The organism is Pseudonocardia thermophila (genome assembly GCF_900142365.1).
GTDB lineage: Bacteria > Actinomycetota > Actinomycetes > Mycobacteriales > Pseudonocardiaceae > Pseudonocardia > Pseudonocardia thermophila.
In genome coordinates, this window is the sequence record NZ_FRAP01000018.1 from 111,555 (window position 1) to 155,406 (window position 43,852).

The window sequence follows — 43,852 nt, forward strand, 5'->3', positions numbered from 1 at the left end:
TGGCCCAGTCGCCGATCAGCGCCATGTTCAGGTTGCCGTACTTGTCGATCTGCATGCCGCCGAGGAAGGCGAAGTCGAAGCGGACCGCGGTCTCGAAGTCGACGACGTCGTCGAGGCTGTACTGGTACTCGGCGGTGACGAGGTTGCGGTAGTCGGCGGACGACTCGGTGAGCCGGGCGATCTTCGGGTTCGCCGCGCCGCTGCCCCCGCAGAAGAACGTGAGATCGGGCGCGTGCGTGAGCTGGGCGAGGCGCAACCCGGCGGCCGGGATGTGGGACGCCGCGCCGACCGAGCCGAACTCGCCGTCGGACATCTCGTGCGCGATGGAGATCGCCATCATCTCCGCCCACGTGTAACCCTCGTCCGCCATCCTGCCTCCTTGCACGCCTCAGCGTTCACAATTATCGTACAGGAAGTCCGCAATTCGTTACAACGGAGTGGTTGATGTCTGCGATCGAACGCGTTCTGCACGGTCTCGTCGATCTGCACTGCCACTCCGGACCCAACCCGCTGCCCCGCCGGTTCGACCACGTCGAAGCCGCCCGCGACGGCGCGCGGCTGGGGATGCGGGCGTTCTTGGCGAAGTCGCACCACCACAACACGGTCATGGACCTGCTGGCCATGCGCGAGCAGCTCAGCGGGCTGTCCACGCAGGTGTTCGGCGGGATCGCGCTCAACCAGTGGGTCGGCGGCATCAACCCCTACGCGGTGGAGATGGCACTGCGGATGGGCGGGCGGTGCGTCTGGTTCCCGACCGTGTCCTCGTCGGCGCACATCGACCACCACAACCGCGGCGGCGGGTTCCCGAAACCGACGATCCCGCTCACGTCCACGCAGATCGACGTGCGCGACGCGGACGGAGAGCTGCTGCCCGAGGTGCTGCGGGTGATCGATCTGATCGTGGAGAACGACGCCCTGCTCTCCGCGGGGCACATGGCCCCCGACGACATCCGCGCGGTGTTCACCGCCGCTCGGGAGCGGGGCGTGCGCCGGATGGTGATCAGCCACCCCAACTTCGTCATCGGCTCCGACCCGGACCAGTGCCGCGAGTTCACCGCGCTCGGCGCGTTCGTCGAGCACGAGACGGCGATGTACGACCCGGAGGTCGCCAACGCGCGCTGGACCCCCGAGCAGCTCATGCAGTGGATCGCCGACATCGGCCCGGAGCACACCGTGCTCGCCTCCGATCTCGGCCAGGTCGGCCGCCCGATGCCGGTCGACTCGTTCCTGCGCGTCGGGGAGGCGCTGCTCGACCTCGGCTTGCCGGAGAAGGACCTGCAGCGCATCGTCCGGGGCAACCCGGCGTTCCTGATCGGCCTCGAGGACCAGCCCTGAGGGGGGACCCATGTACAGCGCCACCGATCCGCGGGCGGCACTGGCGCCGGCCGCGGCGCCCCGCTCCGATGACCCGATCGCGCCGTTCGCGGCGTTCGAGCTGCTCGACCTGGACCCCGCAGAGGTCTCCACCCGGGGCAGCCGCACCTGGTACGTGCGCGCGCAGAACTTCGTGCTCGCCTACACCCGAGCGGTCGCCGGCGACCGGCTCGCCCGCGGCGCCGCCGAGCAGGCCCACGAGTACGTCGTGCTCGTCCCGCACGAGGGCACCACGGTCCGGTTCGACCACGCCGACCTGCCCGGCGCCGAGCTGACCGGCCGCGGCGTCGCGATCGTGCCCGGCGGGGCGAGCGGGGTCACCCTCGACACCGACGGCGACGTCGTGCGGTTGTTCGACGTGCGCAGCAGCGACCTGCTCCCCCGCTGCCACAACGCCGCCGACTACGCCGAGCCGCACCCGCGCGTCGCGCCGCTCCAGCCGTGGCCGGACCCGCTCGGGGAGCCGGCCATCCGCTGCTACCCGCACTCGGCGTACCCGCTGGACCCGGCGCGGTTCGGCCGGATCTTCCGGTCCAGCGCCTTCATGGTCAACTTCGGCGATCCGCGGACCGGCCCGCGCAACCCCGACCGGCTCTCCCCGCACCACCACGACGACTTCGAGCAGGTCTCGCTGACCGTCGCCGGCGACTACGTGCACCACGTCCGCACACCGTGGACGGCGAAGCTGTCGCAATGGCGGCCGGACGTGCACGCGGCCGTCGCCAGCCCCGCCGTCGCGATCATCCCGCCGCCGACCGAGCACACCAGCCAGGCCGTCGGCGAGGGCGAGCACCTGCTCATCGACATCTTCTGCCCGCCGCGCGCCGATTTCTCCGCGCGGCCGGGCTGGGTGCTCAACGCCGACACCTATCCCGCCCCGGACCATGTCGCCCCGCACCACGTCACTGCCTGAGGGGCTCGTCGGCGCGTGGGCGCTCGTCGGCTACGAGGTGCCTGAAGCGCCGCCGCAGCGGCGGTACCCGCTCGGCCAGCGGCCGCTCGGCCAGCTCGTCTACACCGCCGACGGCTACATGGCCGTGCACTACATGGCCGGCGACCGGCCGCCCCTCGCGGCCCCGAACTGGCGCATCGCGTCGGACGCCGAGCGGCTCGCCGCCGTCGCCACCTACGGCGGGTACTCCGGCCGCTACGAGTGGCTACCCGGCAACGGGGCCGCCGGCGACCGCGTCGCCCACCACGTCGACGCGAGCATCTACCCCAACTGGATCGGCACCACGCTGGTCCGCAACGTCCACCTCGACGGCGCCGACCTCGTCATCACCGCCGACCCGCCGGCACCCGGCCAACCCCCCGTCCCGGTGCTGCGCTGGCGGCGCCGCCCCTGACCACGCCGCCCCTGACCACCCGGAGCTGCCCGTGCTCGTCGACGCCCACGCCCACCTCGTCACCGACGACCCGGCCTACCCCGCCGCGGCGGCCCCCGCGCGCACCCTGACGGCCGAGCAGCTGCTCGCGTCGCTGGACGCCGCCGGGGCGGGCGCGGCGGTCGCGGTGCAGCGCGCCCACGTGTACGGCTTCGACAACAGCTACGTGCTCGACAGCGCCCGCGCGCACCCGGACCGGCTGCGCGCGATGTGCGTGATCGACGGACGGGCCCCGGACGCGGCGGCCACCGTCGCCGATCTCGCCGCGCGCGGGGCCTCGGCGATCCGGCTGACCGCCCCGGGCGGCAACCAGCACGGCGGCCCGCCGGGCACCGACTGGTTCGCCGGGCCCGCGGCCCGCGCGGTGTGGGCGGCCTGCGCCGATCACGGACTGTCGATGTGCCTGCACGTCTACCGGTGGAACCGGGACGAGGTGCTCGCGGAGGTGCCCGCGGTGTGCCGGGCCTTCCCCGGCGTTCCGGTCGTGCTCGACCACGTCGCGAGCGTCGAGGCCGACCGGCCGCGGCCGTGGCCGGGTGCGGACCTGCTCGCCGCGCTCGCCGATCTGCGGCAGGTGCACGTCAAGGTGACCACGCTGAACTTCGCCCGGCTGAGCGCCGCCGGGCGCGAGCCCGCGGAGCTGGTCGCGTGGCTCGTCGCGACGTTCGGCGCGGATCGGGTGCTGTGGGGTTCCGACGTCACCCAGACCCCGGGCACCCACGCCGAGATGCTGGCCGCGGCCCACGCCGCCGTCGCCGAGCTCTCCGCGGCCGACGCCGCGGCTGTCCTCGGCGGCACCGCCGCCCGGCTGTACGGGCTGGCGGCGTGACCCCGCTCGTCGACGCGCACGTCCACGTCTTCACCGCCGATCTGCCGCTGACCGGGCGGGCGTGGACGAAGCCCGAGACCGCGTTCGGCGTCGAGGAGCTGATCGCGCAGATGGACGCCGCCGGCGTCACGCACGCGGTGATCTCGGCGATGAGCCTGTTGGCCGATCCCAACACCTACACCCTGGAAGCGCTCGCAGCCCACCCCGACCGGCTGCGCGCCACCCTCGATCTGGACGGTCGGGTGCCGCGGGCCGAGCTGGAGCGGCTGCGCAGGGTCGGCGTCGTCGGGGTGCGCTGGCAGCTGCGCCGCGCCCCGGTGCTGCCCGACCCGGCCGATCCTGACGTGCGCGCCCTGCTGCGCGCCGTCGCCGACCTCGGCTGGCACATCGAGATCAACGTCGAGCAGGACCGGCTCGCCGGGCTGTTGGCCGGGCTGTGCGCGAGCGGGGTGGACGTCGTGGTCGACCACTTCGGCGACCCGGACCGCACCCACGGCTACGCCACCGAGGGCGGGCAGGCGCTGCTGCGCGCGCTGGACACCGGGCGGGTACGGGTGAAGCTGTCGGCTGCGCACCGCTTCCGCGTGCCGCCCGCGGTGCTCGCCGCCCACGCCGCTCGGCTGCTGCGGCTGGCCGGCCCCGAGCGGCTGTTCCTCGGCACCGACGCCCCGTTCGTGGGGACCGCGCAGCCGACCACCTACGCCGCGGAGATCGCCCGGTTCGCCGAGCTGGTGCCCGACGCGGCCGTGCGCGCCGCCGTGTCGGCCGCCGCACACGCGTACTACTTCGAGGAGGACCGAGGATGACCGACGGGTTCGCCGCGCATGTGGCGGCGCAGAACGCCGCGCTGTCCGGGGCCGGGCTGGTGGCCATCGACGTGCACACCCACGTGCAGTTCGCGACCGCCTACGCCGCCTCGGCCGCGGGCAGCAAACGGCTGCAGGAGATGAAGGAGCACTTCCGCTCCGAGCACGTCGGGATGGACCTGCCCGCCATGGCCGCGTTCTACCGGGAGCGGCGGATGGCAGCCGTCGCGTTCACCGTCGACCACCTCGGCGAGCGCCCCGAGCACGCGGTGACCAACGAGGAGATCGGCGAACTGGCCGCCGAGCACCGCGACGCGATCATCCCGTTCGCCAGCGTGCACCCGCTGCGGCCGGACGCCGCGGCGACCGCGCGGCGGCTGATCGAGGACTACGGGATGCGCGGGTTCAAGTTCCACCCGAGCACCCAGGAGTTCTACCCGAACGACCGGGCCGCCTACCCGCTCTACGAGGTGCTCGCCGAGTACCGGCTCCCGGCGCTGTTCCACACCGGGCAGAACGGCGTCGGCGCCGGCACGAAGGGCGGCGGCGGGGTGCGGCTCAAGTTCTCCGACCCCCTCTACCTGGACGACGTCGCGGTCGACTTCCCGGACATGCCGATCGTCATGGCGCACCCGTCGTTCCCCTGGCAGGACACCGCGCTCGCGATCGCCGTGCACAAGGCGCAGGTGTACATCGACCTGTCCGGCTGGTCGCCGAAGTACTGGCCGCCGCAGCTGGTGCACTACGCGAACACGCTGCTCAAGGACAAGGTGCTGTTCGGCACCGACTTCCCGCTGTTCACCCCGGAGCGCTGGACGGCCGACCTGGACAAGACCGAGATCCGCGAGGCCGTGAAGCCCGCGATCATGCTCGGCAACGCCGCGCGGCTGTTCGACCTCGACCTGGCCTGACCTACCCCGACCGGTCACAGGGGGCGGTTGCGCAGCGCCCCCAGCACGCTGGCCTCCAGCATGCTCGCGATCTGGCTGTTCGACCAGTTCGTCGACGCGCGCAGGTCGACGAACACGCGCTCGTCGAACAGCGTGATCCACACCAGCAGCGCGTAGTCGCGGCCCTGGTCGGGGACCTCGCCCTCCTCGATCAGGGCATCCATGACCGTACCGAGCACGTCGAACAGCCGCACGATCAACGGGTCCCCGGCCGCGCGGCGCTCCAGCACACCCTCCGGCCGGCGCAGCCGCGCCGCTGCAGGAGCCCAGGCGGCCGCGGCCTCGACCCAGGTCAGGCACACCCGGCTCATCCGCTCCCGGGCGCTGCCGGGCTCGGTGGCGATGGCCTCCAGCCGGTCGAGCAGCCCGCCGAGGATGCGGGCGAACAGCTTCTCCCCGACCTCGGCGACGTCGGCGAAGTGCCGGTAGACCGTGGCGGTCCCGACGCCGGCCAGCCGGGCGAGCTCGGGCAGCGAGAAGTGCAGCCCCCGCTCGGCGACCAGCTCCGTGGCGGCGTCGAGGAGGCGATCACGCACCGCCTGCGAGTCGCGGCGCAGCTTCCCGGTGACGCCCACGGTCCCATCCTGCCGCGCGGTGTCGGACCCATCCTCACCGGCTCATGACACCCACGTTAAAACGAAGTCATCTTCTCTTTTTTGTCGAGAAATTCCCCTCAGCATGCTCCAAACTGAGAAGAACTTCTCTTGGATGGAGTGGCGTCATGACCCGACCGATCACGGCACCTGAGTCAGCAGCGCGCCGGGTGCGCCGCGCGATCGCCCTCGCCGCGCTGAGCGGGCTGCTCACCGTCCTCGCGGCCTGCGGCGGCGGTGGGACGGCCTCCCCGTCGGCGCCGGGCGAGGAGCCGGTGCGCGTCGGGGTGCTGCAGATCGCGCAGGCCGAGCTGCTCGACACCACCGTCACCCGCTTCCAGGAACGGCTCACCGAGCTCGCGGCACCGCGCCCGGTGGAGTTCGACCTGCAGCACGCCAACGGCGACCAGAGCCTCATCGCCTCGATCACCCGCGACTTCGCGCGCAGCGACCACGACCTCTTCGCAGTGATCGGCACCCCCGCCGTCGTCGCGCTCGCCCAGCAGGTCACCGACCGCCCGATCATCGCGATCGCCATGGGCGACCCGGTCGGCGCCGGGGTCGCGCAGACGCTGGAGCATCCGGGCAAGAACGTCACCGGCAGCACCGACTACGTCGAGCCCGCCGCGCTGCTCCCGACGATCACCGCCGTCACACCCCGCCCGACCAGCATCGGCACGGTGTTCGATCCGTCCAACCAGAACATGGCGGTCTGGACGACGGCCCTGCACTCGGCGGCGGAGGCGGCCGGCCTGGAGATCGTCGACGCGACGATCTCCGGACCGGCCGACGTGGCGAGCGCGGTGCGCAGCCTCGTCGGGCGGTCCGACGCCGTGCTGATCGGGCCGGACGCGACCGTCGTCGCCGGGCTGGACGCGGTCGGCGCGGTGGCCGCGCAGGCGAAGCTGCCCGTCTACGTGATCGGCGGTGACCCGGGGACCACCGGGATCCTGGCCTCGATCGGCCCGGACTACGCCCAGGTCGGGGCACAGGCGGCGGACACCGCGGCGCAGGTGCTGCAGGGCACCCCGCCCGGCGAGGTGGCGTTCACCCGCCCGCAGGGCGTGCAGCTCGAGATCAACGGCGCGGTGCAGGGCGTGCTCGGCGTCACGTTCCCGCCGGAGATCCAGGCCACCGCGACGGCGAGCTGACCCCGGCGATGCTCACCAACATCGTGCTCGACAGCCTGGTGACCGGGCTGCCGCTGGCGCCCCTCACGCTCGGGGTCTACGTGGTCTTCCGCATCCGCCAGGACTTCGACCTCACCGTGGAGGGCAGCTTCGCGCTCGGCGCCGCAGTGGCGGCGGTGCTGCTCGTCGCGGTCGTCCACCCGTTCCTCGCCGTCGTCGCGGGCGCCCTCGCCGGCGCGGCCGCAGGAGCCGTCACCGCGGCGCTGCACCTCGGGCTGGGCATCCCGGTGCTGCTCGCCGGGCTGATCATGAGCATCGGGCTGTTCTCCGTGACCCTGCACGTGCTGACCGGGCCGACGGTCGGGCTGGCCGGCGCCGAGACGATCTTCACTGTGCTCGGCGTGACCGGGGACGCCGGCCAGGTGCTGGTGCTGGCGGCGCTGGTCGCCGCGGTGCTCGGCGCGTTCGCGCTGTTCCTGCGCACCGAGCTGGGGCTGGCGCTGCGCGCGAGCGGCGCCGCCCCGGCGATGGTGCGCAGCCAGGGCGTCGGCGACGCGCAGATCGTGACGCTCTCCCTGTGCCTGGCGAACCTGCTCGCCGCGCTGCGCGGGGCACTGCTCGTGCAGGTGCAGGGCTTCGCCGACGTGAACCTGGGCATCGGCATGTTCGTGGCCGCGATCGGCGCGGTGCTGCTGGGCACGCTAGCGGTCCGCCCATCCGGGTCACGCGTGCTGCGGATCGTCGCTGCGGTGGTCGTCGGCACGCTCACCTACCGCCTCGTGCTGGTCGCCGCGCTGCGGTTCGGGCTGCCCGCTGCAGACCTGAAGGCGATCACCGCGCTCACCCTCGTCGCCGCGGTCGCCGTGCAGCGCTACGGCGCGGCGACGCTCGGACGGGCCGAGCCGGCGCTCCCCGCGGCGGTGCGCCAGTGAGCGCGCCGGCGCTGGCGCTGTCCGGGGTACGGCTCGTGCACAACCCCGGCCGCTCCGACGAGGTGGTGGCGCTGCACGGACTGGACCTGGAGGTGGCGCGCGGCGAGTTCGTCACCGTCGTCGGCTCGAACGGGGCCGGCAAGTCCAGCATGGTCTCCGTCGTCTCGGGGGCGACCCGACCCACCACGGGCCGGGTCCGCATCGATGGCCGCGACGTCACCCGCCTGCCTGCGCACCGGCGGGCCGGATCGGTGGCCCGCGTCTTCGACGACCCCCGCACCGGCACCGCCCCGGAGCTGTCCATCGAGGACAACCTGGCGCTGGCCGCCCGGCGGGGCCGCCGCCGCGGGCTGCGCCGCGCCGTCGGGCCGAAGCAGCGCGCCGAGTTCCGGGAACGGCTCGCCGAGCTCGGGCTGGGCCTGGAGGACCGGATGCAGGATCCCGTCGGGCTGCTCTCGGCCGGCCAGCGGCAGAGCGTGACGATGGTGATGGCGGGCCTGGTCGCCCCGTCCGTGCTGCTGCTCGACGAGCACCTCGCCGCGCTGGATCCCGCCACCGCCGCCCGGGTGCTGCGGCTGACCTGCGCGCTCGCCGAGCGCACCGAAGCCGCCGTGCTGATGGTCACCCACAACATGCAGCACGCCATCGACGTCGGTGACCGGCTGATGGTGATGGACCGCGGCCGGCTCGTCGCGGACGTCCGCGGCCCCCGTAAGGAGCAACTCACCGTCGACGCCGTCGTCGACCTGATCACCACGGCCGGAGGGGTGGTCGCCGACCGCTCCCTACTGGCCGGGACCGAGGAGAGATGACCGCACAGGACACCCGTCCCGCATCGGCCGCCGAGGAGGCCGAACCACCCCCGACGCTGTCCGACCTCCGCGACCGCGCGCTGGCGGTGCTCGATCCGGCGGTGCGCGACTTCCTGGAGGGCGGTGCTGGGGACGAGACCACCCTCGCGCGCAACCGCCGCGCGTTCGACCGCTGGCAGTTCGTACCGCGCGTGATGAGCGGGCTGCGCGCGCCGAGCACCCGCACCGAGTTCCTCGGCATCCCGCTGGAGCTGCCGGTCCTCACCGCACCGTTCGGGGCCGATGAGCTGTTCCACCCGGAGGGCCAGCGCGCGGTGGCCCGGGCGAACGCGGCAGCCGGTGTGGCCGGGATCGCGCCGGAGGCGGGCTCGTCGTCGATCGAGGCGATCACGGCCGCGGCCCCCGGCGCCCCGATGCTCGCGCAGCTGCACCCGATGGGTCCGCCGGAGAACTTCCGCGCGATGCTCGACCGGATCGTCGCAGCCGGGTTCCGCGGGGTCTGCGTGACCGTCGACTGCCCGACCGGCGGCTGGCGGGAACGGCTGCGCCGCCGCCCCGTCGATCTCAGCCCGGTCATCTCCGGCAACTACACCGCGCCCGACACGGTCGCTCCGGAAGAGGTCTTCGGGCAGCTGTTCGACCGCACCGGCACCGGGGTGTGGGGCTGGGCCGAGCTGGCCGAGATCATGCGCGACCAGCCGCTGCCCTGGATGGCCAAGGGCGTCCTCACCGGCCACGACGCGGACGCCGCCGTGCGCGCCGGGGCAGCCGCGGTGCTGGTGTCCAACCACGGCGGTCGCCAGCTCGACAGCACCCCGGCGGCGCTGGAGCAGCTGCCCGAGGTGGTCGCCGCGGTCGGCGGCCGCGCCCAGATCGCGCTGGACAGCGGAATCCGCCGCGGCGCCGACGTGATCAAGGCGATAGCCCTCGGCGCCGACGTCGTCGTGCTCGGTCGGCTCGCCGTCTACGGGCTGGTCGTCGGTGGGGAGGCGGGCGTCGCGCACGTCCACCGGCTGCTGCGCGAGGAGTGCACCACGGTGCTGACGCTGCTCGGCCGCGGCGGGGTCCGCGAGCTGACCCGCGACGCGGTCCGGGAGGTGACGTGGTGAGCGCCACCGTTCGCCGCAGCCCTGGCCAGAGCCCCGCCTTCGCCGGCACGATCACCGCGGGCGGGTTCGTCCGCACCTCGGGTCTGGTCAGCCCGCAGGTGCTGGCCGGGCACCCGCAGGACCTGGCCGGGCAGGCCGCCGACGTGCTCGCCCTGCTGGCCGACACCCTCCGCGCGCACGACTGCAGCCTCGCCGACGTGGTCTCCCTGACCGCCTACCTCTCCCCCGACGCGGACGCCGCCGCCTGGAACGCGGCGTTCGCGCAGGCGTTCCCCGTCGATCCACCGTGCCGCACGACGGTCCGGTGCGGGTTCGTGCTGCCGGGGGTCGGAGATCGAGGTCTCGGCCGTGGCGGTGGTGCGATGAACACGCTCCACGGCCGCCGCGCGCTGGTGACCGGCTCGGTCCGCGGCCTGGGCTTGGAGATCGCCGAGGGGCTCGCCGCGGCGGGCGCCGAGGTCGTGGTCAACGGCCGCGACGCCACGACCGTCGACGCCGCGGTGGACCAGCTGCGCGGCGGTGGGCTCGCGGCGACCGGAGCGGCGTTCGACGTCACCGACCCGGCCGCCACCGCCGCCGCGCTCGAGGAGATCGGCCCGGTCGACGTGCTGGTCAACAACGTCGGCCGCCGTGACCGGCGCGGCATCGACGAGATCGACGCCGAAGTCCTCGCCGAGGTGCTGGAGACGAACCTGACCGCCGCCTACGCGCTCAGCCGAGCGGTGGCCCGCGATCTCGTGGCGCGCCGCGTGCCCGGCCGGATCGTCAACGTGTCGTCGGTGCTGGGGCAGCTCGGGCGGCGCGGCGACGTCGCCTACGCGACGGCGAAGGCGGGGCTCGACGGGCTCACCCGTGCGCTGGCCGCCGATCTCGGCCCGCACGGCATCACGGTGAACGCCGTCGCGCCCGGCACGTTCGCCACCGAGTCCAACGCCCACCTCGTCGACGATCCGCAGTGGTCAGCGTGGCTGCGCTCGCGCACCGCGCTCGGCCGGTGGGGCAGGCCGCCGGAGATCGCCGGGATCGTGGTGTTCCTGGCCGGACCCGGCGCGTCCTACATCACCGGGCAGACGATCAACGTCGACGGCGGGATGACGACCACGTTCTGAGCGCTCACACCCAGTCGGCGAGCACCCGGTCCACCGGCTCCGCCTCGGCCGGTGGGCCGGGCAGCCGAGCCGGGGTGCGCGAGAACCGCGGGGCCGGCGCCGCCTGCGGGCCGCGGCCGTCCGGGGCGAGCAGCGTGCTCCGCGCGGCGATGTGCGGGTGCGCGACCACCTCACGCAGCGACAGCACCGGCGTCACGCACGCGTCGGTGCCGGCGAAGACCTCGGCCCACCCGTCGCGCGTGCGGGTCAGGAACGCCGCAGCGAACCGGGCTCGCAGCGTGGGCCACGACGCGGCGTCGGCACGCGACGGCAGCTCGGCCGGATCCAGCCCGAGCCCGGCCAGGAGCTGAGCGTAGAACTGCGGCTCCAGCGTACCGACGGCGACGAACCGGCCGTCGGCGCAGGTGTAGGCGTCGTAGCAGGGGTGGGCGCCGTCGAGGAGGTTGGTGCCGGGCACGTCGTACCAGCGGCCGCGGCCGAGCAGCGACCACACCGTCTGCGCGAGCGGGCTGACGCCGTCGACCACGGCGGCGTCGACGACCTGGCCACAGCCGGAGCGGCGCCCCTCGACCAGCGCGGCGAGCACACCGACGACGAGCAGCATCGAGCCGCCGCCGAAGTCCCCGACCAGGTCGAGCGGCGGCACCGGCCGCGCACCGTTCCCGCGGCCGATGGCGTGCAGCACCCCCGTCAGGGCGAGGTAGTCGATGTCGTGGCCGGCCCGATCGGCCAGCGGACCGTCCTGGCCCCATCCGGTCATCCGCGCGTAGACCAGCGCTCGGTTGCGCGCCAGGCAGTCGTCGGGGCCGACGCCGAGCCGTTCGGTGACACCCGGCCGGACCCCTCGATCAGCACGTGCGCGTGCTCGACCAGGCGCAGCACGGTGTCCCGGCCGTCCGGCGCCTTCAGGTCGGCGACGACGCGCCGCCGCCCGCGCAGCACCGGATCTGCCGAGTCGGCCGCGCCGCCCGGGCGCTCGACGCGCACGACGTCGGCGCCCAGGTCGGCCAGGATCGTCGCGGCGTGCGGGCCGGGCCCGATGCCGGCCAGCTCCACGACCCGCACGCCCGTCAGGGGGCCGCTCACCCGAGCCGCTCCACGATCATCGCGTTGGCCATGCCGCCGGCCTCGCACATGGTCTGCAGCCCGTACCGGCCGCCCCGGGCCTCCAGCACCCCGACCAGCGTGGTGAGCAGCCGCGTGCCGGACGCGCCCAACGGGTGGCCGAGCGCGATCGCGCCGCCGTGCACGTTGAGCCGTTCGGGATCGGCCCCGGTCTCGTGCGCCCACACCAGCGGAACCGGGGCGAACGCTTCGTTCACCTCGTAGGCGTCGATGTCGGAGAGCTCGAGCCCGCAGCGGGCGAGCACGGCGCGGGTGGCCGGGATCGGCCCGGTCAGCATGAGCAGCGGATCGTCGCCGACGACGGCGGTGGCGTGCACCCGCGCCCGTGGGACCAGGCCCAGCTCGCGGGCGCGCTGCGGGGAGGCGAGCAGCACCGCCGAGGCCCCGTCGCTGATGGGCGAGGAGTTCCCGGCGGTGATCACCCACTCGATCTCCGGGAAGCGGGCGGCAGCCGCCTCGTCGACGAACGACGGTTCGAGCCCGGCGAGGCGCTCGACGGTGGTGGCCGGCCGCAGCGTCTCATCGCGTTCGAGGGTGGTGCCGGGCACGTCGACGATCTCCGCGGCGAACGCCCCGGACTCCCACGCGGCGGCCGCCCGCTGATGCGACTCGGCGCTGTACGCATCGAGCTCGGTGCGGCCGAGCTTCCACCGCGCCGCCAGCAGCTCGGCCGAGATGCCCTGGTGGACGAGCCCGTCGGGGTAGCGGGCGGTGAGCCGCTCCCCCAACCCCGACGGGCGGGAGCTGCCGAGCGGGATGCGGCTCATCGACTCGACCCCGGCGGCGATCACCAGCCCGTGCACGCCGGCGGCGATGCCGAACGCGGCGAAGTCGACCGCCTGCTGGCTCGACCCGCACTGCCGGTTGACCGTGGTGGCGGGCACGGACTCAGGCAGCCCGGCCGCGAGAGCTGCGTTGCGGGCGATGTTGCCGGACTGGTCGCCGACCTGCTGGACGCACCCGGCGATCACGTCGTCGATCCGGTCGGGATCGATCCCGCTGCGGGCGACGAGCGCCGCGATCGGCGCGGCCAGCAGGTCGATCGGGTGCACCCCGGCCAGGCTGCCGCCGGGGCGGCCGCGGCCGGTGCGCGTGCGGACCGCGTCGACGATCCACACCTCGTTGGTCCCGAAGCGGGTCACGCTGCTCCGTCCCGGACCCCGACCGGCTCCACGGCGGTCACGAACTGCTCACGCTCCCCCTGCGGTGCCTCCCGCCAGGCCAGGACGGCGATCACCGTGATCACGCAGCCGAGCAGCATGTACGCGCTGACCGACAACGACGTGCCGGTGCGCTCCAGGAGCCAGGCGGCGATCAGCGGGGCGAATCCGCCGCCGACGACCGCGCCGACCGAGTAGGATAACGACGAGCCGCTGTAGCGCACCGCGGGCGGGAACAACTCGGCGTAGGCGGCGGCCTGCGGCCCGTAGGTCAGGCCGAGCCCGACGGCCAGCCCGAACACCGCCACGAGCACCCAGAGCACCGACCCGGTGTCGATGAGCAGGAACATCGGGAACACCCAGATGCCCATGAAGACGGTGCCGATCAGGTAGGTGCGCCGCCGGCCGAGCCGGTCGGACCAGCGCGCCCCGACCACCGTCCACAGTGCCCACGCCAGCGCTCCGACGACGCCGACGACCAGCATCACCGACGACGGCACGCCGAGCGCCTTCGCCCCGTAGGACCCGATGAAGGCGATCAGGATGTAGCCGCACAGGTTGACCCCCACGAACAACCCGGTCGCGACGAGCAGCGCGCGCATGTGCTGGCGCAGCAGCACCGCCAGCGGGGCCTTCTGCCGGGCGCCGCGGCGGCGCACCTCCTCGAAGACCGGGCTCTCGCCGATCCCGGCGCGCACCGCGTACCCGATGCCGATCAGCACGACGCTGACCAGGAACGGGATCCGCCAACCCCAAGCGACGAACTGCTCGGGCGTGGTCGTCGAGGCCGAGATCAGCAGGGCGATGTTGGCCAGCACCAGCCCGAACGCGGCGCCGAGCTGCGGGAACGCCCCGTAGAGGCCGCGGCGGCCGGTCGGGGCGTACTCGACGGCGAGCATGGCTGCGCCGCCCCACTCCCCGCCGGCGGAGATCCCCTGCAGGAACCGCAGCACCACGAGCAGCACGGGGGCGGCGATCCCGATCGCGTCGTAGCCGGGGAGCAGGCCGATCGCGGTCGTCGATGCACCCATCAGCACCAGCGTCGCGACGAGCATCGCCTTGCGGCCGAACAGGTCGCCGAGGTGCCCGGCGAGGATGCCGCCGAGCGGACGGGCGAAGAAGCTGACGCCGATCGTCGCGAACGACGCCAGCAGCGCCGAGGACGGTTCGAGGGCCGGGAAGAACAGCTGGCCGAACACCAGCCCGGCCGCAGCGGCGTAGAGCAGGAAGTCGTACCACTCGATCGTGGTGCCGACGAGGCTCGCCCAGGCCGCGCGGCGGACGTGGGCGGGATCGACGGACGGAGCAGAGGGCGACGCGGACGAGGTGCCGGCGGGCGGCCGGTCGGGCGCGTGGGTCATCGGTGATCCTCTCGGGACGCGCTCGGGTGGGGCTCTGCGGGACGGGGACTACTCGAGGACGTCCGGCTGCTCGCGGACGATGAGCTGGTAGAGCGGCTGGAAGCTGAACCAGGCGGCGCGCGGGGTGCCCATCGTGTCGCGGACGACGCGGGCGTCCTCGGGTTCGGCGGGCACGACGTCGCCGGCGGCCTCGGCGAGCAGCTGGACGCGGCAGCAGTGCTCGAAGGTGATGAACCACCACGCCGCCTCGTCGACGGACCTGCCGACGGTGACGACGCCGTGGTTGCGCAGCACCGCCGCCCGGTGCGGACCGAGGTTCTGCGCGATCGCCTTGGCCTTCAGCTCCTCCAGCGTCACGCCCGTGTGGTCGGTGTGCAGGACGTGGTCCTCGAAGAACATGCAGCTCTCGTTGGTGAGCGGGAGCAGCGGCCTGTCCAGCGCGGACCACGCGGTGCCGTAGACGCTGTGCGCGTGCGCGGCGGCGACGACGTCGGGCCGGGCAGCGTGGATCTCGGAGTGGATGCGGAACGCGGCAGTGTTGAGGATGCCGTCGCCCGCCAGGACCTGGCCCTCGTGGTCGACCAGGATCAGGTCGCTGGCGCGGACGAGCCCGAAGTGCATGCCGAACGGGTTCACCCAGAACCGGTCGGGGAACTCCGGGTCGCGCGCGGTGATGTGGCCGGCGACGCCCATGTCGAACCCGAATCGGGCGAACGCCCGCAGCGCGACGGCCAGGCGCTGCTTGCGGTCGAGGCGTTCCTCTTCGACGGAGCCGAACGTCGGCGGTTCCGCGAAGACCATCGTGCGTGGTGGTTCGGCCATGGTGGCTCCTTCTCCGAGGGGTAGCGGCAACGGGCAGGGTGCGGCGGCTCAGGCGCCGAGCCCCATGCCGCCGGAGACCCCGAGGGTCTCGGCGGTGATGTAGGAGGCCTCCGGCGAGGCGAGGAAGCAGACGGCGGCGGCGATCTCCTCGGGGGTGCCGAGCCGGCCGAGCTGGGTGCCGGCGACGAGCGCCGCGAGCACCCGCTCGCCGTCCGGGCCGCGGCGGATCGCCTCCACCATCGGGGTGTCGGTCGGGCCGGGGGCCACGCAGTTGACGGTGATGCCGTAGCGGGCGTTCTCCCGGGCGATCGACTTGCTGAACCCGATCACGGCGGCCTTCGCCGCCGCGTACACGGCGTTGCCCTTGGACCCGATCCGGCCGGCCTCGGAGGTGACGGTGACGATGCGGCCGTAGCGGGCCCGCTGCATGGCGGGCAGGACGGCGCGGGTGCAGGCGAAGACCCCTTCGACGTTGACGGCGAGCACCCGCCGCCACCGCTGCGCCGTCACGTCGGTGAACCAGCCGAAGTCGTCACAACCGGCGTTGTTGACCAGGACGTCGAACCGTTCGGCACCGAGCAGCTCGGCCACCGCGTCGTGATCGGTGACGTCGAGCCGGGCGGCCCGGGCGCCGATCGCGCGGGCGGTGCGTTCTGCGCCGGTCCCGTCGATGTCGGTGACGAGGACGTCGAGGCCGTCCTCGGCCAGCCGAGCGGCGACGGCCGCGCCGATGCCGCCCGCGGCGCCGGTGACCACCGCGCGCCGCGGGCCGGGGGCGCTCATCGGCCGGTGAACGCCGGCGGGCGGCGCTCGATCACGGCGGCGAGCCCTTCGCGGGCGTCCGCGGTCCCGGACAACTCGGAGACGGTGCGGGCCTCGTCGGGCAGCGCCTCCTCCAGCGAGCGGCCCAGCCCGTCCCACAGCAGCCGCTTGGTCGCAGCGATCGCGCGCGGGGCGCCCGCGGCGAGGGCGCGGGCCAACGCGAGCGCGCGGTCGCGCAGCTCGGCGTCCGGCACGACCTCGGTGACGATGCCCAGGCCGAGGGCCTCCTGCGCGGTCAGCCGCGGGTTGGTCAGCACGATCCGCATGGCCTGGCGCAGCCCGACGAGCCGGCTCAGCGTGACGGTGGTGCCGGCGTCGGGTGCCATGCCGACGTCGGTGGCGGCGGGCAGGAACCGCGCGCTCTCGGCAGCGACGACGAAGTCCGCGGCGCACACCAGCCCGAACCCACCGCCACCTGCGGCGTAGCCGTGCACGGCGACGATCACCGGGGCGGGCAGCCGCACCATCGCCGATACCGACACCTGCAGCCACGAGGTCACCTCGCGCAGGTGTGCAGGGAGCGCCTCGCCGTGGGCGGCGAAGTCGCGCACATCGCCGCCGCCGCTGAAGTGCTTCCCGTTCCCGCTGATCACCAAGGCGCGCAGGTCCGGCTCGCGGTGACAGCGCATCAGCGCGTCGTAGAAGGCCCGCAGCAGGCCCACGGTCATGCCGTTGGCCGACTCCGGCCGGTTGAACCGCAGGTCGGCCACGCCGTCGGTGATGTCGAGCAGCACGTCGGCGTCGGTGATCACCGAGGTCATGGCGTCCTCCTTCGCTGGGTGAAGGCGGCGAGGGCCATCTCGGCCTCCGTCGCCAGGTGGTCGAGCACGTGGCGGGTCTCCAGGTCCAGGCCGTCATCGAGGGTGTGGGCGAGCGCGTGGCCGACGAGGTACTTGGCGCGGGCCATGGCCGGGGCGGGGTTGGCGAGCAGCCGCTCGACGACCTCGCCGACGACCGCGTCCAGCTCACCGGGCTCAGCGACGCGGTAGGCCAGCCCCCACTCCACGGCCTGTCGGCCGCTGATCGTCTCGCCGGTGAGGATCAGGCCCATCGCGCGCTGGCGGCCGACGATCCGGGGCAGCCGCTGGGTGGAGCCGCCGCCGGGCACCTGCCCGTACCGGCAATGGATGTCGGCGATGCGGGCGTCGGCGCTGACGACGGCGAGGTCGCAGCTCTGGACCAGCTCGAAACCGCCGGCGACGGCGTGGCCGTGCACCGCTGCCACGACCGGCACGGCCACCGACCCGAGCACCGCGCACGCTCGCCGGAACGCGGCGAACAGCTCGACGGCGCGGCCCTCGGCGTGCAGCCGGGCCAGTTCGCCGACGTCGCCGCCAGCGCAGAAGTCCGGGCCGCTGCCCCGCAGCACGATCACCCGCGTGCAGGCCGCGAGCTCCTCGACCGCGGCAGCCAGCGCCTTCGCCAGCTCGACGGTGAGCGCGTTGCGCGTCCGCGGGCGGTCGAGCACGACCGTGCCGACATCTCCGGAGCGCTGTGTGCGGACGGTCACCGTTCAGACCGTCACCGCGCGACCGGGTCGGCAGCTCGATCCCGGATCGTGCCGAGCCGCACCGCCGCCGCGGGCGCGACATCGGCGAACTCCGCGCGGTCGATCACCCGGCGCGCCTTCCCCTCGTAGCGCGGCAACTCGCCTGGCCCGACCGCGATCACGGGGAGCCGGATGCCGAGCCGATCGCGCAGGCGCGCCTCCAGCGTCGCAGCCGCGTCGGGGCTCGCCCCGCCGGCCATCTCGACGACGACGGTCGCCTCGGTGGCGCGCAGCCCGTCGGGGTCCTCGTCGACGACGAGCTGCCAGCCCGCGCCGGTGCCCGCGGTCGCGCACACGACGTCCTCCACCTGGGACGGCATCACCAGCGATCCGCGGACCTTGAGCACGTCGTCGGTGCGGCCGGAGATCCAGCTGATCTTGGGATGGGCGCGGCGGCCGCACGGGCAGTCGTGGGAGTCGGGCACCCACGAGGTCAGGTCGCGGGTGCGCCAGCGCAGCATCGGCGAGGCCTCCCGCTGCAGGCTGGTCACCACCAGCTCGCCCGGCACCCCCGGCTCGGTGATCGGCTCGTCGGTGGCCGGGTCCAGGATCTCGATCACGTGGTGATCGGCCCACACGTGGAACGCACCCTGCTCGGCGCCGTAGGCGCAGGTCCCGGCGACGAAGGGACCGCCGAGCTCGGTGGTGCCGTACGTGTTGTGCGCCTGGAACCCAGACGGCATCGCCTCCCGCAACCGGGCCGTGGCCGCCGGGCTCATCGTCTCGCCGCCGAAGATCCCGATCCGCAACCGCCAGTCGGTGCGCGGATCGACACCGGCCTCCTGGGCGCGCTCGACGAGCAGCAGCGCGAACGTCGGGGTGCAGGAGATGACGGTGACGCCCAGGTCGCGGAGGCGTTCGACGGCCAGTGATGTGCGACCGGGGCCGGCGGGGAACGTCGTGGTGCCGATCTGCTCGTAGGCGCGGTCGAGCGAGCTGCCGCCGATCCAGAGCCCGTAGCCGTAGCACTGCCAGGCGATGTCGTCCGGGCGCACGCCCATCGCTGTGAGGTTGCGCGCGCCGAGCTCGCCGATGCGGGCGAGATCACCTCGGGTGAAGCCGATGTTGCAGGGCAGCCCGGTGGTGCCCGTGGTCGCGTTGAACCGGGCGACCTCACGCAGCGGCACGGCCTGGATCCCCCAGGGCTGCAGCGAGCGCAGGACGGACTTGTCGAGGAACGGCAGCTCCCGGAGGTCGGAGAGCTCGCGGACGTCGCCGGGTTCGATCCCGAGCCGCTCGAACTCCGCCCGGTAGTGCGGCACCTGCGCGCAAGCGCGCAGCGTGTCACCGAGCAGGCGCAGCTGCAGCTGCGCGATCTGTTCGGGCTCGGCCGTCTCGACCTCGGCTGACCAGTAGGTGGTGGTCACTGTCGGCCCCTTCGCCATGGATGCGGCATCCGTGTGCCGCGACCGGGATAATTAACCGATCGGTCGGGCGATAGAATGCACATCCATCGACGGGCGGTCAACCCCCTCCGGACGGACAGGACGAATCACCGCCAGCGACGCGAGGGCACGACGAATCCACCGCCCGTCGGCGGACGGCGGACGGCAGATCCCGATGGTCAGCCGGTCGCGGACTTCTCGACGAGGGGACTGTCGAAGACCATGCTCTCCACGGCCTCGACGAGCTGGGCCGGTTTCACCGACCCCCCAGGCCGGTACCACTCGACGACGGAGGCCGCCGCGCCGAGGATCAGCCGCGCGTAGAGCGCGGGCTCCATGGGAATGCGCAGGTCACCCTCGCGAACGGCCTGCTCGACGAGCACTGCCATCGCGCGGTCGAACTGCTTGCGCCGGTCCAGCACCCGCTGCTCAGCCGGAGTGTTGCCGCGCGCTCGCACGAGGAGGGCGACCTCCGGCCGCTGCGCCGCGACGATCGCGACCATGCGCCGGACGATGTGCCGGATCCGCCCGACGGCCGGGCCGGTGAGCGACTCGGGCTCCTTGAGCACGCCGAACAGGGCATCGAGCGCCCGGCCCACACCCAGCTCGAACAGCTCCTCCTTCGAGCTGACGTGGTAGTACAGGCTCGACTTGGTGACACCTGCCGCCTTGGCGAGATCGGCCATCGAGGTCGCGTCGTAGCCGCGTTCGAGGAACACGCCGACCGCGATGTCGACGATCTCGTCGGCCCGCAGCGGCGGCCGAACCGAATTGCTGATCCGAGCCACGATTCCCCTCAGTCACCCGGCCCGAACGCACGGCAGCGTCCGCAGCCGATCTCGACTCTAGCATTCGATCGTTCGGTCGGTTTCCGCGGCACAGCGCCCGATCACCCTTGAAATAAACCGATCGGTCGTTAAACTGCGTGCCGTCCGCCCCGTCGTGCGGCGGAATCCCCGAACCCTGCTCGAAGGAGTCGACGATGACCGCACCCGCCCTCGACCGCGAGGCCTACCGCCGGCTGATCGAGGACGACCGAGTGCACGGCTCGCTCTACACCGATCCCGCCGTCTTCGACGACGAGCTGACCCGCATCTGGTACCGGACCTGGGTCTACGTGGGACACGAGAGCGAGATCCCGCAGCCGGGTGACTACGTGGTCAAGAGCATCGGCCCGCAGTCGATCATCATGTCCCGCGACCGACAGGGTGCCGTGCACCTGCTGCTCAACCGCTGCAGCCACCGCGGCAACCAGATCTGCGAGGCCGCGCGCGGTAACACCGGCGCCCTGCGCTGCCACTACCACGGCTGGACCTTCGGCACCGACGGCGCGCTGCTCGGCTACCCGTTCCGGCAGGGCTACGGGCCGGACACCCCGAAGTCCGCGCTCGGCCTGGGCCGAGTGCCCCGGATGGGCTCCTACCAGGGCTTCGTCTTCGGCAGCTTCGCCCACGCCGGGCCGTCCCTGCTGGAGCACCTCGGCGCAGCGCGAGAGGCGATCGACCGGCTCGTGCGGCTCTCCCCGCTCGGCCGGGTGGAGCTGACCGCGGGCTGGCTGCACCACGAGGTGCGGGCCAACTGGAAGATGCTGGTGGAGAACGAGACCGACGGCTACCACCCGCAGTTCGTCCACTCGTCGATCTTCGAGGTGGGTGAGAGCCACGTCGCCGAGGTCTACAGCGAGCGCTCCGCGGCGACGGCCCGCGATCTCGGCGGCGGACACACCGAACACGATCTGCGCGCCCACTTCCGGCGGATGGACCGACCCCTCGCCTGGTTCGGCACCACCGAGGACAGACTGCCGGACTACTGCCGCGCGATGCGCGAGGCGTACGGGGCGGAGAAGGCGCGGGAGATCCTCGTCGAGGGCTCGCCGCACATCATGGTCTTCCCGAACCTGTTCATCGCGGAGATCCAGATCTTCGTCATCCAGCCGCTGGCCGTCGACCGCACCGTCCAGCACGTGACCCCGCTGCAGCTGGCCGGCGCCCCGGACATGAACCGACGGCTGCTGCACCAGGCCAGCGGCTCCGTCGGCCCGGCGGGCTTCCTGCTCGCCGACGACTCGGAGATGTACGAGCGCAACCAGCGCGGTGTGGTCGCCCGGGAACCGGAGTGGCTGATCCTGCGTCGTGGCCTCAACCGCGAGCGCGTGGACGCCGATGGCCACCTGGCCGGCGCGGCCACCGACGAGACGACCCAGCGCGGCATCTGGCGCCACATCCGCGCGATGCTCACCGAGGAGGTCCCGGCGTGACCACGACTGCCCCGACGATCTCCCGCACCGAGGTCGAGGAGTTCCTCTACCGCGAGGCCCGGCTGGCCGACGAGGGCCGCTACGACGAGTGGGAGGCGCTCTGGACCGACGACGCGCTGTACTGGGTGCCCAGCGGCGACACGGTCGACCCGCACAAGCAGATCTCAGTGATCTACGACCACCGCAGCCGCATCGCGCTGCGGGTGGCCCAGCTCAAGACCGGCAAGCGGCACGCCCAGGATCCGCGCAGCAACGTCGCCCACCTGCTGTCCAACATCGAGGTCCTCGGCGAGGACGGAGCCGGCACGCACACCACGGCGACGTTCATCGCGATCGAGTCCCGCTCGCGCGGCCTCACGACGTGGGCCGGGCGGGTCGAGCACACGCTCGTCCGCCGCGACGAGCGCATCCTGATGTCCCGCAAGGTGGTGCGACTGGTGAACGCCGACCAGCCGCTGCCCACTCTGGCCTTCCTCATCTGACTCCCCCATCTGACGTAGGAGATCCGACGTGTGCGGCCTGGGCGAAGAGGCGGGCGCCGTGATCGAGAACGAGTTCGCGTCGGTGACCGTGGTGATCGACGAGCGCGGCCACGACCGCAGGCTGCGCGTCGTCGACAACCACACCGGCCGCACCGCGTACTTCGACGCTCTGCTGCTGGAGACGCTGGCCTGGACACCGGAGGCCGAGCTGCGCGGGCTGCTCGATCCGGCGCGGCACCGGTGGACGGTCGATCCCGGCCCGGACGGAACAACCCGATGACCCTGCGAGGAGACCCCGCATGACCTACGTGATCACCGACGCCTGCGTCGACCGGACCGACCGCACCTGCCTCGACCACTGCCCCGTCGACTGCATCCGCCCCGGCGAGCGCATGCTCTACATCGACCCGGACGCCTGCATCGACTGCGGCGCCTGTGAGCAGGTGTGCCCGCAGGACGCCATCTTCTTCGCCGCCGAACTACCCCAGGACCGACAGGTGTTCCTGCAGGTCAACGCGGAGTTCCACGAGGGCGTGCGGCAAAGGGGCGACCATCCGCACGTCGCGGCGCTGCCGCGGCGGAACTGATCTCGCTGCCGCCGTCGAACCGCCGGGGCCCCGTTCGTGGAGGAGGTGAACGGCGGCCGCGCGGGCCGCCCCGAACGGGAACGAGGTCCGCCATGACCAGCGTCGTCGACAACACCGTCGTCTGCCCCGAGTGCCGTCGGTCCGCGGACGTCCTGGACCGCTTCACGCTGACGAGTTCCGACGGGATACCCGCCGAGTACCTGCGGATCCGGTGCGGGCTGCTGTCGGTGCTGGTCACGGCACAGGAGCTGAGCCGGACTGCACCGGCGCCGGCAGCTGCCTGATCAGTCCAGCTCCACTTCCTCCAGCGTGAAGTTCTCGATGTCGAGGACGAAGCCGCGGATCTTCGTGTCCGGGTGCAGGAACGGGTCGTGCCGCAGCTGCGCCATGTCGCGGCGGACGCTGACGACCGGGTCGACGAAGGCGTGGGTGCGCCACTGCGGCCGCATGCCCGTCTCCTCGGCCAGCTCTTCGGCGAACTCGTCGTCGGTGAACGTCATCAGGCCGCAGCCGGTGTGCTGGACGAGCATGACGTCGCGGGTGTGGAGCTTGCGCTGGCTGATCGTCAGCGAGCGGACCACGTCGTCGGTGACCACGCCGCCGGCGTTGCGCAGCACGTGGACCTCGCCGAGGTCCAGGCCGAACAGCGTGAAGACGTCGATGCGCGAGTCCATGCACGTCACGACTGCCGTGGCCAGTGACGGCGGGACCGCGAGGCCCGCCGCGTTCACCGCCGCCAGGTGTCCCCCGCCCGCCTCGTAGCGACGCAGCAGCTCCTCGTTGCTCACGGCGCCCAACCTATCGGCGGCGATCCCCGCCCCCCAAGATCATCAGCCACCCGTCACATCTTGCGGTTTCTCACCAGTTCGCACTTGCTAACATGCGAAATTCCTGAGGCGGGGGCGACGGAGGGGCCGATGAGCGCTGCAGTCAGGTCCGGTCCGCGGGCGATCGCCGTTCTGGGTGACCACGGCTCCGACCGGGTCGCCGCGTTCCTCGCCGGGCACGTGCGCTCGCTCGGTGGGCTCGACGCCGAGATGGTCCTCGTGCCGCGCAGCACCGACCTCACCGCGCAGCTCACCGAGCTGCCGCCGCGCTTCCACGCCGCCTACCTCGTCGAGGCCGATCCGCTGCAGGCCCACGCAGTGGCCGACCGGGCCGCCCAGCGCGACCTGCGGATGGTGGTGAGCGACCACGACGGCGCCGCCGCCGCGCTGTGCGCCGCGGTCCTGCTGCACCTGCGCGACACCGCCCGGCCGCTGCAGCGGGCCTCGGTCGCCGTCGCGAGCGCCGCCCGCTTGCCGGCACTGGCCCCGCTGCTGATGATCGCCGGGGTGCACGACCTGCGCATGTGGACCGAGGCCGACGCCGCCGTGCTCCCGTGGGCCCGCGTCGCCGCCGACGCCGACGTCGCGATCGACCTGCGGCCGGGCCCGGAGGCCGCGGCGGAGGCCCTGCGCGCGGCGGCCGACCGCGCCGACGGGTCCCTCCTGCGCCCCGCCGACGCCCGGTGGGACCAGCACGTGGTGGCGGCACTGCTGCGCGTGGCGCTCGCCTGCCCGCCTGGATCGGTCCACGTGAGCACGGGGGTCCTGCACGCGTGCGTCAGCGGCATCGTCGCCGCCACGCCGCGTCCGGGCCACGGCCGCCCGGCCGGTTCTGCGATCATCGACGGGGTGGAGGCGGCGGTGCGCGGCGCCATCGATCCTCGGCTGGCCGCGAGCAGGGTGGGCGAGGACGCCGAGGAGGTCTGACGTGTACGCCCGGGTCAACACGATCTTCGGCCAGCAGGACAAGGTCGCCGCGGGCGTCGCGCGCGCGGAGGGCGCCGACCGCGCCGCCGTCGAGGCCACCCGCGGCAACCGCGGCCTGACCACCCTGATGAACAGCGACGCCGGCGTCGTCATCGCGGTCTCCTACTGGGACGATCCGATGCACGCCTCCAACCCGACGCTGACCCGGGTGCGCGAGCGCATCGCGGCGGCCGCGGGCGGCGATCTGGTCGCGGAGAACTTCGCCGTCGCCTGGCAGGTGCCGGGCCCCGGGCCGGCGTGGCCCGGGGCGACCGTGCGGGTCGACCGGTTGCACATCGACCCGGCCGTCATCGGCGAGGTGGAGTTGGCCCTGCACGCCGACGTCCGGCAGATCCGGCTCAGCCGCGGGTTCAGCGGTGCCGAGCTGATGCTCGACCGCACCGACGGGCGCGCGATGCTGGTGACCACCTGGGCGGCGGGCGGCGAGGTCGAGCGGATCGACGCGGTGCTCTCCCGGCTGGGCGACGCCGCCGTGCGCACCCGCACCGAGTCCTACGTCCTGGTGCGCGGCAGCACACCGATCTGATCTGCGATGCTTGGTGGAGGACGAACGGTCAGGGAGGCTGCGATGCTCGGCGTCGACGGAGCGGGCGCGGGGCGAGCGGCCTGCGCGCGGGAAGAGCGGCTGCGGTGACCCGGCCCCTCTACCAGCTCAAGGCGGAGTTCTTCAAGACGCTCGGCCATCCGGTCCGCATCCGGGTGCTCGAGCTGCTCTCCGAGCGGGAACACGCGGTCTCCGAGCTCGTGGCGGAGATCAAGATCGAGCCCGCCAACCTGTCGCAGCACCTCGCCGTGCTGCGCCGGGCTGGACTGGTGACCACCCGCAAGGACGGCTCGGCCGTGCACTACTCGGTGACCAGCCAGCAGGTCTCCGAGCTGCTCGCGGTCGCCCGGTCGATCCTGTCCGGCGTGCTGTTCGGCCAGATCGAGCTGCTGCAGGATCTGCGGTCGTCCTGAGTCCGGCGCAATCAAATCCGCTCCCCCGGTCGGCTGACCCGAGCCCGTTCCGGGCTCCGGTCTGGCAGGGTCACGTCATGGCCCTCCACGGTGACCGCGCACCGCAGCGTCGCGACGCGGACCGCGCCAGCGGCAACCCGTTCGCGATCCTCGGCGATCCGGCGATCGACCAGACGATCAACACCCCGTACTCCCGCCTCGCCGCCGACCCCGTCCCGCCGGAGGTCGCCTACCAGCTCATCCACGACGAGCTGATGCTCGACGGCAGCGCTCGGATGAACCTCGCCACGTTCGTCACCACGTGGATGGAGCCGCAGGCGCAGCGCCTGATGGCCGAGTCCATGGACAAGAACATGATCGACAAGGACGAGTACCCGCAGACAGCGGCCATCGAGAACCGCTGCCTGGCGATCCTCGCCGACCTGTGGCACGTGCCCGACCCGAGCGTGGTGACCGGCTGCTCCACCACCGGGTCGAGCGAGGCGTGCATGCTCGCCGGTATGGCGCTCAAGCGCCGCTGGACCCGTCGCACCGGCGCCGACCCGACCCGCAGGCCGAACCTGGTGATGGGCGCGAACGTGCAGGTCTGCTGGGAGAAGTTCTGCAACTACTGGGAGGTCGAGCCGCGGATCGTGCCGATGTCCGGCGAGCGGTTCCACCTCGGCCCCGAGGAGGCCGCCGCCCGCTGCGACGAGGACACGATCGGCGTCGTCTCCGTGCTCGGCTCCACCTTCGACGGCAGCTACGAACCGGTCGCCGAGATCGCCGCCGCCCTCGACGAGCTCGCCGCGCGCGGCGGACCCGACGTACCGATCCACGTCGACGGCGCGTCCGGGGCGATGATCGCGCCGTTCCTCGACCCGGACCTGGTCTGGGACTTCCGGCTGCCGCGGGTCGCGTCCATCAACGCCTCCGGGCACAAGTACGGGCTGGTCTACCCCGGTGTCGGTTGGGTGCTCTGGCGCGACGCCGACGCCCTGCCCGAGGAGCTGGTCTTCAAGGTCAACTACCTGGGCGGGGAGATGCCGACGTTCGCGCTGAACTTCTCCCGGCCCGGCGCGCAGGTGATCGGCCAGTACTACACGTTCTTCCGGCTGGGCCGCTCCGGCATGACGACGGTGCAGCGCGCCGCCCGGGACGTCGCGACGTCGCTGGCCGCCCGGATCGACGCGATGCCGCAGTTCCGCGCGCTGACCCGGGGCGACCAGCTGCCCGTCTTCGCGTTCACCACCAGCGACGACGTCACCGGCTGGGACGTGTTCGCGGTGTCTCGCGGGCTGCGCGAGCACGGCTGGCAGGTGCCCGCCTACACGTTCCCGCCCGACCGCACCGATCTGGCGGTGCTGCGGGTGGTCTGCCGGCACGGGTTCACGCACGACCTCGCCGATCTGTTCCTGCGCGATCTCGAACGGGTCGTCGCGGACCTGGAGTCGGGCGCCGCGGCTCGAACGGGTGCGTCCGGGTTCCACCACTGATCACCGCAGACGCATCGCCACAGACTCATCACCACAGCTCCTCGAGCCGGATCGACAGCTCCCGCACCCGCTCGACGGTGGCGTGGTGCACGGCGTTCGCCACCCGCGGCCGCCACCCGGCGATCCCGACCTCGCCGATGCCGAGCAGCCCGAGCGGCGTGGTGGGGTCGGGATCGATCAGCGCCTCCTCGGTGCCGGCGTCGACGCGGACCCGCAGGAGTGCGCGCCGGTGGCCGCCCGGACCCACGGCCGGCGATCCGGCGAGCATCCCCGGCGATGAACGGGGCCTGGCCGGCCGCCGCGGGGAGGATCTCCCCGCCGCAGCGGGCTGACCCGGTCCGGCCAGGGCATCGATGGCATCGTGGACGCGTGACCGACCTGCTGGCGGGCCCCCGGGTACCGGGGTTCGACGTGACCCCGCTCGACCGCGATCTCGCGGCCCCGCGCGGCACCCGCCCATCCGGGGCGCTCACCGCGTTCAAGCTGGCCAGGCGCCAGTTCTTGGAGGGCAAGCGGATCGACATGGGCGCCCTGGCCGCCCAGGTCGGGGTCAACCGGGTCACGCTCTACCGCTGGGTCGGCCGCCGCGAGGACCTGCTGCTGCGCGTGCTGTGGGCGCTGACCGAGCAGAACCTCGCCACCCAGTACGCCGTGGCGGCCCGCAACGGGGAGACCGGGCGCGGTCGAATCCCCGCGATCATGGCCCGCTACGTGCGCGACATCCTCTCCCACCACGGCTTCCGCACGTTCCTCGCCGAAGAGGGCGAGCTGGCCATGCGGCTCGGCACGGTCCCCGAGCGCGGGCTGCACCCGCGGCTGGTCCGCTACGTCGAGCTGCTGCTGCGCGAGGACGTGGAGCTCGGGGTGCGCGACGAGTGCGTGCCGCCGCAGGACTTGGCGTTCGCGGCGGTGCGCATCGTCGAGTCGTTCGTCTACAGCACCCGGATCACCGGGGAGGACCCCGACCCGGACCGGCCCATCCGCATCCTGAACGTGTTGCTCCGCTGAGCGGTTGCAACATCTTGCTGCAATGATGCATTCGACGCTACGGTCGGCGCCCCTGGCCGGTTCGCGGCCGTGAGCGAGGAGGCGTGATGACGACGACGTCGAACTCCACCGAGACCGGACGGCGCCCCGGGCGGCTGGGCGATCCGGACCGCTGCCTGCGCACCGATCCCCGCACCGATCCCCGCACCGTCGAGGCACTGGCCCCGTTCGGGCTCGACGTGAACGCCGCACCCGCACCGATCGGCCCCGACGCACCCCGCGAGCAGCAGCTGGAGTACGCGATGGGCGCCGAGGCCGCGTTCGAGGGGGTGTTCGCCGCCCTCATGGACGGCCTCGATCCCGTCCCCGGCATCGAGCGCCGCACGGAGACGATCAGCGGCCCGGCCGGCAACGAGATCAAGCTCTACGTCCACCGTCCCGCCGGAGCCGTCGGCCCACTGCCCGGCATCTTCCACATCCACGGCGGCGGCATGGTCATCCTGCAGGCCGCCGGGCCGGTCTACGTGCGGTTCCGCGACGAGCTGGCGGCCACCGGCACGGTCGTCGTCGGCGTGGAGTACCGCAACGGCGCCGGCGTGCTGGGCCCGCACCCGTTCCCGGCCGGACTCCACGACTGCGCGGTCGCCCTGGACTGGGTGCACGCGCGACGTGCGGAGCTGGGCATCTCGACGTTGACCGTCGCCGGCGAGTCCGGCGGCGGAAACCTCACGCTGGCGACGGCGATCCGCGCCAAGCGCGAGGGCAGGCTCGACGCCATCGACGGCGTGTACGCCCTCGTCCCGTACATCTCCGGGATGTACGGCCGCAGCCGCGAGGAGCGGGAGGCCGAGCTGCCCTCCCTCGTGGAGTGCGACGGCTACTTCATCTCCTGCGACCTGTGCGCGGTGTTCGTCGAGCTCTACGACCCGGGCACGGCGCACCTCACCGATCCGCTCGCCTGGCCGTACCACGCCGCGCGGGAGGACCTGGTCGGGCTGCCGCCGCACGTGATCTCGGTCAACGAGGTCGACCCGCTGCGCGACGAGGGCCTGGCCTACTACCGCAAGCTCGTGGAGGCGGGCGTCGAGGCGCGCTCGCGGGTGGTGCCCGGCGCGTGCCACGCCGCCGACATGATGTTCCGGAAGGCGGCCCCCGACATGTACGAGGCGACGGTGCAGGACATCCACGACTTCGTCACGAGCCTGCACCGCTGAACCGACCTCGTGCCGCGGTGCCGGTCCGCGCGGGCCGCCACCGCGGCAGGTCCGGGACTCGCTACGTTCGCGGCGTGACCAACCGCAGCAGGCGCCGGCAGTGCGGCGCCGGCGAGCACGACGAGTGGCTGGCCGAGGTCGCCCGCGGGGCGAGTCACGAGGTCGGCGACGTCCCGGTCGAGCTGCTGGGCGAGTACCTGCCGCTGTTGGCCGAGGCCGCGATCTCCGGCCGGGCGCCGGAGGCGGCCGAGCTGGACGCCGTCGCGCGACTGGGGCGTCGCGCCGCTGAGCTGGGCGTGTCGGCGGGCAGCGTCGTGCAGCTGTACCTGTCGGCGGCCCGCCTGCTCTGGCAGCAGCTGCCGGAGGTGGTCCGATCGACGGACAGCGAAGCCGTCCGGTCAGCGGCCGCAGCAGTGCTGCACGTGGTGGACGAGGCGGTCGCCCGGCTGGTCGTGGCGCACACCGACGCCCGGCGCCAACTGGTGCGCTGGGAGGAGACGCTGCGCCGGGAGTTCATCGACGACCTGTTGCGCGGTGACGCGGACGTGGGCCGACTGATGGAGCGCGCCGAGCCGTTCGGGCTGGATATGGGCCGGCCGCACCAGGTGGCGCTGGCCGCGCCCGCGGACGGGCTCGGCGAGTCGGAGGAGACGATCAGCGCCCTCGAACGCGCCGTCGTGCAGTGGGCGGGCGACCGGGACGTCCTGGTCGCGACGAAGGACGGCCGGCTCATCGCGATCACCCCCGCCGACTCCGACGTCCCCGGCTCCGGGCGGGAGAGCGGCCCGGCCTCGCTGGGCGAGCTGCTGCTCGCGGAGCTGGAGCACGCGCCCGGCCGGCCGTGGCGGATCACCGTCGGCCGCCCCTACCCCGGCTCGTACGGGATCGCGCGCTCGTACGAGGAGGCCCGCGAGGGGCTCGCGATGGCCGAGCGACTGGGCCTGGAGGCGCAGCTGGTCGCGCCGGAGCAACTGCTCATCTACCGGGTACTGCTGCGTGACCAGCCGGCGATCACCGATCTCGTCCAGTCGGTGCTGGGCAAGCTCGTGCACGCCCGCGGCGGCGCCGAGCCGCTGCTGCAGACCCTCGACGCCTACTTCGCCTCTGGTGGCATCACCACGGAGGCCGCGCGGCGGCTGCACCTGTCGGTCCGCGCTGTCACCTACCGGCTCGGCCGCATCCGCGAGCTCACCGGCTACGACCCGACCGACCCGGCGCAGCGCTTCACCGTCCACGCCGCCGTGCTCGGCGCCCGGCTGCTCGGCTGGCCCGAGCGGGGCCGGTAGCGACGCACGCCACGCCGAGCCCGGTGCGCGCGCCCGGCTGACTTTGGCCAGCCCAAGTTGCCGGAGTCCGGCAACGAACGCCCGGGGAACGCGCGTCGTGAGCGGGTCAACGGCAGATCTGTAGCCGATCTCGGCAGTTGTACGGACAATCGTGTCGTATCGTGAGCAAGGAGCACGGCCGACACCCGGCCGTGCTCGACGCGCATGTCGACGAGGCATCCGCCGCGCCGTCGCGCCGGCGCGCGGACCGACGTCCACCGTTGATCGAGGAGCACGAGATGACCGGCACACAGCAGGTCTGGCTGACCAAGGACGGCTACGAGCGGCTGACGGAGGAGCTCCGCCGGCTCATCAAGGAGCGGTCCGAGGATGCGCCCCTCGACGGTTCCAGCACCGACGAGGATGTGCTCGCCGCCCGCCAGGAGCGTGAGGCGCGCATCCGCAAGCTGCAGGAGCTGCTGCAGGACCCGATCGTCGGCGAGGCACCGGCCGACGACGGCGTCGCGGAGCCCGGGATGATCGTCACGGTCTCGTATGCCGACGGTGACGAGGAGACCTTCCTCCTCGCCGAGCGCGTGCCGGATGCCTACCCCGACATGGAGCTGTGCTCGCCGCGGTCCCCGCTGGGCAAGGCGATCCTGGGGGCGAAGGAGGGCGAGCAGCGGGAGTACCGCATGCCGGACGGGCGGTCCATGTCCGTCACGGTGAAGCGAGCGGTCCCGTACGGGGGGCCTCAGGCGGCTTGACCCACGGGCGCCCGGTCTCCGCCGGACCGGTGTCTGCGTGCCGGTCCGGCGTGGTTGGGTTGGGCTGGGCGGCGTGGTTACTCTCCGCAGCGCGCGCGTGGGGCGAGTGGATTCCTCGAGCAGTGTGGTTGCGTTGACGGCCCCTCGACGGGGAACTCGAGCTGACTCACGGGTCATCGACCCGTGGTCATCTGCCTGCCTCAGAACACCTGTCCGAAGAAGATTCCGTGGGCAAACCCGAGACATGCCCTCCGCGCGCCTCGCCGCACTCGCCACACGTGCGGCAGCGCGTGCCCGAGAAGAACACCGCCGCCGCACGCGAGACCGCGACGATCCTCGAACTCGCCCGAGAACTCGCCACCGACGCCGTCACCGCTGGGCTCACCGAACCGCGCCAGATCGAGAAGCTCATCACCACGAGATCGGAGTGGCCTGCCGGGTCTTCGCCCACCGAAGTGGGGTGCGGGTGCGGATCACCCACGACCTGCACGACAGGCACGACCGGGTCCGGCCACTGTCCACCGCCGCCGCCGAGACCACACCCGACACGCACGAACAACACTGCACGCAGGCCCGGCACGGCCGCCGCACCGCCCCGAACTACTGCGACGCCCCCGCCACACACACATCGACCACACCACACCCTGACGCAACGGCAGCCGAACAGAGTCCGCCACCAGCACGGGACAGCGCGAATTCCACACCTACCTGAAAGAGCCCCGCGACCACCGCCACAACAGGCCACCCACCGAGCCGAACACCGAGCCGGGTCGACCGAGCGAAATACCGACACTGCGCGATGAACCATCGTGGCAACGGCACCACAAGCAGTCGACCACGCCCACAACCGGCGGGGAAGGCACGCACAACGAGTTCCCAGTCGAGTGGCCGCCACCGCAACCACACCATTCGTTCGAAACCAGGTCCCCGACTCAGCGCGCGACACGCGGCACGGCGAGGAGACGGACCGCGGATGCCGACCCAGCCCCGATGCCGGGACCGATGCAGGGCCGGGTCGGCGAACTGGCGGCGAGCAACGCGGATCGACTCGCCGAACCGGCGCGCTCGGGAGCGCGAACGCCGGATCCCGGAGCTGATTCGGTCGGCGATCGGCACCTAGATCGGCGGCTCAGGACCGAGGCCACGTACCGGCCGCCCACCTCGACGTCGCGGCCGTTCGGGCGCGAGGAAGCCGAGGCGAACGTCCCCAGAACGGGTTGACAGGACTTCGGCCCGGATCGGTCCGCTTCGTTCCGGATTACGATGTATGCGTACTTCCCTGCGAAGAGCGGAGGTGCGCCGTGCTCGAAGACGAGCAGAGGGCACTGCAGGAGCTCGAACGCGGGCTCGCCGCCGACGATCCCGCCTTCGTGGAGACGTTCCGGCGCCGTCAGTCACGGCTGGCGAACGCGCGCGGGCACCGCGGGGTGCGGATCGCCGCGCTGGTCGTGGCCGCTATCTGCGTGGTCCTGGTGCTCGTGGGATCCCCTGCCGGCGCGATCGCCGTGGCCGGCACCGCCGCTGCGGTCTGGCTGACCTGGCGCTTCGCCGACGACATCGACCCGCAGGCCCATCCCTGATAGGTGCAGCACACATCCGGGGAGACCCCTCCGACCTCGCATAGCCTCGGAATCCACGTCCGAGCTCCGGGTGCCGGGAGGTGACCGTGCGCGCATCCGCGCGTGCCCGTCGCGTGGCCGCGGCCCGCGAGGCGTTCCTCTCGTCCGGTTCGGCCCGGCCGGCAGCGGCCGCCGCGGTGGACGACACGATCCTCACCTCGTGGCAGCGCTCGCAGATGGCGGGCGTGCGGATCGACGTCCCCGAGGTGCCCTACTACGAGGACGTCGATCCGCGCAGCCGGTTGGCACGCTGCGCCGCGCCGGTGCTGGACCGGCTGCACGACCGGCTCGACGACATCCCGGTCAGCATCGTGCTGACCGACGCGCAGGGACGCATCATCGTGCGCCGCGACGAGGAGCGGCGGCTGGGCCGGCGGTTCGACACGGTCAGCTTCGCGCCCGGCTTCAGCTACGCGGAGACCCACGTCGGCACGAACGGCGTCGGCACGGCGCTGGAGACCGGCACCGCCGTGCTGGTGACCGGCCCGGAGCACTTCAACGAGCAGAGCACGGCGTTCGCCTGCGCCGGGGCCCCGATCCGCGACCCGCTCAGCCGCCGCATCGAGGGGTTGATCGACCTGTCCTGCCTGGCCGGGGACGCCCACCCGATGATGCGGGCGCTGGTGCAGGAGGCCGCCCGCGACGTCGAGCGGCTCCTGCTCGAGGACGGCAGCGAGCGCCAGCAGATGGTGCTGCAGGAGTTCCTCGCCGCCTGCCGCCGCCGCGCCGGAGCGGTCCTGTCCGTCGCCGGCGACGTCGTGATGGCCAACAAGGAGGCATCGGTTCTGCTCACCCCGGCCGACTCGGCGCTGCTGCGGATGACCGCTGCGGACACCCGCCGGCTCGACCCCGGCACCACGATCGAGATGTCACTCGCGGACGGCCGCTCGGCCGAGGTCCGTTGCCGTCCGGTCGCGCGCGGCCGAGAGCTCGCCGGCACGGTGTTCGAGGTCCTCCCCCGCGACGCCCACCCGAGCCGCTCACGCCGGTCGCGGCGGCCGGCGCGGGTGGCGCTCCCGGGCCTCGCCGGCCGCGACCCCGCCTGGCTCGACGCGTGCGGACAGGTCCGAGCGGCCGCCCGCCGCCGCGCGTCGCTGCTGATCAGCGGGGAGGACGGCACCGGCAAGCTCGCCGTCGCCCGGGCGGCACTGCAGGACGTCCATCAGGCGGCCGCGCCGACGATCATCGACTGCGCCGAACCGGACCCGCTCGCCGCCGTCCACGCCGCCTCCGGGCAGGCGCTCGTCCTGCGGCACCTGGACCGGCTCCCGCCAGAGGACGCCGACGCGCTCGCCGCGGTGCTGGATGCAGCGTCGCGCCGGGGGCCCGCGCCGTGGCTGGTCGGCACGGCGCGCGCAGGTGCCGACCTGCCGGAGGTGCTGCTGCAGCTCTTCACGACCTCGGTCACCCTGCCGCCGCTGCGGCACCGCATGGACGATCTCCCCGACCTGGCCGCCGCGCTGCTGAACCGGCTCGCACCCGGCCGCGGCAGCGCGCTCGCCCCCGACACCGAGCGCGTGCTGACCCGGCTGGCGTGGCCGGGCAACGTCGGCGAGCTGGCCGAGGTGCTGCGCGCCGCGCTGCGCAGACGACGCGTCGGCCCGATCCGCCGCGACGATCTCCCGGCCGGCTGCTTCACCGCCAGCCGGCGCGCCCTCACCCCGCTCGAGGCGCTGGAGCGCGACGCGATCGTCGCCGCACTGGTCGAGACCGACGGCAACCGCACCCGCGCCGCCGAACGACTGGGCATGTCCCGGTCGTCGCTCTACCGCAAGATCCACACCTACGGGATCGAGCCGGTCGACCCGACCGGCTGATCCTCACCGGCCCACCACGACCAGGCCCTTGCCCTCGTCGGCGGGGCCGCGCCCGGCCTTGGAGAACGCGATCACCACGATCGTCAGCACGTACGGCAGCACCTGCAGCGCGGCGAGCGACGCGTCATCGGTCTGGAAGCCGTAGGTGTAGGCGGCCGAGAACAGCAGCGCCGCGACCACCGCGAGCACCGGGCGCCACGCGGCGAGGATGACGCAGGCCAGCGCGACGAATCCGCGCCCGCTCGTCACACCGGTGGTGAACACCCCGACGACGCCGAGCGCGAGGAACGCCCCGCCCACCCCGGTGATCGCCCCGGCCACGGACAGCGCCGCGTACCGGACGCGAGCGACCGGCACCCGCAGCGCGTACGCGACGCGCAGCGAGTCCCCCGACGCCCGCACGACGAGCCCGGGCGCGGTGCGGAAGAAGGCCACCATCGCCACCGCCACCACCACCGCGGCGTAGACGAGCACCGGCTGGCGCACGACCACGTCGAGTGCGCCGTCGCCGGTGCTCGGCCACGACGGCCCGAGCTGCAGGGCACCAGCGGCGAGCCCGTTCGGGTACCAGCGAGCCACCAGCAGGCCGGTCGCGCCCGTCACGAGGATCTGCAGTACCAGCCCCGCGACCACATCGCCCATCGCCAGCTGCATCGACAGCAGTCCGTTGACGAGCCCCAGCACCAGCCCGGACAACAGACCGGCGAGCACGCCGAGCCAAGTCGAGCCGGACTGCACGGCCACGACGAGCGCGACGAACGCGGAGCCGAGCAGCGTCGCCTCGACCCCGACGAACAGGCTCCCGCTGCGGGAGGCGAACAGGGCGCCGAGCGCAGCGAAGGCGATCGGGGTGGCCCCGGTGATGGCGGACGACCAGAACGCGGCGGTTCCGAGCAGGTCGAACACGACTACTCCGGCTTCCGTGAGAGTGCGGCGTGCAGCCTCCGGCCCGGCCCGCTGCGGGCCAGCGCCCCGACGAGGAACACGACGACGACCGGCAGACCCTGCATGACGGTGGTGATCGCGTCGGGCACCGAAGCGGCACCCTTGATCGCCGGTCCGGCCGCCCCGATGATCCCGAGCACCACCGCCCACAGCGGGATGAGCCCCGGCGACTCCAGCGCCAGGAACGCGATCACGATGCCGAGCAGGCCCCACGCGGGCACCCAGCCCGGGGCGATGTAGTAGCGGTAGCCGAGGATGACCAGCCCGCCGGCGAGCCCGGCCAGCCCACCGCTGACGGCGAACGCCTGCCACTGCATCGCCTGCACCCGAAGCCCGGCGTGCGTGGCGGCCTCCCGGTTGAGCCCGATCGTGCGCAGCCGCAGCCCGATCGACGTGCGCCGCACCGCGACCACGGTGACGACGCCGAGGGCGAGCGCGACGAGGAACGTCAGCGGGATCCCCGGCACCGCGTCGCCCAGCTGCGCATCGGCGGCGACGCGGTCGGTGCGCGGGGTGTACTTCGCCGACGGTGAGCGCAGCGGCCCCGCGATGAGCAGGCTGATCGCGGTGGCAGCGACGAAGTTCAGCATGATCGTGCTGATCACCTCGTTGGCGCCGCGGTAGGCCCGCAGCAGCCCGGCCACGGCCGCCCACGCCGCCCCGCCGAGCACCGCGGCCACGACCGCGACGGCGATCGTGAGCACGCCCGGCAGGTCGCCGAGCGCCAGTGCGACCACCAGCGCGGCGAGGCCGCCGACCTGCAGCTGCCCGTCCCCGCCGACGTTGAACAGACCGACCTGGTAGGCCAGCCACACCGCGGTCGCCGTGAGTACGAGCGGCGCTGCCTGGGTCAGCGACGAGCTGACCGCGTGCGCCGAGCCGAACGCGCCGTCCACGACGGCGGCCAGCACGGCGCCGACGTCGTAGCCGAGCGCGGCGACGAGCAGCAGTGACACCGCGATCGCCACGACGAACGCGAGGACCTGCAGCCCGATCGGGGCCGCGAACCGCGCCAGCACCGCCGGTGCCCGGCGCGCGCTGCTGTCCTCGGCCGCCGGGTCGGTGCTGGCCTGCGTCTCGATGTCCACGCTCATGCCACGAGCTCCTGCCGGGTCGTGTACCAGGACGACAGCTCGTCGCGGTCGAAGGGGCGGCGCTGGATGCCTGCGACGCGCCCGCCGTTCATGACCGCGACCGCGTCGCAGATGCCGAGCAGCTCGTCGAGGTCACCGGACGCCACGACGATCGCGATCCCGGTGTCGGCGCGCTCGATGAGCACCTGCCGCAGCTGCGCCGCGGCCAGTACGTCCAGCCCCTGTGTCGGGTACGACACCAGCAGCACCGCCGGTGACCGCTGGAACGCCCGCGCCATCATCAGCTTCTGCTGGTTGCCGCCGGACAGCCCGTCGGCGCGGACCCGCGGATCGGGTGGGCGCACGTCCGCGGCCCGCAGCAGCGCATCGAGATCGCGCGGAGCGCGGCCGAGCACCACCTCGAAGTGCTCGGCGATCGTGAGGGTCGGCACGATGCCGGCGCGGCGCCGGTCGCCGGACACGTAGTGCAGCCCTCGCCCGGCCCGCTTGCGCAGCGGCAGGTGCTGCACGGGCTCGCCGTGCAGCTCGATCCGGCCGCTGCACCGGCGCAGCCCGGCGATGACCTCCAGCAGCTCCAGCTGGCCGTTGCCGTCCACCCCGGCCAGGCCGAGGATCTCCCCCGCCCGCAGGGAGAGCTCGACGTCGTCGAGGACGGTGCGACCGGACTCCACCGCGCTGACGTGCGCGAGCCGCAGCACCTCCGGCCCGAACTCGGCGCGCGGGCGGGTCGGCTCGGGCACCGCGGTGCCGACGATCTGAGCGGCCAGTTCGGCGTTGCTCGGCAGCTGCGGACCTGCGTGCCGGGCGACGACCCGACCGTGGCGCAGCACCGTCGCGCTGTCGGCGACGGCCTGCGCTTCGTCCAACCGGTGGGTGATCATCAGCACTGCGAGGCCGTCGGCGGCCAACCGGCGTACCAGCTCGAGGAACGGGCCGGTCTCAGCGGGCGGCAGGAACGTCGTCGGCTCGTCGAGCACGAGCAGCCGCGGCTGCGCCACCAGCGCCTTGACCAGTTCGATCCGCTGGCGCTGCGGCAGCTCCAGCTCCTCGACCGGCCGATCCAGGTCGACACCGGTGCCGAGCCGGTCCTGGATCTCCGTGGCCGCCCGCCGCAGCGCCCGGTCCGGGCGACGGCGCAGCGCGAGCGCGATGTTCTCCAGGCCGGTCATCACCGGCACGAGCGCGAGATCCTGGTGCACCGTCGCGATCGCGGGGTTCGGCCGGGTGTGGCCGGGGGCGGCGACGAGGGCGCCGGCGAAGCGGATCTCGCCCGCGTCCGGCGCCTCCCGCCCGTTGATCAGGTTGACCAGCGTGCTCTTGCCGGCCCCGTTCTCCCCGAGCAGGACGTGCACGGTGCCGGGCGCGACCTGCAGGTCGATCTCCTGGTTGGCCAGCGTGGACCCGTAGGCCTTGGAGACGCCCCGGACGTCGAGCCCGTCCTGCCCGGCGCTCACGACCCGCAACCGCTCTCGGCGGGCCACTGCACGGACTCGGTGCGCAGCTTCTCGATCACGGCGTCCAGCTGCGCTTGTTTGCCCGCCAGCTCCCCGGCCAGCGGGGTCGTGGTCACGGCGCCGTCGGCGACCCCACCGGTGTGGATCGCGGCGTCGAACGTCCCCTCCGTCCAGGTGCGCACGGCCTCCCGGTAGTCGTCACCGAAGTTGATCACGACGCTGCCGACGGTGGCGTTCGGCGCGGAGTCGGTCTCGTCGGCGAAGCTGCCGACGTAGCGGACGCCGAGCGCCTGCGCCTGTGCGGCGATCTGCGGCGAGATGACCCCGTGCACCGTGGCGATCACGACGTCGGCACCCTGGCCGACCAGGCCGGCGGTCACCGTCTGCGCCTTCTGCACGTCGGCGAAGTCGCCGGTGTTCTGGTGGAGCACCTCGGCCTGCGGGTTGACCTCGCGGGCGCCCAGCTGCTGCGCCGCGACCGACTGCGTCGTCGGGAGGATGTCGATCGACCCCACGCTGGCGATCTTGTTCGACGTGGTGGCGAGCCCGGCGATCGCGCCCTGCAGGTAGCCGTACTCGCACCAGTCGAAGTTGTAGGCGGCGACGTTGGGCAGCCCGTCGGTGCTCGACAGCGCCGACATCATCACCCAGGCCGTGTCCGGGTACTTCGCGGCCGCGGCGAGCAGGTTCTCCTCGTAGCCGTTGTCGGTGGAGAACACGATGTCCACGTCGGCGGCGCCCCAGCGGTCGAGCACCTGGTCGGCGTCGCCGTAGGCCACGGCCTCGGCGACCTCGACGTGCCAGCCGTTCTCGGCAGCGGCCTTGTCGTAGGCGGCCTTGTGCGCCGGGTCCCACGCGCCCGTCGACGCCGGGCCGACCGTGATCACCCGGACCTCGATCGGATCGGCACCGCCCGACGCGGCGGGAGCGGATCCGCCCCCGCCGCACGCGCTGACCGCGAGCGCCGCGGCCAGCGCGACCCCGATCCCGCACACGCGTCTGCGCACGGCACGGCGAACACTCATCTGGGAACCTCCACGGAGATGAGCCGCGCGCCTCAGCGGTGCGCGGCGGTGGTCTGGTCGGTGGTCGTGTGCTCGGCGAGGAACGCCGTGAGCAGCTGGTTGACCTCGGCGGCGCGCTCGACGGGCAGCGCGTGCGAGGCGCCTTCCCCCTCCAGCACGTGCAGGCGGGCGCCGGGCACCGCCGCCGCGATCTCGCGGGCGTGCGCCACGTCGACGAGCCGGTCGTCGGTGCCGCCGACGACGAGCGTCGGGACGGCCACCGTGCCCAGCCTGTCCAGCACGTCGAACGCGATGCCGCCGTCCAGGTAGGCGCGCATCGTCTCGGCGGAGGGGTAGCCGGGGTCGGCGCAGTCCGCCTGCGCGCCGTCGACCAGTCCGGCGCCGGCTGCGTTCACCGCAGACCGGGACAGGATCAGCCAGAGCGTGGCGACCTCGGCCGAGAGTGCCCCGGCGTGCTCGACGAGATCACGCAGCACCCGGAACGCGGTGGCCAGGTGCGCGTCGGTCCGTGCCCACGGGGTGAGCAGCGACAGCGAGGTGACCCGCTCCGGGTGGTCGAGCGCGACCAGGGTCGCGGCCGCTGCACCCAGCGACCAGCCGACCACGTGCGCCCGCTCGACGCCCGCCGCGTCCAGTGCTGCCACGGCGTCCTCGGCGAGGGTCGCGGCGGACAACGGGCCCGGCCCGGCGTCCTTCGACTCGCCGATTCCACGCGGATCGAACAGCACGCAGCGGTGGGCGTCCAGCAGGGCGGGCAACTGGTTGCTCCAGGAGGCTCGGCCGCGCCCGAGCGGCGGGACGAGCAGCACCGCCTCGCCGGCGCCGCTCGTCCCGCCCCGCACCTCCCAGGAGATGCGCGCCGTCACGAGGCCTCCCGGGTCCGCTCCGCGTCGCGGAGCTTGCGGCGCAGGTACTCCGGGGTGACCGGGGTCCGGTCGATCACCACGCCGAACGGGGAGAGCGCGTCGGCGATCGCGTTGACGATCGCGGCCGGCGCGGAGATCGTGCCCGCCTCGCCGACGCCCTTCACCCCACCGACGCTCACCGCAGACGGTGTCTCGATGGTGAGCAGGTCGAGCTCCGGCACCTCGGTCGTCGACGGGTACAGGTAGTGCAGGAGGCTGCCGGAGACGAACTCGCCGTTGTCCTCGTAGACCAGGTCCTCGAGCAGCGCGACGCCGATGCCGTTGGCGATCGCGCCCGCGACCTGGCCCTTCACGATGGTCGGGTTGAGCTGGACTCCGCAGTCCTCCACGGCGACCAGCTGCTCGACCTCGACCAGCCCGGTCTCGACGTCGACCTCGACGACGGCCGCGGCGCAGCCGTTGGCGTAGGTCTCCCCCGGGCTGTAGCCGGAGGTGGCGGTGAGCGCGTCGCGCTGCACGTCCTCGGGGCGGGCGGTGCCGCCGAAGTAGCCGAACAGCGCGATCTGCTGCAGCGGCACCGTCTTGCCCGGCACGCCCTTCACGCCGGCGACGCCGTCGACCAGCTCGACGTCGCCGGGGTCGGCCTCCAGCAGGATCGCGGCGAGCCGCAGGAGCCGGTCGCGGACCTGCCCGGCCGACTCGCGGATGGAGCCGAAGCCGAGCACGGCGCTGCGGCTGGCGTAGGTGCCCATGCCGAACACGGACGAGTCGGTGTCGCCGAAGACGACCCGCACGCTCTCCATGGGCACGCCCAGCTCGTCGGCGGTGACCTGGGCGAGCGTCGTCTCGTGGCCCTGGCCGTGCGAGTGCAGACCGGTGGTCACGGTGACCGAGCCGTCCGGCTCGACGGTGACGCTGGCGGTGTCGTAGTAGCCGTTGGGCAGGCCGCCCGCGGCCGCGCTCGCCGTCGCCCAGCCGGTGGGCTCGACGAACGGGCTGAACCCGACCCCGATGTAGCGGCCCTCCTCGCGCGCCTTCGCCTGCCGCTCGCGGAAGCTCGCGTAGTCGACGGCGTCGCGGGCCTTCTCCAGCGCCTCCGCGTAGCTGCCGCCGTCGTAGGTCTGGCCGAACGCCGTCGTGTAGACGTCCGGACCGATCATGTTCTGCAGCCGCAGCTCGACCGGGTCTTTGCCCAGCTCCCTGGCGAGCTGGTCGATCGCGACCTCGCGGGCCAGCTGGCCGGGGACCCAGCCGACGCCGCGGACGGCACCGATCTGGCACTTGTTGGTGAGCGGGTTGTCGACCGAGTACGCGACGTCGCGGACGTCGTAGCAGCTGGTCAGGTAGATGCCTGCGCACTGGGAGTCGACCAGCGGAGTGAACGGGATCGAGGAGAACGCGCCCGAGTCGGTGACGAAGTGGCCGCGGAAGGCGGTCATCGTGCCGTCCGCCTTCGCGGCGATCTCCATCGTGCAGATCATGTCCTTGGAGTGGACGCCGGCGGCGAGGTTCTCCCACCGGTCCTCGATCCACTTCACCGGCCGGCCCGACAGCTTCGCGACCGCTGGGATGACGACGTCCTCGGGGAACACGGTGCACTTGAGGCCGAACGCGCCGCCCACGTCGGGCGAGCTGATCGTCACCCGGCCCTCGGGCACGCCCAGCACGGGCGCCACGAACATGCGCAGCAGGTGCGGCATCTGGGTGGAGGCCCAGATCGTGTAGCGGCCGCCGGCGCGGTCCTCGTACTTCGCGACGACGCCGCGGCACTCGATCGGGGCGGCGGTGGACCGCCCGGAGTGGAACCGCAGGCGGGTGACGTGGTCGGCCTCAGCGAACGCGCGCTCGACGTCGCCCGCCGACTCCTCCAGGTGCGAGATGTTGTTGGTGCCCAGGGCCTCGTCGACCAGCGGGGAGTCGGGCTCCAGGGCGGCGAGCGGGTCGAGGACCGGCTCCAGCGGCTCGTACTCGACGTCGACGAGGTCGCGGCCGTCCTCGGCGAGGTACGGCGAGCGGGCCAGCACGACCGCGACCGGATCGCCGACGTGCCGGACCACGTCGGTGGCCAGCGGGGTGCGGGAGTGGGCGAGGATGCCGTCGCGCATCGGCCCGGTGGCGACCATGGGGTTGAGCCAGGCCAGGTCGGCCGCGGTGTAGACGGCGACCACGCCGTCGAGCGCGAGCGCGTCGGACGCGTCGATGTTCAGGATGCGGGCGCGGGCGTGCGGGCTGCGCACGAACGCCGCGTGCAGCATGCCGGGCAGCGTGATGTCGTCGACGTAGCGGCCCTGGCCGGAGAGCAGCCGCGGGTCCTCCACGCGCTGCACCGAGCGGCCGACGTAGCGGGCCGAGCGGGGACGGGTGTCTTCGATCGTCATGCCGAGGCCGCCTTCCGCGTCTGCGCGGCGCGGCGCACCGCTGCGATGATCCCCTGGTAGCCGGTGCACCGGCAGATGTTCCCGGACAGGTAGTCGCGGATCTCGTCGTCGGTCGGATCCGGGTTCTCCGCCAGCAGCGCCTCGGTGGCAGCCAGGAACCCGGGCGTGCAGAACCCGCACTGCAGGCCGTGCTCGGCCCGGAAGGCCTCCTGCACATCGGAGAGCGCGCCGCCCTCGGCCATGCCCTCGACGGTGTCGACGCGGCAGCCCTCCGCCTGCACGGCGAAGGTCAGGCAGGAGCGGGCCGGCTGACCGTCGATGAGCACGGTGCAGGCCCCGCACACGCCCTGCTCGCAGCCGACGTGCGTGCCGGTCATGCCGAGACCGTGGCGCAGGAAGTCGCTGAGCAGCGTGCGCGGCTCGGCGATGCCGACCATCGGCTCACCGTTGACGGTCATCTCGACCGCGACGTTCCCCTGGCGGGTCTCCATCAGTTCTCCCCCTTCGGGTTGGTGGCGGCCTCGAGCAGGGCCCGCCGGACGATCGCCGCGGTCGCCTCCGTGCGGTACGTGGCGCTGACGAACGAGTCTTCGGCGACCTCGATGTCGTCGAGCGCGACCTTCCCCGCGGCGGTGGCGGCCTCGGCGTCGCCGACGCGGGTGCCGACGAGCAGCCGTTCGGCAGCGGCCGAGCGCACCGGCCGGGACGAGACCGCGAACAGCGCGACCCGCGCGTCGGTGACGACGCCGTCGGCGTCCGGGGTGAGGCGGACCGCGACCCCGGTCAGCGCGTAGTCGCCGTGGCGCCGGGCGACCTCGGCGAACGCCCAGTGGCTGCCACCGAGGGCCGGGACGTCGACGTGGCCGAGCAGCTCGTCCTCGGCGAGGACGGTGGTGTAGTGGCCGAGGAAGAAGTCGGTGGCGGCCACGGTCCGGGTGCCGCCCGGCCGGTGCACGGTGAAGGCGGCGTCGAGTGCGAGCATCGCCGCGGGCAGCTCGGCGGCGGGCTCTGCGTGGGCGATGCTGCCGCCGAACGTGCCGCGGGCTCGGGTCGCGGGGTGTCCGACGTGCCGCAGCGCGGCGGTGATCAGCGGCCAGCGGCGCTGCACCGTCGCGTCGGCGAGCACCTCGGCCTGCCGGGTGGTGGCGCCCACCCGCAGCGATCCGTTGGCGGAGATGCCGGCCAGCCCGTCGATGCGGCCGATGTCGACCAGCGCGCTCGGCCGCGCCAGCCGCATGTTCATCATCGGGATCAGGCTCTGGCCCCCGGCGAGGACCTTCGAGTCCGGGTTCGCACCCAGCGCCTCGATGGCCTCCGCGAGCGATCCAGGCCTGAGGTAGTCGAACTGCGCAGGTTTCACAGGTCCTCCCCGGCCTCACTGCGGCCACGACCGCGTCGTGGTGCGGCGTGATGTCGCGGTGCATGACACCGGCCCGGGGAGCCGCTGCGTGTCCCATCCTGGGACACGCGCTCGGGACCGGCTCGACTGTCATGAGCCGCATGGACCAGAGCCTGTTCAACGAGATCTGCCTGCAGCAGCTGAGGCTGTCCGGGGTGCACGAGGGTGAGACGGTGGCTGTGTTGACCACTGGTGAC

The 43,852-nt window shown here is 73.2% G+C and carries 46 protein-coding genes and 1 pseudogene (1 of these 47 running past the window's edge); 26 read left to right on the forward strand and 21 right to left on the reverse strand.

The window, feature by feature from the left end; all coding sequences use genetic code 11:
• Positions 1-370, reverse strand: partial view of a CoA-transferase subunit beta gene (locus BUE41_RS22030; protein ID WP_073459069.1) — the 5' end (the start) only. It extends 425 nt beyond the left edge of the window; only the first 370 of its 795 coding nucleotides appear in the window; the start codon lies at positions 368-370; its stop codon lies beyond the left edge, outside the window.
• A gap of 74 nt (positions 371-444) precedes the next feature.
• Here BUE41_RS22030 and BUE41_RS22035 point away from each other — a divergent pair, with 74 nt between their 5' ends.
• The 6 genes from BUE41_RS22035 to BUE41_RS22060 are packed head-to-tail and all read left to right on the forward strand — an operon-like array spanning position 445 to position 5,305.
• Positions 445-1,335 carry a DUF6282 family protein gene (locus BUE41_RS22035; protein WP_073459070.1) on the forward strand — a complete coding sequence of 297 codons (891 nt, stop codon included), beginning with the start codon at positions 445-447 and terminating at the stop codon, positions 1,333-1,335.
• Between the two features lie 10 nt (positions 1,336-1,345).
• Positions 1,346-2,287 carry a cupin domain-containing protein gene (locus BUE41_RS22040; RefSeq protein WP_073459071.1) on the forward strand — a complete coding sequence of 314 codons (942 nt, stop codon included), beginning with the start codon at positions 1,346-1,348 and terminating at the stop codon, positions 2,285-2,287.
• Positions 2,259-2,720: a lipocalin-like domain-containing protein gene (locus BUE41_RS22045; protein WP_073459072.1), complete on the forward strand. Its 462-nt coding sequence runs from the start codon at positions 2,259-2,261 to the stop codon at positions 2,718-2,720. Before BUE41_RS22040 ends, BUE41_RS22045 begins: the two co-directional genes overlap by 29 nt.
• A gap of 31 nt (positions 2,721-2,751) precedes the next feature.
• Positions 2,752-3,588 (forward strand): amidohydrolase family protein, encoded by an 837-nt coding sequence (locus BUE41_RS22050; RefSeq protein ID WP_073459073.1) that lies wholly within the window; start codon positions 2,752-2,754, stop codon positions 3,586-3,588.
• On the forward strand, positions 3,585-4,394 hold the full coding sequence (locus BUE41_RS22055) for an amidohydrolase family protein (protein WP_073459074.1): 810 nt from the start codon (positions 3,585-3,587) through the stop codon (positions 4,392-4,394). Before BUE41_RS22050 ends, BUE41_RS22055 begins: the two co-directional genes overlap by 4 nt.
• Positions 4,391-5,305 carry an amidohydrolase family protein gene (locus tag BUE41_RS22060; protein WP_073459075.1) on the forward strand — a complete coding sequence of 305 codons (915 nt, stop codon included), beginning with the start codon at positions 4,391-4,393 and terminating at the stop codon, positions 5,303-5,305. Before BUE41_RS22055 ends, BUE41_RS22060 begins: the two co-directional genes overlap by 4 nt.
• 14 nt (positions 5,306-5,319) lie before the next feature.
• Here the strand turns inward: BUE41_RS22060 and BUE41_RS22065 are convergent, their stop codons facing one another.
• The gene (locus BUE41_RS22065) at positions 5,320-5,919 is read right to left on the reverse strand and encodes a TetR/AcrR family transcriptional regulator (RefSeq protein ID WP_073459076.1); all 600 of its coding nucleotides are present in this window, start codon (positions 5,917-5,919) and stop codon (positions 5,320-5,322) included.
• A 146-nt stretch (positions 5,920-6,065) separates the two neighbouring features.
• Here BUE41_RS22065 and BUE41_RS22070 point away from each other — a divergent pair, with 146 nt between their 5' ends.
• The 5 genes from BUE41_RS22070 to BUE41_RS29840 are packed head-to-tail and all read left to right on the forward strand — an operon-like array spanning position 6,066 to position 11,029.
• Positions 6,066-7,088 (forward strand): ABC transporter substrate-binding protein, encoded by a 1,023-nt coding sequence (locus BUE41_RS22070; RefSeq protein WP_073459077.1) that lies wholly within the window; start codon positions 6,066-6,068, stop codon positions 7,086-7,088.
• A gap of 8 nt (positions 7,089-7,096) precedes the next feature.
• Entirely contained in the window at positions 7,097-7,999 is a 903-nt protein-coding gene (locus BUE41_RS22075) for an ABC transporter permease subunit (protein ID WP_073459078.1), read from the forward strand.
• Entirely contained in the window at positions 7,996-8,811 is an 816-nt protein-coding gene (locus BUE41_RS22080; protein ID WP_234997474.1) for an ABC transporter ATP-binding protein, read from the forward strand. The genes BUE41_RS22075 and BUE41_RS22080 overlap by 4 nt, the downstream gene beginning before the upstream one ends.
• Positions 8,808-9,920 carry an alpha-hydroxy acid oxidase gene (locus tag BUE41_RS22085; protein WP_073459079.1) on the forward strand — a complete coding sequence of 371 codons (1,113 nt, stop codon included), beginning with the start codon at positions 8,808-8,810 and terminating at the stop codon, positions 9,918-9,920. Before BUE41_RS22080 ends, BUE41_RS22085 begins: the two co-directional genes overlap by 4 nt.
• The gene (locus BUE41_RS29840) at positions 9,917-11,029 is read left to right on the forward strand and encodes an SDR family oxidoreductase (RefSeq protein WP_159444951.1); all 1,113 of its coding nucleotides are present in this window, start codon (positions 9,917-9,919) and stop codon (positions 11,027-11,029) included. The genes BUE41_RS22085 and BUE41_RS29840 overlap by 4 nt, the downstream gene beginning before the upstream one ends.
• A gap of 4 nt (positions 11,030-11,033) precedes the next feature.
• Here BUE41_RS29840 and BUE41_RS22100 read toward each other — a convergent pair.
• From BUE41_RS22100 to BUE41_RS22140, 9 genes and pseudogenes are all read right to left on the reverse strand, one after another.
• A pseudogene (locus tag BUE41_RS22100) lies at positions 11,034-12,115 on the reverse strand (CaiB/BaiF CoA transferase family protein).
• Positions 12,112-13,296 carry a thiolase family protein gene (locus BUE41_RS22105; RefSeq protein WP_200804056.1) on the reverse strand — a complete coding sequence of 395 codons (1,185 nt, stop codon included), beginning with the start codon at positions 13,294-13,296 and terminating at the stop codon, positions 12,112-12,114. Before BUE41_RS22105 ends, BUE41_RS22100 begins: the two are co-directional and overlap by 4 nt.
• Entirely contained in the window at positions 13,293-14,675 is a 1,383-nt protein-coding gene (locus tag BUE41_RS22110) for an MFS transporter (RefSeq protein ID WP_073459080.1), read from the reverse strand. The genes BUE41_RS22105 and BUE41_RS22110 overlap by 4 nt, the downstream gene beginning before the upstream one ends.
• A 48-nt stretch (positions 14,676-14,723) precedes the next feature.
• Entirely contained in the window at positions 14,724-15,497 is a 774-nt protein-coding gene (locus tag BUE41_RS22115) for a class II aldolase/adducin family protein (protein WP_073459081.1), read from the reverse strand.
• 48 nt (positions 15,498-15,545) lie between these two features.
• Positions 15,546-16,280, reverse strand: a complete 735-nt coding sequence (locus BUE41_RS22120) for an SDR family NAD(P)-dependent oxidoreductase (RefSeq protein WP_073459082.1) — start codon at positions 16,278-16,280, stop codon at positions 15,546-15,548.
• Positions 16,277-17,080: an enoyl-CoA hydratase/isomerase family protein gene (locus BUE41_RS22125; RefSeq protein WP_073459083.1), complete on the reverse strand. Its 804-nt coding sequence runs from the start codon at positions 17,078-17,080 to the stop codon at positions 16,277-16,279. The genes BUE41_RS22120 and BUE41_RS22125 overlap by 4 nt, the downstream gene beginning before the upstream one ends.
• A complete protein-coding gene (locus tag BUE41_RS22130) occupies positions 17,077-17,829 on the reverse strand; it encodes an enoyl-CoA hydratase/isomerase family protein (protein ID WP_073459084.1) in 753 nt (250 codons plus the stop codon). The genes BUE41_RS22125 and BUE41_RS22130 overlap by 4 nt, the downstream gene beginning before the upstream one ends.
• Before the next feature lie 11 nt (positions 17,830-17,840).
• Positions 17,841-19,235 carry a phenylacetate--CoA ligase family protein gene (locus BUE41_RS22135; RefSeq protein ID WP_073459085.1) on the reverse strand — a complete coding sequence of 465 codons (1,395 nt, stop codon included), beginning with the start codon at positions 19,233-19,235 and terminating at the stop codon, positions 17,841-17,843.
• A gap of 197 nt (positions 19,236-19,432) precedes the next feature.
• Positions 19,433-20,041 (reverse strand): TetR/AcrR family transcriptional regulator, encoded by a 609-nt coding sequence (locus BUE41_RS22140; protein ID WP_073459086.1) that lies wholly within the window; start codon positions 20,039-20,041, stop codon positions 19,433-19,435.
• 194 nt (positions 20,042-20,235) lie between these two features.
• Between BUE41_RS22140 and BUE41_RS22145 the strand changes: the two genes are divergently transcribed.
• The 5 genes from BUE41_RS22145 to BUE41_RS22165 all read left to right on the forward strand — a co-directional run bounded on the left by BUE41_RS22145 (position 20,236) and on the right by BUE41_RS22165 (position 22,863).
• Positions 20,236-21,510 carry an aromatic ring-hydroxylating oxygenase subunit alpha gene (locus BUE41_RS22145; protein ID WP_073459087.1) on the forward strand — a complete coding sequence of 425 codons (1,275 nt, stop codon included), beginning with the start codon at positions 20,236-20,238 and terminating at the stop codon, positions 21,508-21,510.
• Positions 21,507-21,992 (forward strand): aromatic-ring-hydroxylating dioxygenase subunit beta, encoded by a 486-nt coding sequence (locus BUE41_RS22150; RefSeq protein ID WP_073459088.1) that lies wholly within the window; start codon positions 21,507-21,509, stop codon positions 21,990-21,992. The genes BUE41_RS22145 and BUE41_RS22150 overlap by 4 nt, the downstream gene beginning before the upstream one ends.
• Before the next feature lie 28 nt (positions 21,993-22,020).
• A complete protein-coding gene (locus BUE41_RS22155) occupies positions 22,021-22,272 on the forward strand; it encodes a hypothetical protein (protein WP_234997476.1) in 252 nt (83 codons plus the stop codon).
• 19 nt (positions 22,273-22,291) lie between these two features.
• Positions 22,292-22,579, forward strand: a complete 288-nt coding sequence (locus BUE41_RS22160; protein WP_073459089.1) for an indolepyruvate ferredoxin oxidoreductase subunit alpha — start codon at positions 22,292-22,294, stop codon at positions 22,577-22,579.
• Between the two features lie 92 nt (positions 22,580-22,671).
• The gene (locus BUE41_RS22165) at positions 22,672-22,863 is read left to right on the forward strand and encodes a hypothetical protein (protein WP_073459090.1); all 192 of its coding nucleotides are present in this window, start codon (positions 22,672-22,674) and stop codon (positions 22,861-22,863) included.
• Here the strand turns inward: BUE41_RS22165 and BUE41_RS22170 are convergent, their stop codons facing one another.
• Positions 22,864-23,367 carry a beta-class carbonic anhydrase gene (locus BUE41_RS22170; protein ID WP_073459091.1) on the reverse strand — a complete coding sequence of 168 codons (504 nt, stop codon included), beginning with the start codon at positions 23,365-23,367 and terminating at the stop codon, positions 22,864-22,866. It lies immediately after the preceding gene.
• Positions 23,368-23,496: 129 nt separating this feature from the next.
• Here BUE41_RS22170 and BUE41_RS22175 point away from each other — a divergent pair, with 129 nt between their 5' ends.
• The 4 genes from BUE41_RS22175 to BUE41_RS22190 all read left to right on the forward strand — a co-directional run bounded on the left by BUE41_RS22175 (position 23,497) and on the right by BUE41_RS22190 (position 26,825).
• Complete coding sequence (locus BUE41_RS22175) at positions 23,497-24,333, forward strand: hypothetical protein (protein WP_073459092.1); 837 nt, start codon at positions 23,497-23,499, stop codon at positions 24,331-24,333.
• A 1-nt stretch (position 24,334) separates the two neighbouring features.
• A complete protein-coding gene (locus BUE41_RS22180) occupies positions 24,335-24,919 on the forward strand; it encodes a hypothetical protein (RefSeq protein ID WP_073459093.1) in 585 nt (194 codons plus the stop codon).
• Between the two features lie 104 nt (positions 24,920-25,023).
• A complete protein-coding gene (locus tag BUE41_RS22185; RefSeq protein WP_073459094.1) occupies positions 25,024-25,350 on the forward strand; it encodes an ArsR/SmtB family transcription factor in 327 nt (108 codons plus the stop codon).
• A gap of 77 nt (positions 25,351-25,427) precedes the next feature.
• Positions 25,428-26,825, forward strand: a complete 1,398-nt coding sequence (locus tag BUE41_RS22190) for a glutamate decarboxylase (RefSeq protein ID WP_073459095.1) — start codon at positions 25,428-25,430, stop codon at positions 26,823-26,825.
• A gap of 28 nt (positions 26,826-26,853) precedes the next feature.
• On the opposite strand, the gene BUE41_RS22195 is transcribed toward BUE41_RS22190, so the two are convergent.
• Positions 26,854-27,093 (reverse strand): hypothetical protein, encoded by a 240-nt coding sequence (locus BUE41_RS22195; RefSeq protein WP_073459096.1) that lies wholly within the window; start codon positions 27,091-27,093, stop codon positions 26,854-26,856.
• A 101-nt stretch (positions 27,094-27,194) separates the two neighbouring features.
• Here BUE41_RS22195 and BUE41_RS22200 point away from each other — a divergent pair, with 101 nt between their 5' ends.
• The 6 genes from BUE41_RS22200 (at position 27,195) to BUE41_RS22225 (ending at position 34,494) form a co-directional block, all read left to right on the forward strand.
• Positions 27,195-27,833: a QsdR family transcriptional regulator gene (locus BUE41_RS22200; RefSeq protein WP_084755591.1), complete on the forward strand. Its 639-nt coding sequence runs from the start codon at positions 27,195-27,197 to the stop codon at positions 27,831-27,833.
• Positions 27,834-27,919: 86 nt separating this feature from the next.
• Positions 27,920-29,026 carry an alpha/beta hydrolase fold domain-containing protein gene (locus tag BUE41_RS22205; protein ID WP_073459097.1) on the forward strand — a complete coding sequence of 369 codons (1,107 nt, stop codon included), beginning with the start codon at positions 27,920-27,922 and terminating at the stop codon, positions 29,024-29,026.
• A 74-nt stretch (positions 29,027-29,100) separates the two neighbouring features.
• The gene (locus tag BUE41_RS22210; RefSeq protein ID WP_073459098.1) at positions 29,101-30,312 is read left to right on the forward strand and encodes a PucR family transcriptional regulator; all 1,212 of its coding nucleotides are present in this window, start codon (positions 29,101-29,103) and stop codon (positions 30,310-30,312) included.
• A gap of 278 nt (positions 30,313-30,590) precedes the next feature.
• Complete coding sequence (locus tag BUE41_RS22215; RefSeq protein WP_073459127.1) at positions 30,591-31,058, forward strand: GreA/GreB family elongation factor; 468 nt, start codon at positions 30,591-30,593, stop codon at positions 31,056-31,058.
• Between the two features lie 1,301 nt (positions 31,059-32,359).
• Positions 32,360-32,638, forward strand: a complete 279-nt coding sequence (locus BUE41_RS22220; RefSeq protein WP_073459099.1) for a DUF3040 domain-containing protein — start codon at positions 32,360-32,362, stop codon at positions 32,636-32,638.
• A gap of 86 nt (positions 32,639-32,724) precedes the next feature.
• Positions 32,725-34,494, forward strand: coding sequence for a sigma-54-dependent Fis family transcriptional regulator (locus BUE41_RS22225; RefSeq protein WP_073459128.1), 1,770 nt, complete (start codon positions 32,725-32,727; stop codon positions 34,492-34,494).
• A gap of 3 nt (positions 34,495-34,497) precedes the next feature.
• Here the strand turns inward: BUE41_RS22225 and BUE41_RS22230 are convergent, their stop codons facing one another.
• The 8 genes from BUE41_RS22230 to BUE41_RS22265 are packed head-to-tail and all read right to left on the reverse strand — an operon-like array spanning position 34,498 to position 43,616.
• Positions 34,498-35,400, reverse strand: a complete 903-nt coding sequence (locus BUE41_RS22230; RefSeq protein ID WP_073459100.1) for an ABC transporter permease subunit — start codon at positions 35,398-35,400, stop codon at positions 34,498-34,500.
• A gap of 2 nt (positions 35,401-35,402) precedes the next feature.
• Positions 35,403-36,533 carry an ABC transporter permease gene (locus tag BUE41_RS22235; RefSeq protein WP_084755600.1) on the reverse strand — a complete coding sequence of 377 codons (1,131 nt, stop codon included), beginning with the start codon at positions 36,531-36,533 and terminating at the stop codon, positions 35,403-35,405.
• A complete protein-coding gene (locus BUE41_RS22240; RefSeq protein WP_159444952.1) occupies positions 36,530-37,987 on the reverse strand; it encodes an ABC transporter ATP-binding protein in 1,458 nt (485 codons plus the stop codon). Before BUE41_RS22240 ends, BUE41_RS22235 begins: the two co-directional genes overlap by 4 nt.
• Positions 37,984-39,012 carry a BMP family ABC transporter substrate-binding protein gene (locus BUE41_RS22245; RefSeq protein ID WP_084755603.1) on the reverse strand — a complete coding sequence of 343 codons (1,029 nt, stop codon included), beginning with the start codon at positions 39,010-39,012 and terminating at the stop codon, positions 37,984-37,986. The genes BUE41_RS22240 and BUE41_RS22245 overlap by 4 nt, the downstream gene beginning before the upstream one ends.
• 32 nt (positions 39,013-39,044) lie before the next feature.
• Positions 39,045-39,878: an alpha/beta fold hydrolase gene (locus tag BUE41_RS22250; RefSeq protein ID WP_073459104.1), complete on the reverse strand. Its 834-nt coding sequence runs from the start codon at positions 39,876-39,878 to the stop codon at positions 39,045-39,047.
• Positions 39,875-42,256, reverse strand: a complete 2,382-nt coding sequence (locus BUE41_RS22255; protein WP_073459105.1) for a xanthine dehydrogenase family protein molybdopterin-binding subunit — start codon at positions 42,254-42,256, stop codon at positions 39,875-39,877. The genes BUE41_RS22250 and BUE41_RS22255 overlap by 4 nt, the downstream gene beginning before the upstream one ends.
• Positions 42,253-42,747 (reverse strand): (2Fe-2S)-binding protein, encoded by a 495-nt coding sequence (locus BUE41_RS22260; RefSeq protein ID WP_073459106.1) that lies wholly within the window; start codon positions 42,745-42,747, stop codon positions 42,253-42,255. Before BUE41_RS22260 ends, BUE41_RS22255 begins: the two co-directional genes overlap by 4 nt.
• A complete protein-coding gene (locus BUE41_RS22265; protein ID WP_073459107.1) occupies positions 42,747-43,616 on the reverse strand; it encodes an FAD binding domain-containing protein in 870 nt (289 codons plus the stop codon). The genes BUE41_RS22260 and BUE41_RS22265 overlap by 1 nt, the downstream gene beginning before the upstream one ends.
• Between the last annotated feature and the right edge of the window lie 236 nt (positions 43,617-43,852).

Bases quoted from the DNA above. Each gene is read 5' to 3' on its own strand.
- BUE41_RS22035 (WP_073459070.1), top strand. From the start codon at position 445: ATGTCTGCGATCGAACGCGTTCTGCACGGTCTCGTCGATCTGCACTGC.
- BUE41_RS22040 (WP_073459071.1), top strand. From the start codon at position 1,346: ATGTACAGCGCCACCGATCCGCGGGCGGCACTGGCGCCGGCCGCGGCG.
- BUE41_RS22045 (WP_073459072.1), top strand. From the start codon at position 2,259: ATGTCGCCCCGCACCACGTCACTGCCTGAGGGGCTCGTCGGCGCGTGG.
- BUE41_RS22060 (WP_073459075.1), top strand. From the start codon at position 4,391: ATGACCGACGGGTTCGCCGCGCATGTGGCGGCGCAGAACGCCGCGCTG.
- BUE41_RS22070 (WP_073459077.1), top strand. From the start codon at position 6,066: ATGACCCGACCGATCACGGCACCTGAGTCAGCAGCGCGCCGGGTGCGC.
- BUE41_RS22075 (WP_073459078.1), top strand. From the start codon at position 7,097: ATGCTCACCAACATCGTGCTCGACAGCCTGGTGACCGGGCTGCCGCTG.
- BUE41_RS22085 (WP_073459079.1), top strand. From the start codon at position 8,808: ATGACCGCACAGGACACCCGTCCCGCATCGGCCGCCGAGGAGGCCGAA.
- BUE41_RS22110 (WP_073459080.1), bottom strand. From the start codon at position 14,675: ATGACCCACGCGCCCGACCGGCCGCCCGCCGGCACCTCGTCCGCGTCG.
- BUE41_RS22115 (WP_073459081.1), bottom strand. From the start codon at position 15,497: ATGGCCGAACCACCACGCACGATGGTCTTCGCGGAACCGCCGACGTTC.
- BUE41_RS22120 (WP_073459082.1), bottom strand. From the start codon at position 16,280: ATGAGCGCCCCCGGCCCGCGGCGCGCGGTGGTCACCGGCGCCGCGGGC.
- BUE41_RS22125 (WP_073459083.1), bottom strand. From the start codon at position 17,080: ATGACCTCGGTGATCACCGACGCCGACGTGCTGCTCGACATCACCGAC.
- BUE41_RS22145 (WP_073459087.1), top strand. From the start codon at position 20,236: ATGACCGCACCCGCCCTCGACCGCGAGGCCTACCGCCGGCTGATCGAG.
- BUE41_RS22160 (WP_073459089.1), top strand. From the start codon at position 22,292: ATGACCTACGTGATCACCGACGCCTGCGTCGACCGGACCGACCGCACC.
- BUE41_RS22165 (WP_073459090.1), top strand. From the start codon at position 22,672: ATGACCAGCGTCGTCGACAACACCGTCGTCTGCCCCGAGTGCCGTCGG.
- BUE41_RS22175 (WP_073459092.1), top strand. From the start codon at position 23,497: ATGAGCGCTGCAGTCAGGTCCGGTCCGCGGGCGATCGCCGTTCTGGGT.
- BUE41_RS22190 (WP_073459095.1), top strand. From the start codon at position 25,428: ATGGCCCTCCACGGTGACCGCGCACCGCAGCGTCGCGACGCGGACCGC.
- BUE41_RS22195 (WP_073459096.1), bottom strand. From the start codon at position 27,093: ATGCTCGCCGGATCGCCGGCCGTGGGTCCGGGCGGCCACCGGCGCGCA.
- BUE41_RS22205 (WP_073459097.1), top strand. From the start codon at position 27,920: ATGACGACGACGTCGAACTCCACCGAGACCGGACGGCGCCCCGGGCGG.
- BUE41_RS22215 (WP_073459127.1), top strand. From the start codon at position 30,591: ATGACCGGCACACAGCAGGTCTGGCTGACCAAGGACGGCTACGAGCGG.
- BUE41_RS22235 (WP_084755600.1), bottom strand. From the start codon at position 36,533: ATGAGCGTGGACATCGAGACGCAGGCCAGCACCGACCCGGCGGCCGAG.
- BUE41_RS22245 (WP_084755603.1), bottom strand. From the start codon at position 39,012: ATGAGTGTTCGCCGTGCCGTGCGCAGACGCGTGTGCGGGATCGGGGTC.
- BUE41_RS22255 (WP_073459105.1), bottom strand. From the start codon at position 42,256: ATGACGATCGAAGACACCCGTCCCCGCTCGGCCCGCTACGTCGGCCGC.
- BUE41_RS22260 (WP_073459106.1), bottom strand. From the start codon at position 42,747: ATGGAGACCCGCCAGGGGAACGTCGCGGTCGAGATGACCGTCAACGGT.